The sequence below is a fragment of the Gemella haemolysans genome (genome assembly GCF_901873445.1).
Lineage (GTDB): Bacteria > Bacillota > Bacilli > Staphylococcales > Gemellaceae > Gemella > Gemella haemolysans_C.
The window spans coordinates 1-57,671 of the sequence record NZ_CABFLN010000042.1; the positions used below are offsets into that span (position 1 = coordinate 1).

Here is a 57,671-nt window from a genome sequence, read left to right on the forward strand (position 1 = left end):
TGTAGCAACAGTAGAAGCAACAGAAGTAACATCAACAACAGAAAATGGAAAAGTAGATGTATACTATGAAGCAGATATAAAACCTGAACCAAAACCAACACCGGAAACACCAAAACCAACTCCGGAAACACCAAAACCAACACCGGAAGCACCAAAACCAATTCCGGAAACACCAAAACCAACACCGGAAACACCAAATACAGATGAATCTAAATCAACAATTTGGAAATCTGTTGATGGAGAAACTCTAAAACCTAGAGAAAATGGTACGAAGGATAAAACTTCAATTCAAGGATATGAATTTGTACGTACTGAAAAAGATAAAGAAGGAAATACTGTTCATATCTATCGTAAAGTAACTTCATCAACTCCTGAAGTGAAGGAAAAAGAAACTTCATATGTAGATGAAAATGGTAAAGAAATCCGTTCAACTAAGAAAGGAAAACAACCAAAAGAAAATATTCCCGGATACAAATTCGTAACAACGAATAAACTTCCAAACGGAGACACAGAACACGTATACGAAAAAGTAACAACAGTGTTCAAAGACAAAGAAGGAAATGTAATTCCAGGAACAACAACAGAAACAGGTGAACAACCTAAGAAAGATATTCCAGGGTACAAATTCGTAACAACGAATAAACTTCCAAATGGAGACACAGAACACGTATACGAAAAAGTAACAACAGTGTTCAAAGATAAAGAAGGAAACGTAATTCCAGGAACAACAACAGAAACAGGTGAACAACCTAAGAAAGATATTCCAGGATACAAGTTCGTAACAACGAACAAACTTCCAAACGGAGATACAGAACACGTATACGAAAAAGTAACAACTCCAATACCAACTCCATCAGTTGAAAAAACAAAAGGAATCATCAGAGATACAGAAGGAAACAAAATCCCAGGATTCGAATTCGATATGTTATCACCAGTTCTAGATATTCCTGAATATGAATATGTTGAAACAGTAACAGAAAAAGATGGAACAGTTAAACATGTTTATAGAGCGAAACAAACTATCCACAGAGATAAAGACGGAAACCCAATTCCAAACGTACCTGCGAAAGAAAAAGGACTAAAAGAAAGCAGAAATATCCCAGGATACCGCTTAGTAGAAACTAAACCTCTTCCAAATGGAGATGTTGAACATGTATATGAAAAAGAAACATCACCAACTCCAACACCAACTCCAGTAGTAGAAAAAACTACAACATGGACAGATGAAAATGGAAACCCAATTAAACCATCTGAAAAAGGTTCAGTAGAAGCAGGAGAAGTTTCGGGATACGAGTTCGTAAGAACTGTAGTTGACGAAAATGGAAATGTGCGTCACATCTTCAGAAAAGTAACTGTAGCTACGCCTAAAGCACAAGTTAAACGCCTAGCTAACACAGGTACAACTGAAACTAATACTGGATTAGCAGGATTAGGATTAGGAATCCTAGGTGGATTACTTGCAGCAGCAAGACGTCGTAAAGAAAAATAAGAAGTTGTTAGAACTGAATAGAAGATAACACAACAAAATCAATTTTTGGTTAACTTCTATAAAAATTATAAAAAAGTTCATAGTGATTTTATAATTACTATGAGCTTTTTTATACAACGCTTGAAAAAATGGCTTAAATATAGTAATATAGAATGGTATGTAATAACTTTCTGGCTACATTGTAGCGAGGAAGTTTTACTAAAATGGAAAATATTTATAAAAGAAAGAGAGATTAAAAGACTATGGGTCGTAAATGGAATAATATTAAAGAAAAAAAAGCGGCAAAAGATGCTAACACTAGTAAGATTTATGCTAAGTTTGGACGTGAAATTTACCAAGCTGCAAAAACTGGAGAACCAGATCCAGAAAGTAACAGAAATCTAAAAGTAGTATTAGAAAGAGCGAAAACTTACCGTGTTCCTAAAAATATTATTGACCGTGCTATTGAAAAAGCAAAAGGTGGAAGTGAAGAGAACTACGATGAATTACGTTATGAAGGTTTCGGTGTAAGTGGAACTATGGTTATCATCGATACACTTACAAACAACGTTAACCGTACAGCTGCTGAAGTACGTACAGCATTAGGCAAAAATGGAGGTAACTTAGGTGTTACTGGTTCTGTAAACTATATGTTCGACAACACTGCAGTAATCGGTGTTGAAGGTAAGAGTGCAGATGAATTATTAGAAATTCTTATGGAAGCTGATATCGATGCTCGTGATATTCTTGAAGAAGATGAGTTAACATTAGTATATGGTGAACCAGAAAACTTCCACGAAATCCAAGAAGCTCTAAAAGCAGCTGGAATCGAAGAATTTGAAGTTGCTGAAATTTCAATGCTTCCTCAAAACGAAGTAACATTAAGCGAAGAAGATAAAGCTAAATTCGAAAGAATGTTAGAAATGCTTGACGATTGTGAAGATGTTCAACAAGTCTACCACAATGTTGACTTAGAAGACTAGGTGAACTATGGTTAAGAAAATTAAAAAAAATAGTTCATACAGCTATAATGATAGAAATATAAAACCAACACTAAGTGATGCTTCAGTATCGGTTGAAACGCCACTATTAGATGTGTACGGAGAAGAAGCTTCACCAGTAAAACGTCTAATTGCTTATTTAATCGACTTAGCAATCTACTTACCAATAGCGATTATTTTCCAATATTCCACTGTGAACTTACGTGCACAAGGTGGAGCGGAAAACGAAAGAAATGCATTATATATGACACTTTCAATAGTTATTTTCGCAGTTTTGTTATATGGATACCTTCCACATAAATGGCAAGGGCAAACTATTGGGAAAAAACTTCTTAAAGTAAGAATAGTGCCTACAGATAACAAAAAAATTGAATTTTCTAGATATTTAATTAGAGAATTCTTAATTAAAGTTACTATTGGTTGGGGTGCAGTACCAGTTTCTGCAATATTCTGGTTATATGAGAAATATGTACTTAAACGTAAGAATCCTATAATGCTGTACGATAAACTTCTGAACATGAGAGTTGTCGCGGCTACAGAACAACCAAAAGTAGAAAAAGTAAAAGAAGAAAAAGAAAAATAATGAATAAGAACTAGTTGTTTGAGGGCTACTATAGTCTAAAAGCAGCTAGTTTTTTATTTTTATGTTAGATTTAACGTTCGTTTTGATAGTTCTTTTATGTTTTCTGTTTTATATTTTCGAAAAAAGTGTTAAAATATAAATGTTAAATTTATTATTTTAGAGTGGAGAAAAAATGTTAAAAATAGACAGACATAGTTATATCTTAAATGAATTAAAAAATAAACATTTAGTACGTGTTAGTAATCTTGCTCATGACATGAATGTCACTGAGATGACAATTCGTCGTGATTTGCAAGAATTAGAAGATTATGGGCATCTTACTAGAATACACGGTGGAGCGAAGTTAAAACCGAAAAACTTCTATCAAGAGGATAATTATAATAAAAAAATATCAGTAAATGTTGAAGAGAAAAAACAAATCGCTAGAAAAGTATCAGAGCTTATAAAGGATAATGAAACTATTTTTATAGGGCCAGGTAGTACTACGAGTTACTTAGCGGAATATCTTCAAGATAGAGATATTAATATTGTGACGAATTCATTAACAGTATTCGAACAGTTTAAAGACAATCCGTCTTGTGATCTTATTTTTATCGGAGGAAGATACCGTCAAAAAACAAAAGGATTTATTGGGTACTTCACACAAGATGCACTTAGTAAAATAAGTGTAAATAAGGCGTTTGTTGGGGTGAATGGAATAGATTTAGAGAAGGTTACTATCTCTGATGAAGAAGAAGGGCGTTGTAATGAAACGATTCTTAATAATGCGACTGAACGTTATGTCCTTGCAGACCACAGTAAGTTTTCAACACACGCATTTTACACATTTTTCCAACTAAAAGATCTTACAGCAATTATCAGTGATGATGTTCTTGATGAAAATATTAAAGATCAATATAAAAAAGAAGTAGCTATAATATAAAAAGATAAATTCAGGACTAAGTTTTAAGTCCTGAATTTTTTCATATTAAATTATGAGGTTTACGTAATTTCAACATATATCTTACTTTGCGAAGAAACATCTCTAAAACATCAAAAAACCTAGATTTAGAAATTTCTAAATCTAGGTTTTTGTTGTTAGAATTAATCTTTGAAAAGTTTTCCTGAGAATCCGTCTGTATTCTTAAGAAGCGCTTTAAAGACTTTTGATTTAAGCTCTACAGTTTTAGCTGTTCCTCCGCCTGCTAGGTCAGTCTCCACCGCTTTATCAAATAAGACTTTTAGTTCAGCATAATTTGTAATTTGTTTACCATCAATTTCAATTGCAGTAAATCCTTTGTCAGCTTTTGCTTTTACTTCTTTGTAGTACTCTTTCTTCCAATCTTCAAGGTTAGTGAATCTTCCATTAGAAACTTTCTTGATAATGAAGTCATCACCTAATAGCTTATTATTTTCTTTATTAGCTGCACCTTGATATTTGCTAGAAGCATATCCAACAAATCCATTCTCATATCCGAAGTACCCCCACATACGGAATGTATTGTGTTTGAAGGATGCAGCACCAGGTGCACCTTGACTCGTATTTCCACCATAGATACCTGTCATCATATTTATATTGACATAAGCAGAGCTAAAGTCCGTTGGGTTGTAAGTACCGTCACCAGGCGCTCCATGTTTCGTCATTAGGTTATTAGTAATTAAATCATCAATTGTATTGATTGCTACTTTTTTCTCATCCTCTGTCAACTCACGAATTTTATCGAACTGATGACCTGAATTTCCACTGCGGTATTGTCGATCCATTTTCTTGAACCAGCGGCTCGTATTTCCATTTAACTGTGGTAATACAGCATCAGCCTCAAGATGGTCTAACATCATAAGAGCATCATTGTAGTTCTTCATATAGTGATCAATTTGTTCACGAGTTTGTAATTTTTCAGGATCTGGGTTATACCATTGATTTCCATCATTTTGACGATGATAAGCCATATTAATCCCTAATGCTCCATATTCACCATTTGATGTTGATTTATCAGGCGTTTGTAACATACCCTGCGCATATGCTTCAAGATCTGTACCTTGACGATGTCCATGACCACCAAGGTATGCCATACGGTCATTTACGTGAGTTGTTTCATGTGTAAATGCTGAAATACCGAAGTCATCTAACATATTCGTTACCATGAAGAAAACTTGTTCATCTTCATATGGTTTTGCATAGACTTTAGCCATTGCTCCCATATTCCAATTAATTTGATGCCATCTGTCTGTTGGACCAAATAACTCACGAATTGGTGTCGCTACCTTACCATCTGTACCATATCCACGACGATTAGCATCCTTAATACCCGCATAAGCTTGATTATCCCATACAGGTGTAGGAACCATATTTTGACTCTTAAGAAGTCTATCTCGAACATTCGGAAGTGCAAGACGTGACCAGAAGTCTAAGTATGTTTGTTGAGCTTTAGCTACATAATTAATACGTTCTTTGAACGCTTCACGTTCAGCTTCTGTATTTTTACCATATTTTTCAAATGAACTATATGCCATAGTATTATAAGTTGAAATCATAAAGATATGTGATTTCTTCAAGTTCAATAATGGTAAAATCATACGCGCATGCATATTATTATTCAGACCATCAAAGACACGGTGACGTTTATTTGTGAAGTCTGGATTTGTTGTTTCAGGTTCTACAACATAAACATTTTTCGCTGAGTGAATAAACCAGTCGTTAAGGTCTGTATCATTTGTGAAGAGACGCATATTATAGTCTAAGAAACTACGTAAATCACCTTTACCAGTGTCTCCTGCAATAATTTCGCGATATGCATCTTGAGTTCTGTCACCCTTCAAGTTCTTTTCTTGCGAGCCAATTCGAATTAATCTGTCAATAACACTTGGTGTCTTACCGTAGAAATCTGGTTTAAACATCATCATATTCTTAATGTTTAAATCACCATATTCAACACCATAATAACGATTCAAATAAGTAAGTGCCATCATAATTTTAGCTTTATTATCTTCTACTTTCTTAAGAAGTGCTTTGATGGCTGCCTCATCATCATTTAACTGATGATCTTCATTTTCAACAAGAGCTTTTACTAATTTATCAAGATTTTCTTTTACTTCTGCGAAACTTTCTTCTAAGTATAATGCTCCAACATTACCTGTTATTGCACGAACTTCAGGAGATTCAAGAGTAATTGTATCTAATTTCGCTTTAATATCACTTAGTAATTGAGTACGATCTTTAACAACCATATTTGGTGTATAAACAATACCATCTAATCCAGTAATACTATATTCACGAACTTGTTGTACTTGAGATTCTTTTTGAGTGACAGATTTTTCTTCTTTCGTACCATCAGCATAATGAATCATAATCTTATCAACATCTGATAAATCAGTCACAAATTGACCGTCTTTCATACCTGTAACAGATAATACCTCTGTATTTAGTAATTTAGATCCTTCAGGAATCTTGTTACCTTGATTTATAATCCATTCTTTATTGTAGAATGGTTGAAGTTTTTCGATGTTACGGTAAGCAAGTTCACGCTCTGTATTGTAATCTTGAGTATCTTTATAAGTATCAGCTTTTGGTTTGATGTTGTTAAGGGTATTTGTAATAGGATTGTTGATTACATATTTATCAGCAGTAATTCCGAATGTTGCGATTTTAGCATCAGCTTCTTCTTGAGAAACTGATTTAATACGATGCTGTTGTTTAGAGAAATTATATGAAGATTTACCTTCACTTACTCCTGTAACAACAAGGTTTCTATTCAATCTCATTCCAGACCAGTAACCACCATCATCATCAATATCTTCAGAACCGTAGAAGATTTCTCCGTTACCTTTATTAACTTTCATCATAGATACGCTATCTTCAACTGAACCTAACATATGATTACTTCCAATGAAACCACCGACTTTAATAGGATCACTCACATTGATAGTTCCTTTAGCTACTGATTTCTTAATAGCACCCTCTCTACCTACAGCGTTGTTATCCCCACCATTTTGAGACCAATAAACAATACCTGCAGCTTTAGCTCTCTTACCAGTGATATTAGCGTTGACATAAGCTCGTTCAACATAACCTTTCCAGTTTTCACCGACAATACCTGATAAATATTGACTACCAGTACCAACAGATGTAATATTACCAATAAATGCAACATTGACTAATCTACCACCACTGTCAATTTTATCAATAAATCCAGATACCCAGTCACGACCAACTACATCACCTGTAACTTTAACATTTTCAATAGTAGTTCCACCTTTAATGATATTAGCAATTGGTGCTACTTGGTTATCCTCTGGCATATTAATATCTACATTAGCTAAGTTAATATCATGGATGTGTCCACCTTGAATATTTCCAAATAATGGACGAGTTGTATTGTGAATAGTAAATCTACCACCCTCAACACTTGATAACTTACCTTTAAATACAGATGTAACATAAGATTTTCCATTAGGTTTTACGTTTGCTGCATTAAGGTCTGCTCCAAGTTTGAACTCGCCAGTAGGATTAGCTTGCATATCTTTTACAAGTTCATTGAAGCTATAGTAAACATTGCCTTCTTTTGCTTTTTGTTTTTCGAAGTAATGAACATACTCGTTTGCTAATTTAGATGCATCTGTGTGTTGAACTAAATCAGGAGCTGTAGCAGTAACTTTATATAAAGTTTTTCCATCTTTAACTACTTCTTCAACTTTATCAACAGAAAGTCTTGTCACTTTGTTATCGTGAGTTGTAACTCGTAAATAAAGTGGAGCAACATTTCCTGGATTTTCTGAAAGTAGACTGATGTCAGTTTCGTTACCTTCAGGATTAACACTTATTAAGCTTGTTTCTTTAATATTTTTAATTTCAACTTTTTTAGGATCTAATTTAATTGGTTGATCTTCTAAAGTTTCAGTTTCTTCACTGTTACCTCTATCGTAAACCATAGTTGTTGACAGAGTATATGCTTTGAAGTATTCTACGTTGTCTAATAAAGCGTTTAGATTATTTTCTGTCAGGTTTACAGTTTTAACAACTTGTCCATCTTTTTTCAGAGTAGCTGTAATTGATTTAATTTTTGTCTTAGTAGGATTATCTAAAGTATACTTAGCAACTACTTCTTTATCTAATACTTTCTTATCGGTATTTACGAATTTTAATACTGGTTTTTCAGTTAATGGAACTAAGTTTTTGATAGCTTCTTCTAATCTTCTAGTAGCTTCGTCTACTTTGCTTTGAGTAGCAGTATCATCTGCATTTACAGGATTTGCTGCTGCAAGAGCTTCTTCTAAAGCTTTCCATGTTTGAGTAGTGTATTCTTCTTTACGTTTGTTGTTAGCTGTGTTAATAGCAGTTTGTAATGCAGTTTTATCAACGGCAAGAGCCTTAATAGCGTCTTGAAGAGCTTTAGTAGCCACATCTATTTCACTTTGTTTAGGAAGTGGAGTAGTTTGGTTGTTGATTTCTTTTGCTTTGATTTCAGCATTTTTGAATTCGTTCCAAGTTTTTGGACTGTAGTCAGCTTCTTGTTTAGTATCTGCATCTTTTATTTGTTCTTGTAGTTTTGTTTTATCAACATTTAATGCGTCGATAGCGGCTTTAAGTTTCGCAGTTTCACTATCTACCTCAGGTTGTTTAACACTATCAGAAGAGTAGATATTTTGCGCAGCTTCTAAAATTGGTTTAAGAGCGTTGTAACTTGTAGCAGAATAATCAGCAGGAACAAGTGCAAGAGCTCTATCGATTTGAGCTTTTAATGCTGTTTTGTCAACTTTTTCCTCAGGTTTAGTCTCTTTAGGTTTTTCAGGTTGAGGAGTTGGAGTAGTTTCTTCCTTAGTTCCAACGGCAATTACGTTATTCACAGGTTGTTTTGTAATTGTGTTTTCCAGTACTTTGCTAGTTTGTTTGCCATCAACAGTAGTTACCTCTGTTAAAATAGTACGTTCTCCGTCAGCTCCTTTTTGAACAACTTTAGTTTGCCCTTTAGGTAAAGTAACATCAGGTTGCTCGATTGTCTCGAAAGGAACAACTTCTGTAGTTACAGTCACTTCAGGTTTTACTACAGAGGGGGCTTTTTTACCTTCGGTAGGAGTTACTTGAATTGTAGGAGTAACGACAGGAGTAGGTGCAATTTCCTCTTTAGTACCAACAGCAACTACTCTATTAACAGGTTGTTTTGTAATTGAAGTTTTGATAACTTTGCTAGATTGTTTATCATCAACAGTGGTTACTTCGCTGAATACGATTTGTTCACCATTAACTCCTTCTTGAACAACTTTAGTTTGCCCTTTAGGTAAAGTAGCATCAGATTGCTTGATAGTTTGGAAAGGAACAACTTCAGTAGTTGATTTAAGTTCAGGTTTGTTTTCAACTGTAACTTTAGGTGTTTCCTCAGTAGGTGTTGGAGTTGGTTGTGTTGGTTTTGGAAGAACTTTTTGTTCACCTTGGGGTAAAGCACCTAAATCGCTAAGAGTGAAGTACCCGACATAGCGATAGCCATCGATGTTAATTACACCATTCGCAAGTTCTGTAGAATCAGCAACTGTTGTTTCTGTGTTGTAGCGTACTAATTCTTTGTTCTCGAAAGCAAATGATTGATAAGGCATAACGATACTTTGTCCCATAGCTCCTATTAATACGACGCTAAGAACTTTATTTCTGTGTTTTTTAGACATTAAAAGTACTACCAATACTGCAGTACTGATTCCAAGACCGGCTACTGGAAGTGAACTTTGACCAGTATTAGGTAATGATTTTAATTCTGTAGTTTTAGTAGAAGTTTGCGCTTCTTTTTTATAAACCATATAGTATGTTTCGTTGCTTTTTACATTATTTGGGATGCTTTTTTTAATTAAACTTTTTTCTGCTTCGGTTAGTTCATTTTCAGCTAGATAAGTATATTTAACACTTGTGTTGTTTTCATTGGCAAGCGCTTCGCTTGGTGCATGACTTCCAAAAAATAAAGCCCCGATAACAACCGGCGCTGCACCAAGAGATAATTTTCTAATCGAAAACTTTAAAATTTTATCATTATTTTCATTTTTCGTTCGCATAAAAAATCTTCTCCTATACATTTATTTGTTGCTATTTAATTCTATCAAAAAAGCTATTTAAAAGCAATTAATCTAGCTTAAAGAAAGTATTTATAGTTTAATAAATTTGTATTTGTTTGCTATCGCTACAATAGAAAATTACTTATATGACTATGATAATAATGCAAATATAACACGAAAATACAACTGTACTAGTGACAAAGAAATATTGATAGTAAAATATAAACATAATTAATTTTATTTTTTAAAAAATTATTTAGGAGTCCTATCTTTTGTAATTGTTGTTTTAAAAATGATGTCTTGATGTTTGTTTATTTTATATTAAAATTTTTATAATAGTAATTTAGTTTAATTGGTTTCCGAATTGTTGAAATAGTTGCAAGGATAAAGAAACTATGATATAATATAAATATCAAGTTGTATTAGTACAGTCTGCTATAAGTAGACGTTGGAGTAATTATATAAATTAAAATCAGAAAGGACGATTTTTATGGACGGAGATACAACCAAGAAAAACAAAAAAAATATAGTGGTTAAAAAAGCGATAAGCTTAGAGACATTTGTCTTCTTAGGAATATTTTTCCTAATATTTGGTCTTATGGCTAGAAAAATGGGGACACCACTTATGTTCAAGACGATGATGGCGACAGCGCATGATTTATTACTTAATACAGTATTTTTCATCATGGCAATGGCAGTTATTGCTGGTGCAATTAGTGCGTTATTATCAGAGTTCGGTGCAATAGCGTTAATTAATAAAATTTTTGCACCACTTATGAAACCACTTTGGGGAATGCCTGGAGCAAGTGTTACAGGTGCGGTGGCTACATATTTATCAGATAACCCAGCTATCATTCCATTTGCGAAAGATAAAAGATTTACATCTTTCTTTAAAAAATACCAAGTGCCAGCTTTATGTAACTTAGGTACAGCTTTTGGTATGGGACTTATCGTAACGATGTTTATGATGGGACAAGGAGAAGGATTTATTAAAGCGGCGATTATAGGGAATATCGGAGCAATTTTAGGTAGTGTTATAAGTGTACGTTTAATGTTACGACAAACAAAAAAATACTACGGCGATGAAGCAGAAGAACCAGCAATCGAGTTAGCTGAAGGTGATGAAAGACCGGATAAAGTAAGAATAGTACGTGATGGAAATATGTTCCAACGAGTTCTAGATACAGTTTTAGAAGGTGGTAAAACTGGGGTAGAAATGGGACTAGCAATTATTCCAGGGGTACTTATAGTGTGCACTTTTGTAATGATGCTAACATTTAAAATGCCAGCTGGAGGATATACAGGAGCGGCATATGAAGGTGTTGGATTCTTACCTTGGTTAGGGGAAAAACTAACATTTATCTTAGAACCATTATTTGGATTCCATTCTGCAGAAGCTATAGCCTTCCCAATTACAGCCCTAGGAGCAGTAGGAGGAGCAATCTCATTAGTTCCAGAATTCTTGAAGAGTGGATTAATCGGAGCGAATGATATTGCGGTATTCACAGCGATGGGTATGTGTTGGAGTGGATACTTAAGTACTCACATTGGTATGATGGATGCTCTTGGAGTACGTAAATTATCTTCAAAAGCAATCGTATCACATACAATAGGTGGTCTTGCAGCGGGAGTTATTGCTCACTATTTATTCGTATTGTTAGGGTAAAAGATTAAAAGATAACTGATTAAATTAAGGCGTAACATTTTTGGTTGCGTCTTTTTTATATCTAAAATAAATTATGTGGCTTAAGGAGTATGTTTAGCGGTTAAATTTATGATTATAGTTGCGAAAATGTCCTAAGTTTGCTATAGTAGAAATGATTATAAAATTATGAATTTATGGAGAAAAATAATGAAGACAGAGAATTTTAGAAAAAAACAGAATTTCTCAATAAGAAAGTATAAAATGGGTGTTTGTTCGGTTTTACTAGGAACAAGTTTGTTTTTATCTTTAAATTATACAGATGAAGTGAAAGCAACTGAAGTGAAAGATGTAACTGTTCATTCTGTAGATAATAGTAGTTTATCAGAACAAATAAAAAATCAATTGAAAGTCTTTGAAGAAAATAAAATAGCTGTAGAAGAAGGTAAAGAATATTATTTTGTTTATAGAAAAAATAATTTATTGCCGAATACTGGTGATATTCCAACAGGAACGTTAGCTCTGGGTGGAGCGTTTTTATTATTAGGATTGACTTTAATTAAGAAAAAAAGAGGAAAATTAATTTTCTTAGTTAGTGTATTAACGGTTACTAGTAATCTAAGTCAGGTAATCGCTTTTGATGATTTTAAGGAAATTCAACCGGCAGTTATAAAAGTTGCAGCAGGAGGCGTGTTACCAAACCCTGATAATATAGAGGGATATAGTTTTACAGGTTACTATTTTGAAAAAAAGAAATCTCATGGAGTATCGAACGCAAATAATAAAATAGAGAAAAAAGAGTACTCTGATTCTTCTTTAGTTGAACCTGAAAATTCAGAGTTAAAAGCAAAACCAATGTTAGAACAACCAACGGTTGAACTTAAACAACCGGAGAACCCGGCAGGAGTAGTAAGCAAAAAAGGTGAGAGTTTAGTGCAACCAGAGAAACCAGAGTTAGGGATAAAACCAACGCCGGATGGGGAGTTGGCCCCAGAGAAAGAAAAGGAACCAGAAATACCTAATGTAAAATCAACACCGGAACAACCGATGCCGGAGGTAACACCAAAACCTGCTAGGCCAGCTGATAAACCGAAAGGAAATGCTAGACCAATACAAATCCATGAATCAAACCCGGTGCCACCAAAAGAATCAGTAGTAGAAATACCGATACGTGAAAAACCAGCAGTTGAGCCGGAAAAACCTGAAACATCTCCAGAAATTATTGAAGGAAAAGAAGGTAAGACACCAGATGTGATTACAACTCCAAAAAAACCATCAGCAGACAAAGTAACCGAGGGAATACCGGTTATTCCTCCTTCAATAACTACCGAAAAAGAACTGGACTATAAAACAATTTATAAACCATCCCCAGTCTTAAGTTATAATAAGCAACAAGAAGAAACACCGGGTGAAAAAGGTAAGGAAGTGACCACTACTTCGTATACTCTTGATAAATCTACTGGAAAAATAGTAGAAAATATTTCTACAAAAATAGAAAAACCACCAGTAGATAGAGTTGTTAAAGTTGGGAATGTGGAGAAAATAGTAAAAACTATAGAAATCACTGAGTTGAAAAAAGATGCCCCTGAACTTCCCAAAGGAAAGGAAGAAGTTGAGACTGAAGGTGAACAAGGCGAAATAACAACGACTAAAACTTATGAAGTTAATCCCGAAACAGGGAGATTAACTAATCCAACAGAAAAAACTGAGACAACTAAAGCTATGCGACAGAAAGTAATCTTAGTTGGAACTAAAGAAAATAAACCGCATTTACTACCAGTTAATAGCAGATTAGAAAATGCAGTAAATGTAACGGAAGCTACTGCGGAGATGAGAAATGTAGACTTGTTGACAAATGAAAAATTAAAATCACAACTAACGCCATCAGATACAGAAATAAATCGAGATTTATATTTGAAACGAAAAGAACTACAAAAAACTAATCCAGCGATAACTGATGCAGAAGTAAAAGAAGTTTTACGAAAAGAGTATCTAGAAAAATTATCAATTAAAGAAACATTAGAAGAGACTAAAACAGATTTAGATGCTAGGTTGAAAAAAGTTGCGGCGCACACGTTGAGTGTTATTGGAGATACTCCACAAAATAGAGAAAAAGTAAAACGTGATATTGAAGATAATAAAGAGAAAATACTATTAGGATTATCATATATAAATAGATTTTATAATATTGATTTTGGTGATACTAATATTCGTGATATATTAGCGTATAACCCAAGCTCGTTCGGTAAGAAAGATGTTACTTCTCTAGAATGGTTAAAACATCTTGGATCTATGAGCTATGATGAACTGAAACTTACTAATAGTCCAAAAACATTTGAGAAATATTTCGAGAAAATCACGGATAAACCAACGCTACTAGATTTCCTTGATTACAATAGAACTACATTCACTAATATGGACGGTGATACGTGGTTGAAGAAAGCGACTAAAGCTATCGTAGTTGAAAAAACTTCGAAAGAAAAACCTGAAGAGAAAGTAGAATTATATACGAAATTAACTACGTCTCCTGAGAAATATGGGGCAGAAGAACTTCAAATAAAAAATAGAAGACAGCAGAACATAGCTACATTATTAGGTTTGGTGAATATTAAAGAACCAAGCGTGTATGCTATAACTAATATGGCGACGGTAACTTATGGAAATATCGGAACGTATATGGATACTTCTTTAGAGAAAACAAATAAAGCTAAGTATACCGAAGAGCTTAATAAGGTTAAAGAATTGATAGAATTAACTGCGACAAGACAGGCTAATTATATTGATACTTTATACAGAATAACAAAAGCAGAAAATCGCTCGAAACTAATTACCAATAGAGTGATTGTAGATACGATGAAAAAATATTCGCCTAATGAGTTTGCTGGAATAACGACAACATGGTCTAAAGAATCAGGGCCAACAGCGGATAAAGGGGTTAAAGATTTCATGACGCCTCTAGGGCTGTACTCACCATCGCAAATTGTAGGTGCAGAAGCAAACGGTGTGGGTGTACGTTACTTCATAGATAGAGTTCTAGATGATAGAGGATCAGCGACTTATTCTCATGAAATGACGCACTTATTAGATAGAACCGTGCTGTTTAATAATCATGGTCGTCGAGATGGTACAGCTGCGGAGTTTTATGCTCGAGGAATCTTCGAGAATTCTTACACACCAGAAAAAGATACATATTTTAACCTAAACTTTGTTTACGATGAAAGTAATAAAAATGGCTTCTACAACAAAACGCCAGATAGATTCAAAACAGCTGAAGATTTAAAATCTTATATGCATGGAAGTTTTGATGTGCTGTATAGTTTAGATTATCTAGAAGCAGAAGCAACAAGGAAGCTTTCAGCAGAAGATAAAACTAAATACTTCAAAAAAATAACACCGATAAAAACAACGGGAGTGAGAACACCTGTAACATACACAAATCCAGCAGTTCAAGCTACGCATAATAGTGAAAGAATCTCAGAAATCACTTTAGATGAAGCAAAACAATTAACGGATATTAATAGTCTAATTGACAATAATATTTTAGTTAATCGTTATATTATCAATGGATTCAACGCTAAAGGTGATGTTAAAGCAAATGGATACTATTTTATAGATATGTTTGATACGATTTTCGGAGTTAGTGAAAATGATAAAGGTATGAGTGGGGATATTACATTCAGAAAACAAGCCTTTGAACTTATGGGAGCCTTAGGTTATTATGAAGGATTTGTCCCTTATGTATCGAATCAATATAAAAACCAAGCTGAAGCAGAAAGTAAACCGTTGTCTGATAAATATATTTTCGAAAAAATCTTAGGAAAAACATATGCAGCATTCAAAAAAGATCAAATTAATGAACGTGTTGCAAAATTAGATAGGCTGAAATCTATTACGATAAATTACAATGGAAGAGAAGAAGTAATTGAAAGTAAAGAAAAATTACAATCACTTATGAATGAAGCCGTTTTAGCTGAAGTAGCTCAAATAAGAGCAGGAAACACAACAGCGGTGAAACGTTCGTATATAGAAACTCCAGTACAAAAACTTAAAAAAGAAATATATATAGCATACTTAAAACAATCACAAGACTTTACAGAGTCTATTTATAAAAATTAAAAAATAGCCAAGAAGGTGAATTTAAAATTTATTTTCTTGGCTATTTTGTTATTTAAAAGATGAGTATAGGGTTAAGTGAATTTTTCAATATTTTATCTTTATTCTGAGGTTATAAAGTATTGTTTATGAGAATTTGATTATTTATTGAACATCTTCTTTTAGTAGAGTATAATTAAACTATAAATAGTTTTTATTTAGATAAATATATAAAAGGGGAAACTCGTATGGAAAGATTCAAGAGTGTTAATTTTTATTATACCTTAGGTATAATGTTGATTATTTCGTTAGTAGCGAAATATCTTGCTCAAGTGCCTGCGTTAAAACTGTTTGGGCATTTGGTAATTGCGCTTGTTATAGGTATGGCATTGCAAGCGTCAAAAGGATTAAAAGAACAGGTTAAGGCTGATATTCCATTTATAAGTAATAAATTCTTACGACTTGGAATAATTTTATTAGGATTTAAGCTAGCATTAGATAGACTTTTATCGGAAGGTAAGAAGACGTTGATTGTGGCGTTCTTTATCGTGTTATTCATGGTAACTTTAACTTACTTTATGTGTCGAGCTTTTAAAGTGGATCATGAACTTGCGTTACTTTCTTCGTGTGGTTGCGGTATTTGTGGTGCTGCGGCAGTTATGGGGGTAAGTGGACAACTTCGAGCGAAAACAGATAACAGCGTTCTTGCAGTTGCGGTAGTTGCGATACTAGGTACAGTATTTACCTTAATAGAAGTAACTTTACAACCATATCTAGGGCTTGATGCTTATAACTACGGAGTATTTACAGGAGGAAGTCTTCATGAAATAGCTCACGCAGTTGCTGCAGGAGGAGCAGGTGGACAAGTAGCGTTAGATGCTGCGATTCTTACTAAACTATCCCGTGTTCTTATGCTTATTGTAGTTGCAGGTGTATTGATTGTAGTTAACAAAAAAACTCAAGATGAAACAAAAGGAAAAGTTCCGATGCCGTACTTTATTCTAGGTTTTATCTTTATGAGTATTTTAGGAAGTTATGTTACTTTCTTAAAACCGTTAGCTCCATTTTTCGTAGATACAGCGTATGTATTCTTAGGTATGGCGATGGCTGCTTTAGGAATGAGTGTTAACTTCAAAGTTATTAAAGAACGTGGTGTAAGAGTATTTACAGCGTGCTTCTTATCATCTGTTATTTTAATGGTAGTTTGTTACTTTGTAGCTAGATTTATCTTTTAGTAGTAGATTAAAGAAGGTTTAATAGATAATAAAAATATATAGAGGAGAACAATTATGATGATTACAAAATTATTAGGGATAAAGTATCCGATATTTCAAGGGGCTATGGCTCAAATAGCTAGACATGAACTTGTTTCGGCGGTATCGAATGCGGGAGCGTTAGGTATTTTAGCTTCAGGAGGAGTAAGACCAGAAGAACTTCGCAGAGAAATTCAACAATGTAAAAAACTTACAGATAAACCTTTCGGTGTTAACCTTATGCTTATGATGCACAATATTGATGAAATAATAGATGTTGTAATCGAAGAAGGTGTAAAAATCGTTACAACAGGAGCAGGTACTCCGAGAAAATATATGCCACGTTTAAAAGAAGCGGGAATAAAAGTAATTCCTGTAATTCCTTCGGTGAAAGCTGCGATAAAAATGGAAGAATTAGGTTGTGATGCAGTTGTTGTAGAAGGTATGGAAGCAGGAGGGCATGTAGGAACTAGTACTACGATGGCGTTGTTGCCACAGGTGACAAGTGCTGTAAATATCCCAGTTATTGCTGCTGGAGGAATCGCAAATGGTCGTGGTATGGCAGCTGCATATTGTTTAGGGGCTAGTGGAGTTCAGATGGGGACTGTATTCTTAGCTTCTGAAGAGTGTCCGATTTCTACAGAGTATAAAAATATGATTTTAGAAGCGGTTGATACATCGACTACATTAACAGGAGAAAAATTCGGAGCTCCTGTTCGTGGTATCAAAAATGAACTTACGAAAAGGTATCATGAATTAGAAGAAAAATCTTCAACGCTTATGGAGTTGGAAGAATTAACTCTAGGTTCGCTAAGAAGAGCGGTTTATGATGGTGATGTAGAAAATGGTTCTGTCATGGCAGGGCAAATCGCAGGTTTAGTGAGTGAACTTCGACCAGTTAAAAACATTATAGAAGAAACTGTAGAAGAAGCAAGAGAAGTTTTACAAAGAACAAAAATATAATATTAAAGGAACAACTTAGGTGATTTAGAGCCTGAGTTGTTTTTTGCTTATAGTTAGGAACACAATGATATTTGGAGGATAGAATAAAAATCTTATAGAAAAATTAAAATAGAATTTTAGTTTTTAGATAGGTATAATACTGATAGTAATTTAATTTATTTTCAAAAGCAATAAACAAGAAGGATGTATTGGTTTCTTGTTAATGGTAATTTGAAATTTAAGAAGAAGAAAAATAAAGCAAAAGTTACATACTTTAATTATATTTCAATTGACTATGATGCATGTTTATTATATTATAGTTATATATTTATTTAATTATTTTTATAGGAGGTTTTTTATGATAGACCAAAGATATAGAAAAGTTAGTTTTGGTACTGCAGTTACAGATTTCTTCAAAGGTTCTGTAGATTATTCAGGATTTACATCAAGAGCTGGTCACTGGTTCCCTGTAGGACTAATCTATCTTATTTTTGCCGGTGTATATACGGGCATGTTCGCGAGTGTTTATAAAAGTTATAGTTCAATAGGATTCTTTAAAAAAGTAATAGGATTTTCAGAAGCGGCAGAATTATATTTACAAATGAACAGTGACTTTGCTTCGTTATTATACATTATTACAGCTTTATTTGTTTTATTACACATTCCAATCGCAGCAAGTTTTTGTAGAAGATTAAGAGATGTAGGATTCACAACTATATTTGCTTCAATTCTAATTGCATTATATGTGATTTTAGCGTACTTCTATGTAGCGTTAATTACGCCAGTTTATGTTATTATTTTCTTCTTTATTTTAATGTCATTACCAGCGAATAAAGTTGAAACAAATAATAATGATGAATTTTCTAAATTTGTATTTAGACAATCATTCCAAGCACAACAATATTACGCACAATTCAGCAATCAACAGTATGATCAATTTGGGAATCCAATTCCAAACCAACAAAACTTTAACAAAGATGTGAATCAAGGATTTAACCCACAAGGACAACAAGGATTTAATCCAAATGCACCACACGGACCTCAAAATCCAGGATTCCAAGGGCAACCACAAGGATTCAATCCAAATGCACCGCAAGGGCGTCCAAATCCAGGGTTCCAAGGACAACCGCAAGGATTTAACCCACAAGGACAACAAGGATTCAATCCAAATGGACCACAAGGACGTCCAAACCCAGGATTCCAAGGGCAACCACAAGGATTTAATCCACAAGGACAACAAGGATTCAATCCAAATGGACCACAAGGGCATCCAAATCCAGGATTCCAAGGGCGACCACAAGGGTTTAACCCACAAGGACAACCACAACAAAATGTAAACCCAAATGCACCTCAGGGAGGACAAAATCCGGGTTTTAATGAAGCTGGGGCACAAGAACAACAAGCTCAACAAGCTCCAGAAGTAAAACACGAAGAGGTTGTAGTTGAGCAACAAAATGCAGAAGTAGTACCACAAGTTGAGGGTACTCCAACAGTAGAAGAAGCACAAGTTGAAACTGCTTCAACAGTAGAGGAAGTACCGCAAGTAGAAGAAACTCAAGAAGTAAAAGTTGAAGCTGCAGGTGGAGCAAGAAGCAGAAGACTTCAAAAGCTAAATAAAGCTGAAGAAGAAGTCGCCTTCAAAAAAAGAAGATAAAAAATGATTTAATAGATTAAAATTAAGAGGTTCAAGCAGAAATGTTTGAACCTTTTTTATGTAAGTTGTAATTTCAATTCTATGGCCAAATCTAAAACTATAACTATAGTTGTTTCTTTGTTTGCTAATTTTACTACTTTAAAGTATAATACTTATGAGTAGTAAAAATATTTAGTAAAAGAAAAAGAAGGTGGATTTATGTTTCTAGGAAGAGAAAAAGAGTTAGGTTCTTTAGAGCAAATGTATAAAAAAGAAGGATTCCAGATGGCTGTTGTCTATGGAAGACGTCGTATAGGTAAGACGTTTTTATTAACTGAATTTGTAAAAGATAAAAATTCATTGTATTTACCTGCTGAAGAGTTGAATGACTTACTGAATCTTCAAAAATTCTCTAGAATTTTAGGTGAGAAGATAGGGATATCTAATTTTCCGAATGTAGAAAATTGGAATAATTTTTTTAGTTTGATAAAAGAGCAGTTTGGAAATGATAAGTTAGTTCTTATTATTGATGAGTATCCTTATGCAGCAACTGCAAATAAATCATTGAATTCAATATTGCAACATGTAATTGATAATGAATTGAAGGATACTAATATATTTCTAATCTTGTGTGGTTCATCTATGAGTTTTATGGAAAATGAGGTTTTAGGTGAGAAAAGCCCTTTATTCGGGCGTCGAACAGGTCAACTTAAGGTTAATCCTTTAGATTATTACGATTCAGCAAAATTTTATCCGAATGTCAGTAATGAAGATAAGGTTAAATATTATGCTTGTGTAGGTGGAACACCGTATTATTTATCGTTGATTGATGAAAAATTATCGTTTGAAGAGAATATAAAAGAACTATATTTCGATATCAATGGATACTTGAATAATGAAGGGGTTCTGCTTATGAAACAAGAGTTTAGAGAACCGGCTAACTATAATGCAGTATTACAGGCGATAGCTAGCGGCTCGAATACATTAGGAGAAATCGTTAGCTACACAAAACTAGAAACTAATATAGTTTCTAAGTACCTATTAGTTCTACAAAACTTAAATTATATAGAGAGAGTAATTCCTTTTGGAGCTAATTCTTTGAAGGGGAAAATTAGTCGTTACATTATTACTGAAAATTTCTTAGCATTTTGGTATCGTTATGTATTTTCTGTAAGAGGGGAAATAGAACGAGGACATGGAGAAATCTATTCAGAAGTGGCGTTAAATGATTTGCCTAACTTTATAGGGCCTATTTTCGAAGAAATATCTAGACAGTATTTACGAAGAATGAATATAAACAAACAATTGCCATTTGTTGCTAAAACTTTTGGACGTTGGTGGGGTAAAGATAAGCAGGGTAATGTTCAAGAAGTGGATGTTGTAGTAGATTCTATACTTGATAAGAAGATGATAGTAGGAGAATGTAAGTGGCGTGATTCATTCAAATTAACAAAAACTATAGATTTACTGTCTCAAAGAGCGGAAATTTTTGATAAATATACTACTTATAAGTATCTGTTTGTAAAAAATAATGATATTTCTGTAGAAGATCGTGTAACAGTAGTTACCCTTGAAATGCTATATAAATAATTTTACTACTTTAAAGTATAATACTCACGAGTAGTAAAATTTGAACAGGTAGGACATTATGTTGATTGAAATAATAATATTAAATCTCTCATTGATTTCATGGGAAAAATTTGCGATGATAATTTAAGGATTAGTTTGAACTATGTCAACCTGTATAACATGAAAATTTTTTAGAGATAACTTTGAAAATTAAAAACGCTCATCATTTAGAAAAACAATCAAATATAAAAATAAAAACACTCATTTTAATCGATTATTTTGATTATTTATGAGTGTTTTTGCTTGATTTTGATTGAATAGCTATATTATATTAGATATAATAATCTTGTGAGTTAGGAGAGAAGAAATTGGTAAATGAACGATGGAATATAATTTTAGATTTGTTGGATAAAAATGGATCTTCAAACATAAGAGAGCTTATGGAACATTGTGGTGTATCAGAAGCAACTATTAGACGAGATCTTACGAATTTAGAAGAACAGAATTTATTATATAGAACTCATGGTGGTGCGATGAAACGTTCTGCAGCTCGTGGTAGCGAAGAAAGTGTTCAAGCAAAGCGTGCAGAATTTCTACAGGAAAAAAGAGAAGTAGCAAAGTATATTTGTGCAAATGTCTTAGAGTCTGGTCAGACGATTTATCTAGATGCTGGGACGTCAACATATGAAATGATTGATTATCTTCGAGATAGAAGGATAACGGTTGTTACGAATTCAACGTATCACTTGCCAAAACTTATTAATAACAAAATCCATACTATTATACTAGGTGGAACGATAAAACATTCTACGCAAGCTGTCATAGGTTCGGTTGCTATCGAACAACTGAAAAAATACAGTTTTGATATATGTTTTGTCGGTTGTAATGGAATAGATGAAACTTTTGGTGTTACGACTGCTGAAGAAAATGAAGCTTTTATAAAAGCGACGGCGATAAAAAATAGTAAGAGAAGATATATTCTTGCTGATAAGTCAAAATTTGGACATAGAAAGTTCCAAAAATTTGCTGAGTTAGATGATGTGACTATAGTATCGTATGAAGTTCCAAAAGAGTATAAGAGGTATAAAAACATAATAGAAGTAAAAAGTATGAAGGAGGACTAATAGTGTATTATACAATTACTTTAAATCCAGCTGTTGACATGCTGACAACGGCGGAAAATTTCGCACTTGGAAAACTAAATAGAACACAAGAAGCGAAGTACGTAGTAGGTGGAAAAGGAATTAATATCTCAATCTTGCTAAACAACGTTGGTGTTGATAGTAAAGCGTGGGGATTTGTTGCTGGATTCACAGGATATTTTATTAAATCAGAACTAGATAATCTAGGTGTGAAACATGATTTTGTAGAAACGAGTGGAGCTACTAGAATCAACATGAAGTTGACTACAGAAGCTGAGACTGAAATTAACGGTCAAAGTAGTAGTGTAACCCTAGATAACGTGAGCAATTTCTTTACGAAATTAGAAGTGCTAACTGAGGAAGATGTAGTATTCCTATCAGGTAATGTTATCGCGGGGATGGATGTAGAAGACTTCAAAGCTATTGCGAAGAAAGTATCTAAATCAAAAGCTACATTAGTAGTAGATAGTAATAAAGAACTAGTGTTAGACACACTAGAGTACAAACCATTCGTAGTTAAACCAAATGAATTTGAACTTGGAGAAATGTTTGGTGTAACTTTAAATAGTATAGAAGAAATCTTACAATACGCTGAAAAGCTACAAGAACGCGGTGCGAAAAATGTCCTTGTTTCACGTGGAGCAGACGGAGCTTTACTGCTAACTGAAGATAAAGAAGTATTCGAAGTTAACGTAGCCAAAGGTAAGATAGTATCGACGGTTGCAGCAGGAGATAGTATGCTTGCGATGTTTGTTGCGAAATACAATGAAACAAAAGACTACCAAGAAGCCCTGCGCTATGCATCGGCTGCAGGTGGTGCGACATCATTCTCAGTAGGAGTAGGAAGTAAGAAATTAATTGAGGAATTACTACCACAAATCGAAGTTAAAAAGTTAAAATAAAATTTCAATAAATTATTTACAAAAAAAATAAAATTAAGTTAAAAATATTTCCTTGGAAATATGAAATTAACAAAGGAGAAAGAAATGAAATTAACAGATGTTCTAAATTATGACTTAGTTCAATTCGGATTCAGCGCAACTGATAAAAAAGAAGCTCTGGACAAACTAACAAGCATGTTAGTGGAAAAAAATATTATCGCAAGTAAAGATAATTTCTTAAACGCATTACTAGCTCGTGAAGCTCAATCAACTACAGGAGTAGGAGAAAACGTAGCTATCCCTCACGCTAAAAGTGCAGACTTCGACAAAGCGATGATCGTTTATGCGAAAAGTAACGAAGGTGTTGAGTGGGAAAGTTTTGACGGACAACCTGCTAAACACATCTTTATGATCTGTGCACCAGACGGAGGAGCAGACGAGCACCTTAAAGCTCTAGCTTCATTATCACAAGCTCTTATGGATGCAGATGTAAAAGCAGGACTAGATGCAGCTATAACTAAAGCAGACGTAGAAAAAGTATTCGCAGACTTCGTAGCTAAAACAGAAGCTCCAAAAGAAGAAAAACCAACAGCTCCAAGTGGAGAAAAACCGTATATCATTGCGGTAACAGCTTGTCCAACAGGTATTGCCCACACATTCATGGCTGCTGAGAAAATTAAAGAAACAGCTAAAGCGATGGGATTAGATGTTAAAGTAGAGACAAACGGTCAAATCGGTGTAGAAAACAAACTTACGAAAGAAGATATCGAAAGAGCGGCGGGAATCATCGTTGCAGCTGATAAGAAAGTAGAGGTTGCACGTTTTGATGGACGTCCAACAATTATGACAAAAGTTGCGGACGGAATTAACAAACCAGAAGAACTTATCCAAACAATCTTAGATGGAAAAGCTCCTATTTACAAACACGACGGAGCAGCTGAAGATTCAGAAGATTCTTCAGCAAATGAAAGTATCGGACGTCGTGCTTACAAGCACCTAATGGAAGGTGTAAGTAACATGCTACCATTCGTAGTAGCTGGTGGTATTCTTATTGCATTATCATTCATCTGGGGTATTAACTCATTTGATCCAAAAGACCCATCTTACAACAAAGTTGCAGAAGTATTATTCTACTTCGGTAAAATTTCATTTAGTATGATGTTACCAATCTTAGCTGGATTCATCGGTCGTTCTATCGCTGACCGCCCTGGATTTATTGTTGGTATGATCGGTGGTATTTTAGCAGACCCAAGTATTTTAAGTCTGAAAAGTGATTTATTAGCGTACACTCCTTCAGGATTCTTAGGAGCATTAGTAGCTGGGTTCTTAGCTGGTGGAATTATCCACGTATTAAAAATTGCATTCAGCTGGATGCCTCGCTCATTAGATGGTATTAAACCAATCTTCCTATTCCCTATCTTAGGATCACTAATTATGGGATTACTAATGATCTTCCTAATTAACGCGCCGATGGCAAGTGTTATGGAAGGATTAAAACACTTTATCGAAAGTCTTAACGGAAGTGGTAAATTTATCCTTGGATTCGTAGTAGCTGCGATGATGGCTATCGATATGGGTGGTCCGATTAACAAAGCTTCTTACGTAACAGGTACAGCTTTATTAACATCTGCTGGATCAGCAGGAAGTGATGTAATGGCTGCGGTTATGATCGGTGGTATGGTACCTCCATTAGCTATCGCAATCTCAGCAACAATCAACAAAAACATCTGGCCAAAAGCTCAACGTAGTGGAGCGTTAGTAAACTACGTAATGGGATTATCATTCATCACAGAAGGGGCTATTCCATTCGCAGCAAGTAACCCAGCACGTGTTATTCCACCATTATTCATCTCAAGTGGTGTCGCTGGAGCGTTAAGTATGACATTTGGTGCTGTGTCAAAAGCTCCTCATGGAGGAATCTTTGCTATAGCTGCAGGTGCTGTAAGTAACCCGCTTATGTATTTGTTAGCTTTAGTAATCGGTGCAGTATTAGGTGCATTACTATTAATCGCATTTCTAAGCTTTGGGAAAAAGATAGTAAAATAATTTTTTAGTAAAATATAATATTATAAGAAAATATTTAAAATAATAAAGTCGTCGAAGTTTCAAGATTTAATTCTCGAAACTTTGATGGCTTATTTTTATGGGTGTAGGAGAATTATAAGGTTCTAAATAGATGAATGCTACTACTTGCTATTGCAAATCTTAAGTAAAAAATTATTTGAAATATATAAATTTTTTATAAGAAGCTGTTAGAATATAATATTGTTAAAATATGGTGCTGCCCCAAAAGTACTAGATTTTAAAAATAGTTTACCTGAAAACTCATAGACGCAGTGGTTTATTGATATCTAAATTCGCTTTATAAAAGCTTTTTAGATATCTAATAAACTTTGCGGGAGTGACTCTAAAAAATCGATTTCTTCGAAAATCACAATTTTTGAGTCACTCCCTTTTTGATTATAGAATTTTAGTTAGTTTACTAAAAGCAATCCCAGTTAAATAATACGTCTTCAAACTCTAAATTTTCTAGTTTTTCTTTATTAATAAAGAAGTTAGCAACTCCACAATCGCCCCACATAATTTGAGCACTGTTAGAGTCGCTCTCCCACTGGCTATCTACTTGAAGTAGAGTGATACCGTATGCGTTTGGTTCGTCTGGATTTCGTGGATCCCATTGAGTGAATGTCGGATAAGCTCCGATAGCGTGATTAACTCCGGTAAATGCCTTGAATAAAGTATTAAAAACCTCTCGCTCTAAGTCATCGTATAAATCTTTGACATTCTCATTCGGGAATAATTCTCTTATAGTCTGAAGTGCAAGTTCCTCAAATTGAAAATCATTTGAAGTAATAGTAGACATACTTTTTTTAAATTTTAAAGCGAAAGAGGTATTTTTTTTATTAAAAGGTGAATATTCTTCGTCATTATTCTCATTTAGTAAATTATACTTATTCAAAACATCTTCGTTTGTTATATCATCTTCAATTTCTTTAATATATCTCACACAATAATCTTTTTTATTATTTAATCCGAAATCATCATTACGACTAATCCAAAATTGTATTAAACCCTCTTTAGGATATAAATCATTTTCTGGTAATTCAGTACAATTTATCTGGGCTAACAGAGCTAACTGCATGTTATTTGAATCTTTAGGTACAGCAGAATCTTTAGCGATATATGGAATTCCACCGAATTTGCTATCTGCAACACTGAGATTATCGTTTGCTTCAAGCACGATGTCGATGTATTCGTGTGTATTATTATCTCTTATTTTTTCTATAATTTTGTTAATATTTTCAAGTGTAATCATAATAAACCTCCGTTATATGATATTCGTTTAATTTTTTGTTAGGTTCTCTAATAGGAATAAAAAACCAAATAAAATTATAGTATATATAGGTGTGAACGAACTCTATAGTTTTAATAAGTTTTTTATATATAAAATTTTTCGGTGACCTTAGGGTGAAAAACTATATGTTAATATTTTTAGTTCAATTCACTGTAAATATACTGATTTCAGATGAAAATTTTTAGTGTATAACTTTTCACGGTTTCATTCTAACATAAAAATCTTGGCTTGGTCAATTACAATATAGTTTAATGGTGATGTAGGTGGATTTAATCTGGTTTAATAGGTGAAAATCTTAAATAACATATTAAAAAAATACTAAATAAGACTACTATTTCCTCGAAAAAATCAAATAAAAGACTAACTGTTTTGTCTTGGGTGAAGGGTACCTCTGAATTAGTTATTCTTAAATTTGAGGATATTTTTTAGTTTGTTGATGAATTCGAAGAGTTCGCTTTTAGTTTATTGATGAATTCGAAATCGAACTTTTTCTCGTGTTTTAGAATTTATTACATACCAGAGAAAAGTTGCTGTAATTTCTGTAGCAAAGATGGTGGAATGTGTAAATTGATACAAGTTATAGATAATTTGTGATATAATCAAAGGAATAATATTAACTAAAGGAGCATTTTATGAAAACATATAGCAGAAAAGTTGAAAAAATACTAGCGTGGATTGCGAATGTTATTATGATACTTGTAACAGGGTTATTATCACTAGGGGCGTTTTCTAGCCAATTAGCAACAGCGTTTAAACAAAAAGAATTTGAACCAGTTCTTCACAACTTATTGCAAGATCCAGCAGTAACATCGTTATTAGAAAAATCTGGGTTAGATGTTGTAGCATTACTTGTATTATTGGTGAAAATTTATACAGTAGTTGCGATTGTCGCTTTAGTATTAGCGTTAATAGCGTCATTTACTATGAAAGCGAGAATTGTCTCAGGTATTTTATTCCTACTTTCAGCGATAATAATTGGTGTGATGACAGTAGGGATACTACTTCCTGTGTACCTATTATACTTTGTTGTAGCCATCATGTTATTTGCAAGAAGAGCGCCTAAAAATTCAATCGATACAGATTTCACACAATCATCTGAAAAACCAGAAATAGACAGATTAGAGTACTTATAAGAATAAAGAAGTCTATATTTGTGAGTGTTTAATAAAAATAATAAACTATTCTATTGATTTAGAAGTTATCGAAAATTAGATATCTTCGTTCAAATATTAATAGAATAGCTTTTTATTTGTGTAGTGTTTTTAATAGCTGGCAAATAAGAAAGTCCAAAAGACGAGGATGATTTAAAAATCGTGATTTTGGAGAAATCGATTTTGTTGATTCGTTCCTTGAAAAGCTTATTAGATATATAAGAACCTTTTATAAAGTGAATTTAGATTGTGACTATGAGTTCTTATATAAACCTTTTTAAAATTTAGGATTTTTGAATCAGCTCCTTAACGTTAAAATTATCTAAATATAGAAAATAAATTTTTATAATTGAAATTTATTGATAAATTGAAAGAACAGAAATAGTCAATAAAATACTGAAGAATTCTCTTGTTTTAAAGGGATTTAAAATAGATAAATCTTTGATAAACAACTGAATTTGTTGTATAATTATTAAGATAAAGTATTTTCTGTATAGGATTGGAATATGATTGAAATAATAGTTAATTCTAGAAATAAGAAAAGTCTTATTGAACTTGATAAAATAGAACGAGTTTTAAAGAAAAAGAATATGCCTTATAAGGTATTAAAAACCTCTAAAAGTAAGAATGCAAGTGATTTGATGAATGAAATCTGTGGAGATGAACTAATTGTCATCGGAGGAGATGGAACTATTAACGAAGTGATAAATAATTATCATGGTAGGGATATTATCTATCTTGCGCATGGTTCAGGTAATGATCTTGCTAGGTCTATAAAATTCAAGAAAGATGTAGAAATAAGTCGATTATTAGACTCAAAAAGATTCATTGAATATGATGTAGGCGTTGTTAACAATAGGATGTTTTGTTCGGGATTTGATGTAGGTTTTAATGCTGACATAATAAAAAGAGCGAATAACTCAAAATTAAAGAAATATTTAGGAAAGTATATCTATCTTCTTCAAGGAGTAATAGGTATTTTCATGCTGAAAAAGTATAAGGCGAAAATATCGTGTGATGACAGGGAAATAAATACTGATAAGTTGTACTTGCTTAATGTGATGATTCAGCCATATGAAGGCGGTGGAATAAAGTTTGCTCCTAATGCGACAGGTCAGGATGGTAATCTTCACATAATGGTAATGGAAAATATACTTTTGACAACTTTCGTATATAACTATTTATGTTTGTTTTTTAAAAAACATAGTAAACTGAAGAATGTTACACATATAACGACTAATAGATTAACTATAAAAACAAATCAGAAGTACTTTCAGATTGATGGAGAATTAATAAACAACAATCGAAGCTTAAACCTTAGTTGTATTAGCAAATTTTATAAATTAAAGAGGATGGAGAAAAATGAGAAGAAATTCAAGTAGTAGAAATAGAAGACACGAGGAGGGTATAGGAATTTTTGAGATAGTTAATGGAATACTAGCTGTTTTACTAACTATACTCGGAGGGCTAGTAAGTTGGACAATGTTAAAATACGACTTTTTAAATTTTAGAGGAGTCAACTATGCAATAATCGGATTAATAATCCTAGCGATAGTGCTGTCAATATTCTTAATAATCAAGAAAAAAGCGAAAGTATTTAATGTAATAATGTTGATTGTTATGAATATTGTTTTAATATTTTCTTACATGCAATTTAGAACAGCGATTGGATTATTTGACAATCTAAACAACAATGCGGCAGTAAGTGAGTACACTATGAACGTTGTCGTCCTAAAAAATGACAAAGCTGAAAAACTAGCCGACTTAAAAGACGCTACGGTATCAGCTCCAGTATCAGCGGATGGTGAAAACATCAACAAGCTGATGAAAGAGATTCGAGACAAAGAAAAACAAAGTTTAAATCTTACGGAATCTAAAAACTATATTTCAGCTTATGAAGAACTAACAGCAGGAACAACTAGAGCAATGGTGTTAAACAGCTCGTTTGAAGACTTAATCACAAGTCAACACCAAGATTTTAAAGATAAAACAAAAGTAATATACTCATACAAAATAACAAAAGCTGTAAATGCTAAAGCAAAACAAAATGCAGGAGATACATTCAATATTTATGTAAGTGGTATTGATACATATGGACCAGTATCAAGCGTGAGCCGTTCAGATGTTAATATTATTATGACTGTAAACAAAAAAACTGGAAAAATTTTATTAACTACAACACCACGTGACTCATATGTAAAAATCGCAGACGGTGGTAACAACCAATACGATAAACTTACACACGCAGGCCTATACGGAGTTGAATCATCAATTCATACATTAGAGAATGTCTATGGTATTAAAATTGATTACTATGCAAGGCTAAACTTCACATCATTCCTAAAACTGATTGATACTGTTGGTGGAGTAGATGTGTATAATGATCAAGCATTTATATCACATGGTGGAGATAAATCTTTCCAACCAGGATTATTACATATGGATTCTAAAACAGCACTTATATTTGTTCGCGAAAGATATGGTCTAGCTAGTGGTGACCACGACCGTGGTAAAAACCAAGAAAAAGTCATTACAGCGATAATTAAAAAACTTACTTCGAAAGAAGGATTAGCGAATTATCAAAGTGTAATTAAAGAACTAAGTGCGTCAATTCAGACAAATATGCCGATAGAAACAGCTATGGGACTTGCGAATGAACAACTTAGCGCAGGTAAAGATTACAACGTAACTTCTCAAGCTTTGACTGGTACTGGAAGTATGGGCTTACCATCATACGCGATGCCAGGAGCTCAATTATACATGATGCAAATCGATGATAAGAGTCTAGCAGAAGTTACAGCGAATATTAAAGATGTATTGGAAGGAAAGTAGATGAGAGACGGAATTAGAATGATAGACATACATTCCCATGTAGTCTTCGGAGTAGATGACGGTGCAAAAACTGAAAAGGATACTCGTGATTTACTAGAAGAAAGCTATAGACAAGGTGTTAGAACGATTATCGCAACCCCTCACAGAAGACGTGGAATGTTTGAAACGGATATAGAAATAATAAGAGAAAATTTCAAGAGAGTGGAAGAAATCGCGGGAGAGATAGCTAGCGACCTAAGAGTTTACTTAGGTAGCGAAGTTTACTACAAAGAAGGGGAAGTCGCTAAGATTGAAAGTGGAGAATACCCAAGATTAGCGGAAACGGATTATGTACTCGTAGAATTTCCTTATGAAATGCGCTATAAGGAAATCCACAGAGCGATAAATAAAGTTATATTACTAGGATTAACACCAGTAGTAGCACACGTTGAAAGATATAACGATGTAGATGAAAAAGGTGTGCAAGAGTTAATTAACATGGGTGCTTATATCCAAGTAAACGCGGCAAGTGTTCTTAAAGCAAAACTTATCGGTGATAAACATAAACATTACAAAAAACGAGCTAAGAAATATTTGGATGAGGAACTAGTTCATTTTATCGCAAGTGATATGCACAATATGGATTCTCGAAGAACATTCATGAAAGAAGCATATGATATTATTGAGAAAAAATATGGACCAACAATAGCTTACGAATTATTCGAAAAAAACCAAGAAAAACTATTAATGAATAAAATAATATAAAGAGAGGAAAAACAAAAGAATGGATAATCAAGAAAAAGATTTAATACAGTTAGATATTATGCTACTGTTAAGAAGAATTTGGGAGAAGAAGATATTAATAGCATTAGTGACATTACTATTCACAGCAGTTTCACTTGCAGTTAGTATTTTCTTAGTAACTCCGAAATACTCATCTACTACGAAAGTATACGTAGTTAACCAAAAAAAAGGGGACAAAGCAATCACTACACAAGATGTTCAGCTAGGATCATTATTAGTAAAAGACTACAAAGAGATTATTCTTTCTAACAAGGTAATGGAAGATGCGGCAGAGAAAAGTGAGACAGGAATCACAGCTAAACAATTAGTAGGGAAAGTTAGTGTTGAAGCGCCGAAAGATACACGTATTATTTCAATTACCGTTCAAGACAAAAATCCACAAGTAGCGAGTGACTTAGCAAATACAGTAAAAGAAGTATCAGCAGATCAAATCAAAGAAATAACAAAAATCGAAGATGTAACGACGTTAGAAGAAGCGAAAGCTGCCACTTCACCAAGTTCTCCTAATATCCCTAGAAATGCGATTTTAGCGACAGCATTAGGGTTTATCCTGGCTGTAGCGGGTGTAGTACTATTTGAACTATTAGATGATAGAGTTAAGAGAGCAGAAGATATTGAAGAAACAATGGGATTAGTACTTTTAGGTGTAGTTCCAGATACAAAAACAGGAAAGAAATAAGGTGAAAATATATGGCACAAATTAATTTACTAACAAATCAAAAAATAGTTGATCCTAAAAATGAAGAGTACTATAACGCCTTACGTACGAATATCCAATTTTTAGGAAAAGATAAAAAAGTAATCGCAATTACATCGACTTCTGAAAATGAAGGGAAAAGTACAGTATCGACCAACCTAGCTATCTCACTAGCGAAACTAGGATTAAAAACTATTCTTGTAGATACCGATACACGTAAGTCAGTTATGGCAGGTCGGTTCAAATTTAAACATAAAATTAGTGGGTTAACTAACTACCTATCTGGAGTATCTCCAATAGAGGATGTTATTTATGAAACAGATGTGGAGCATCTTAATGTTATCCCAGCAGGTCAAGTACCACCTAATCCAACAGGATTACTACAAAACAAAAACTTCAATATTATGATTGAAGTCTTTAGAGAGTATTATGATTACGTTATTATCGATACACCGCCTATCGGACAGGTAATTGATGCAGCTATCGTAGCGCCTAAAACTGATGGGATAGTAATGGTAGTAGAAGCGAACTGTGTTAAGAAAAAATCTTTAGAGAAAGCAAAAGAACAACTGGAAAAAGGTGGAGCAGAGTTTCTAGGGGTAATCCTAAACAAAGTTAGCTCAAATGAGCTTGGTTATGGTGGTTATTATGGGCATTATGGTAGCCATGGAATAGAAGGGGTTAAGAAGTAGTAAAGGGGAAAATAAATAAAATGGAAGAGAACTCAGTTAATAGTCAGTTCGAGGGAGCAAGAAGTAAAACCAGTTATTTATTTTTCAAGAGATTATTTGACATATCTATAGCATTAGTGGGGATGATAGTGTTAGTGATAGTTACTGTCATCCTAGTTATCTTTTATAGTTTTGGTAAAAATAAAGGGAAAATATTTTTTTCTCAGGAAAGAATAGGCTTAAATGGAAAAAGATTTAAAATTTATAAATATAGATCAATGGTAGAAAATGCCCAAGAAATACTGAAAAAAGATGAAGAACTTTATAAAAAATATATAGAAAATAGTTATAAACTGCTTCCAGAAGAAGATCCAAGGATGACTAGATTAGGTAGATTTATAAGAAAACATAGTATTGATGAAATTCCACAATTTATTAATATCCTAAAAGGGGATATGAGTTTTATAGGACCTAGGCCTGTAATAGAAGAAGAACTTCTTCAATATGGAGAAAGAGCTTCAAAATTCTTATCTGTAAAGCCTGGTGCAACAGGATGGTGGCAAGTTAGTGGAAGAAGTGAAATAGGATATCCAGAAAGATGTGACATGGAGTTGTATTATGTGGATAATTGTTCATTTAAGTTAGATATGAAAATATTCTTCTTAGAATTAAAGAGAATAATAACAAAGGACGCTGCATACTAAAATAGATAAGTAGTTAAATAAAAAAGACTGTGTTTCGTCGCCAAACTAAAACACAGACTAATATAAGTGAATATGGATATATTAACATAAAAATTGATAAAATGGAAGAGAGAGGATTAAATTTGACTAGAAAAATTAGAATATTAATAGCAACACATAGAGAGTTTACTCCTCCTAAAGATGAGATTTATCTACCAATTCATGTTGGTGCTGAAGGTAAAGGAGAACTTGGTTACCAAAAAGATAATATTGGTGAAAACATATCGTGTTTAAATCCGTACTTTTGTGAGTTAACAGGTGTATATTGGGCATGGAAAAATTTAGACGCAGAGTATATTGGATTAGATCACTATCGTAGATATTTTAGTACTAAAAAAGTAAAATATAAAGATGGTATGGATATAAGTGAAGTAGTTTTAGATAAGAAAAGTACAGAACAATACTTAAAAGAAGCGGACATATTAGTTCCGAAATTAAGAAAATATTATATTGAAACACTTTATGATCATTATGCAAATACACTTGATGGTAGTCATCTTGATAAAACAAGAGATATTATTTCAGAGATGACACCAGAGTATATTAAGGCTTTTGATAAAGTTATGAAACAAACTAGTGGACATATGTTTAATATGTTTATTATGAAAAAAGAATTACTCGATGAATATTGTTCGTGGCTATTCCCAATTTTATTTGAACTACAAAATAGAGTAGATGTAGCTAATCTTACAGCTTTTGAAGCAAGATTATTCGGAAGAGTAAGTGAGCTTTTATTTAATGTTTGGTTAGAATATAAGAATTATCAAGTGAAAGAAGTTTCATTTTTTGATGCATTCGAAGTGAATTGGATTAAAAAAGGTGGAGCATTTTTAAAAGCGAAGTTTTTCAAAAAGAAATACAAACAAAGTTTTTAGAGGAGGAAATATGTCTGAGATAAAAATAATTCAAACTAAAATTTTAGAAATACTTAAAATTTTTATCGAAACATGCGAAGAGCATAACTTAACGTACTATGCACTTGGTGGAACTCTATTAGGCGCAGTAAGACATGGTGGATTCATTCCGTGGGATGACGATATAGATATAGGTATGCCGAGAGAAGATTATGAGAAATTTAAAAAAATAGCTAGTGATAAATTTAATGGTAGATATCTATTTTTAAGTGAAGATACTCCAGGCTATAAAAAAGCTTTTTCTGTAATAAGAGATACTTCTACAAAGATTGTTATGAATTATAGTAATATAGAGCAAGAGGAAGGTTTATGGATAGATATATTTCCGATTGATGGCCTACCAGAAAAAGGTGTGAAGAGAAAATTGCATGAGAAACAGTACCTATTTAGAAGAATGATGGTACAGCTATCTCAATTCAATTCAATAGTGAATCAAAATAAAGCCAATAGACCTTTGTATGAGACTGCGATAATTAAAATTGCAGGTATTGTAAAGATTGAAAATTTGCTGTCTTTCGAAAAAGCACAACAAAAGTATCTAGCAACTATAAAGAAGTATAGTGTGACAGAGGGATACGCAGGAAATTATACAGGGGCATATAAGCTTCGAGAATTAGTTCCAAGTGAATATTTTGGAGCTGCTAGAAAATTACAGTTTGAAACAGTGGAATTAAGTGTACCAGAAAAATATAATGAATATTTATCTGCAATCTATGGCGAAAACTATATGGAGCTACCACCGAAAGAACAAAGAGTTCCTCATCAGTATGAGATTTTGAGCTTAGGAGAATAATAGTAATGAATAAAATAAGAAAAACATTGAACTATTATAAAGACATAAAAAGTAAAAAGAATTATTTTCCAAGTAATGTGTTGAATTGGCAACTAGCTGGAAAGTTTCTTGGTCAAATTCCACGTCTTATCGGAGAGAGGAATGCAAGGAGAATTTGTGAAAAAAGACATAGCGTAACAAGAGAATTTCTAATTTCAGAATTTAGTTCATTTTTACAAAATTATGAATTTAAGTCTCATAATAAAACAAATAGCAAAATAATATGGAGCTTGTGGTTACAAGGATATGATTCGGCTCCTGAGTTAGTGAAAGCTATTTTAGATAATTCGAAAGAATATGCAGAGCAAGAAGGTTTTGAATTTATATTATTAGATGAAAAATCGATGTTTGAATATGTCGATTTTCCTCCGTATATTACTGATAAAATAAATAAGGGATTACTAACACACACTGCACTTGCTGATTTATTAAGAGTTTCACTATTGGCAAAATATGGAGGTACTTGGTTGGATTCAACTGTATTTTTATGTAAAAATTTTGATGCGTCTAACTTTATGAAGAGATTTTATACGATTAAAACAGGTGATATGAAAGATTACTCCCCTAACGTCTCTAAACATAGATGGAAAACATTTGTATTATCGGGAAATAGCGAATTATTTACTTTTACAAGAGATTTTTTCTTTGAATACTATAAGAAATTTGATTTGCAAATTGATTACCTATTAATTGATTATATATTTGATTTAGGATTTGAATATAGTGAAATAATAAGAAATCAGATGCTGGAATTAGAAAAATCAAATCCTAATTTATTTTGGTTAGAAAATCATTTAGGAGATGAGTTTGATCAAAAAGTGTGGAGTAATATTACAGAAACTACGAAAGTATTCAAAACAACGTATAAATTATCTGAAGAAATTAAACCAAATAAGAATAATTTTTATTCCAAATTAATAGATAGAAAGTTATAGGATGAGAACAATGAAGAAAAAGATATGTTTTGTGAAATGGATTGTAAATGAAGCCGATGGGGGATTAAAGGTTGCGGTCAATTTGGCAAATGAGTTACAAGAAAAATATGAGGTCCATCTTGTTTCAGTTTTTTCTACAGAAGACGTATTTTTTGAATTGAATAGCAATGTGTACTATCAGTCATTGTCAAAAGAAAAATTATCTATGTCAAGAGATTTTATGAAGGCTGTAAAGTTACTGAGATCGTATATTGTTGAGAATGATATAAGTATTCTATTTGGGATTGGCATTACAATGAATGCTGTGGGAGTAGCAGGTACATTGGGATTAAAAACAAAGTTTGTTTCCTGTGATCATACAAATTCTATATCAGATAATAGAACTTTGGTACAGAAAATACAAAGATATATAGGTGCATTTAGTTCAAGTAAAATAATAACTTTAACAGAAAAAGATAGATTAAATTATATTAAAAAATATAAAGTATCAAAAGATAGAATAAATTATATTTATAATTGGATAGAAGGTGTTTATAGAAGTATTGAATTATATTCAATACAATCTAAATCTATTTTAACTGTAGGTAGATTTCATTCTCAAAAAGGGTATGACTATTTATCTAAAGTAGCTATCAATGTATTATCAAAATTTCCTGATTGGAAATGGTATATATATGGTTTAGGCGATGATAAAATCAAAGAGCAGATAGCTGTAGAGTTAAAAATAGGTGGAGTTTTAGAACAGGTTAATTTCATGGGGAATGTAAAAGGAACAGAGAATATTTATCCAAAGCACGGAATATATGTCATGACTTCTCGATATGAAGGTCTTCCTTTAGTGCTATTAGAGGCAAAACAATACGGATTACCAATTGTTAGTTTTAATTGTCCTACAGGTCCATCGGAGATAGTAATAGATGGCGAGAATGGATATTTAATAAATGATTTTAACATTGAAGAAATGAGTAATAAAATTATTGAACTTATTAAAAATGAGAAGTTAAGAGAAAGTTTCTCAAAAAATTCTATGAAAGATACGGACAAATTTAATAAAGATAAAATCCTTAAACAATGGATTCATTTGATAGAAGAATTGACAGGAGGAGAATAAATGAAGAGAATGTTGATATGCATCTCCACTTTAGGATCGGGAGGAGCAGAAAAATCATTAGTAAATTTTATTAGTGAGTATAAGAAGAGTTACGATATATCATTATTGGTATTTAGTGAAAGAAATAATTACTATTCAAAGTTCCTACAAGAAATACCAATAGACTATGTAATTAAAAAGAATGTTCATTTATTTACACAAAAGATTGTAAATAAGTTATTTAAATATATACCTTCAAGTATTCTGTATAGAGTAGTGATGAATAATTCTATATATAGGAATCAAAAGTTTGATATAGAATTTGCATACTTGGAAGGAAGAGCAACTAAAATTATTTCAGGATCTAATAATAAGAATAGTAAGAAATATGCATATATTCACTGTGATTTTTTAAAACATTGGCATTCTAAAAATAGATTTATATCGTATAAATCAGAATATAATAGTTATAAAAGATTTAATAAAGTAATTTCTGTGTCACCGGAACAAAAAGAATCTTTCTTACGTGTATTTCCAAAATTAGATGTTGATGTTATTCCAAATTTTATTAATAAAGAAGAGATATTATTAAAAGGAGATGAAAAACTTAATAGCTATAATGATAGATATTTTTGTTCAGTAGGTAGATTAGAAAAAGTTAAGAACTTTAATCTTTTAATTGAAGCATTTCACAATTTTAGAAAAAAAAATCCGCTCTATAAATTGTATATATTGGGAGAAGGAAGTCAATATAGCTCGTTGTTGACACATATAAAGAAATTAAGAGAAGAAGACAATATACGTCTATTAGGATTTAAAAAAAATCCATACAAATATATAAAAAATAGTATAGGATTAATACAAAGTTCACATTCTGAGTCATTTAGTTATGTTCTAGCAGAAGCGAATATTTTAGGGATACCGACCTTATCTACAAAAACACAGGGTTCTAGTTATATGGGAAAATATTTTGATGTAATAGAAGTAGAACATAATGTAGATGCATTAGTTGAGGGAATGGTAAAACTACTTGATAAAAAAGTTTTCAATGCTCAATTTATAATAAACAACGAGGCAAAAAAACAATTTGATATGCTTTTTAAAGGAGTTTTAGGAAATTATGAATAATAATGAAAAGATATATAATAGTTTATTTAATGTAATATTTGGTATATGCTTTTTAGTTTATTCTCTGAAATCTATAAATATAGGATTAGATATATCAATGTTTAAGTACTTAAATTTAAGTATATTAGGATTGTCTGTTATATTGTGGTTATTTAATATTTCTTTTTTTAAGGTTTCCTCAACAAAATTAATTGTTATAATAACATTCTTAATTTACTTATTGTTATCAATATATATTCAATTTAGTTTTTTTGATATTTTCTTTTTTCTGGTATTTTATACTTTGTTGAATAATAGTAATAAAAAATTTGCTTATTTACAAGTGACAATAATGATTCTTACGTTTATAGGTACACTAATAGCAGTGAAACTTGGATTTATTGAGAATCTATTATTTTATAGAAATGGTGATGGAGTAAGACAGACACTCGGATTTAATCACCCAAATACTTTAGGTATGTTTGTTTATGCAATTACAATTAATTTACTAAATATAATGAATAAATCAAGATATAGACTATTGAAATATATTGTGTTATTAATATTTAATTTATATTTTTATTATATTAGTGATTCTAGAACTGCATCACTAATCAGCTTGGGAACAATTATTATTATTGTAGTCCTAGAGTCTGTTAATTTGGATAATAAAATTATGAATAATAAATTAATAATAGGGGGAATACTATCGTTTATCTTAGTAATTGTTGGACTTTCAACTTATTTTAGTTTTGTAGATAATTATATTGAATTAAATAAGTTGTTTACTAATAGATTATATAGTAGTTATGTGTTTATAACAGAATATGGGTTTAACTTATTAGGGGATATAATTCCAGATATTTTGAATACAGCTACGGGTGAAGTAATTATTGATAGTGGATATATTAATTTAATATTAAGAAAAGGAATTGTATTTGCAATTATTTTCTTTATGGTTATTTTTAATAGGATATGGAATAATAAATTCACCAATAAGGAAGGTATATTAATTTTAAGTGTTTTTTGTACTTTAATGTTTGAATCATATGGTTTTTCAATTTTTATGTTTCAAATTTTATTTTTTGATTATATAGGAAAAAGAAAGGAATATAGAGAATGATGAAAATTACAGTTTTCACACCCACCTATAATAGGGGATATTTACTAGATAAATTATATGAATCTTTATTAAAACAAACAAATACAGATTTTGAATGGTTAATTATTGATGATGGATCTAATGATAACACTAGTAATATCATAAACAAATTTATAGATGATGACAAAATACGAATTAGATATTTTTATCAAGAAAACTGTGGGAAGCATAGAGCGATAAATAAAGGGTTAGATATTGCAGAAGGAGAATTATTTTTTATTGTGGATTCAGATGATACTTTAATTCCTACTGCAATAGAGATAGTTTTAGAAAAGTATAAGTCAGTAGAAAATTATCCGGAGTTCGCAGGGATTAGTTTTAATAGGGGGTATTCAGAAAAGGAAATTGTTGGGAAAACATTTTCTTCAGAATTCATCGATTGTACTAATCTGGAAAGAGGAAAAAAAAATATTTTGGGAGATAAATCTGAAATATATAGAACAGAGATACTAAGAAATATAAAATTTCCGGAAATTGAAGGAGAAAATTTCATGAGTGAAATTGTTTTATGGAATGAAGTTGCTCGGCAAGGATATAAATTGAGATGGTATAATGAAATAATATATATATGTAACTATTTAGAAGATGGCTTAACTGTTAATAGGGATAGTATATATTTAAGGAACCCAATTGCTCATAAGATGATGGTTAATGAATTGCTCCAAATAGATTTTCCAATTAAATCAAAGGTCAATACTATATATAATTATTATAAGTTGTGGAGAGATAAAAAATCATTTATTGAGATTTCTAAAGATATAAATATTAATAAATTTATCTTAGTGATTTCTATTGTAATAGGTTTAGTTAAAAGTAAAATTAGAAGGAGAAAATAATTGAGTAATAAATATTTTATATACGAAGATTTTGGGAGTGATTCTACAGCGGCTACTAAGGCGCCTAATGATTTGCAAGAAATTTTTCTTAATAATCAATTTGTTGATCTTTTGAAGATAAAAAAAACAAATAATAAAGTAATAAGAGCATATTATTTACTTAAAAATTCAATTATTTCTATTCTAAAGTTAAAAAAAGGTGATATAGTAATATTTCAGTTTCCATTTGCAACAAATACAAAATTTAAAAAAATATTATTAAATATTTGTAAGATAAAAGGAGTTTATGTTATTTTCTTAATGAATGATTTAGAGTCTTTAAGGTATAATAAAGATTCAGCAAAGATAATTGATAAAGAAAAATATATTGATTTAGCTGATGTAATAATATGTCATAATAATAGTATGAAGAATTATTTAATATCTTCTGGAATAGACTATAATAAATTAGTAGAATTAGAAATTTTTGATTATCTAGTGGATTTAAACATAAATGAAAAAAAAGTTGTTAAGCCTACTGAAGTTACAATAGCAGGAAACCTGTCAGAAATTAAAAGTGGATACATATATGAGTTAATAAAAAAAATAAGAAATGTAAATATAAATTTATATGGTCCTAATTTTAATCCTAGAGAGAAATTAGGAGAAAATATTATATATAAAGGAAGTGTAAGTCCGGATAGGTTACCGTTGGAAATTAATGGTGATTTTGGATTAATATGGGATGGAGATAGTATTAGTACATGTTCTGGTGTAACTGGAAATTATTTAAGGTATAATAATCCACATAAAACTTCACTATTTTTAGTCTCTGGGATGCCGATAATTGTTTGGAAAAATTCTGCAATGAAAGAATTTGTTGAAAAAAAAGGTGTAGGACTTGTTATAGATGATCTTAATGATTTGGAAAACACAATTTTAAAAGTTTCAGAAGAACAATATAGTGCAATGAAACGAAATGTTGAAAGTATGTCATTACAACTAAGGAAAGGGTATTATACAACTACTGCTATTAATAAAGCACTAGATAAAATAAATAATGTTAGGAAATAGAAAAATATGAATATAAAACAGATACTACAAGAAAATAAGTATACAAAAAATGTATATAATAAATTGAGAGATAAAAAACATAATTATTTAGAAAATAAAAAATTTAATTATACTGGGAAATTTATAGATAGAAAAAAAAACAGCAAAGATTTATGCATAGTATTAGCAGGATATAAAGAATTCTTATATCCCGTAGTATTAGGTAGATTAGTGAAGTTCGCTCCAAAAAATATGGATATTTGTATAATCTCATCTGGTGTTTGGTCAGAAACTTTAAATAAGATTTGTGAAGAAAATTCATGGTCTTATTTAAGTACTAAAGAAAATAATGTTTCGTTAGTGCAAAATATTGCTATAAAGTATCATTCAAAAGCTAAGTATATTTTTAAAATAGATGAGGATATTTTCTTAACTGCATATTACTTTGAAAATTTAAAGAATGCATATAAATTAGCCCAAAAAGGAGATTTTGAACCAGGTGTGATTGCTCCGTTAATTCCAGTAAATGGGTACGGGCATAAACGAATCTTGAGTAAGTTGGCTTTAGAAGATGTTTATTTTGAAAAATTCGGAGAAATTTCAAAACATATGGCTGGACACAATAGATTTATTGAAAGTAATCCAGAGGTGGCTAAATTCTTCTGGGGAGAAGGAAATTATGTTCCATCAATTGATGAATTAAATGACAAATTCTCAAGAGAGAGTAAAAAGGTACAGCCATGCCCCATTCGCTTTAGTATAGGAGCGATTATGTTCGAACGTAGCTTATGGATAGATATGGGTTATTTTAATGTTGATTTGAATGATAGTGGATTGGGGGAAGATGAAGTTCAAATTTGTTCTTATTGTAATCTTCATTCTAAACCCCTGATGGTTAGTGAAAATATTTTAGTTGGTCACTTATCTTTTGGCCCACAGAATAAAGAAATGAACAAATTTTTCAATGAAAATAAAGATAAATTTATTGTGAAGTAGGACATAGTTATGGATAAGTATAAAGTAAAATCAATAAAATATAATTTTATTATGAATTTTATTTTAACAGTATCAAATTTTCTTTTTCCTCTCCTTACATTTCCCTATGTTTCAAGGGTTTTACAAGTAGAAGCAAATGGTAAAGTTGCATTTGTTTCATCGATTGTTTCGTACTTTATGATGATAGGTTCTTTAGGGATACCTACTTATGGAATCAGAGCAGCATCAAGAGTAAGAGATGATAAAAAGAAATTATCAATAGTTGTACAAGAATTATTGATAATTAATTTGTGCTTGGTGGCTATTGTATTGAGTTGTTATTTTGTAGCAATATTGAATGTTAAAACATTTTATGAATATAGAGAGTTATTTTATATTAATGCGGTAGGTGTATTGTTGAATGTATTAGGAATGAATTGGTTCTTTCAGGCAACGGAACAATATGACTATATAACAACTAGATCAATAGCATTCAGAATTATCTCTATAATTTTATTATTCACATTAATTCATAATCCTTCAGATTATGTTTTATATACGGCTATATTAGTTTTCTCAGGAGTGGGCTCTAATATATTGAATCTGAAGAGAGTTTTTAAATTTGTTAGTTTTAAAAAAATAGGTAAATACAAACTTTCGCGTCATTTTAGACCGATTTTAGTAATGTTTGCTCAAACTCTTGTCGTTTCAATATACACTAATCTAGATACAGTAATGTTAGGTTTTATTAAAGGTAATTTTGAGGTTGGTTTATACAATGCTTCAATAAAAGTAAAAGGATTATTATTAAGTGTTGTAACATCACTAGGAAATGTTTTATTACCAAGGATGTCATATTATGTTAAAAATAATATGAAAGATAAATTTTTAATTATGATGACTAAAGCGATTAATTTCACTTTTTTAATGGCACTGCCACTTTCTATATTTTTTGTACTATGTGCCAAAGAGAGTATTTTATTACTTGCAGGACCGGAGTATCTTGGAGCGGTTTTAGGAATGCAATTTTTAGTTATAGCAGTTATACCTAACGCTTTGACTGGTGTTTTAGGAATGCAAGTCCTAATTCCATTAGAAAAAGAGAATTTTGTTCTATACTCAGTTATTGTAGGTGCAATACTTGACTTTGTTTTGAATATTATATTTATACCGCTATATGGAGTAAGTGGAGCATCATTTTCAACAATGGTTGCAGAATTTGTTGTGTTAAGTGTACAAATATATTATACAAGAACCTATTTGTTACAAATTAGAAATAATATTTTATCAATAAGATACATTAGTGCAACAATAATAGCCAGTATATTAATTCTACTTTTAAATAATATTGAAATTTCAAATTTTTTATTGTTTATGATAAAAGGAATAACATTTTTTGGTAGTTATTTACTTATATTATTTGTGAAAAAAGAAGAATTAATTTTAGAAAATTTTAACTTTATTATAAAAAAATATAGGAAAAAGTGATATGAAATAATAAAGCATATAAAGAGTTAGGATGCAGTTATGTAAGATTATTTTAACATTTATTAGAGATTTGAACTTTAAAAGGAGAAGTTAATAATTAAAGGAGAAAAAGATAGAAATGAAAAAAAAGATATTAGAATATGATGTGTTAAAATTTTTCGCTATTATTTTGGTAGTGTTAAGTCACAGTACATATTATAAGATAACTTCTAATTTTGGTGGATTTGATTTTGGGGGGATTGATTATCAATATTTAATTAGAGACAATAAGGTAATAATAATTTATAAAGTTCTAGATAAATTGAAACAAATTTTGTATTATTTTCATATGCCAATGTTTATGGCATTATCAGGAACATTTTATTATTTACAAGTGAAAAATAGTAAGTGGATTAGTTTTAATATGTTATATAAGAACAAGATAAAGAGACTATTGATACCGTTCATTATATTTAGTATTTTATATACACTACCATTAAAGTATTTTTCAAATTATTTTGAAAATATTACTTTAATTAGAGCTATCAGTGGACAGGTGTTTTTATTAGGAAACTCGCACTTATGGTATTTATATGCATTATTTATTATATTTTTATTAGCGTATTATATTTTAAGAATAGAGATTAATATATTTACTTATGTAATACTATACTTTGCACATTTTATAAGTTTTAAAATTACACTTACATTAATCAGTGCTCCGTTGCAGTATTTCTTCTGGTTTTCATTAGGATTTTTATTTGAATCAAAGAGGGAGAAATGGAATGATAGAATATTAAAAAATAATTGGATTACTATTTTATTAGGATTTTCATTCATTATATTTGTGTTAGTATATCACTATATAAAAGGTGAATATAGATTAGTAAGTAAGTTTTTATTAGATATTCTTGCAATATTAGGATCTTTATTTGTTTATAATATATCTTTTTTAATGTCTAAGTATACTACAATAGGGAATAGCAAATTTTATAAATTAATAGTTCTGAATGGATTAGGAATTTATATTTTTTCAGATACACTTAATTATTTTATATTACATATCATATATTTATTCGGGGGAGATTTTATGTTTTCACCAGTAGGCGTAGTAAGTTTAGTTGTAATACGATTTGTTGTTACATTATTTGGTGGATTACTTATAACAATAATATTCAAGATGGTATTTAAAAATTATAATTGGTTAGTAAATTAAAGATAAGATTAAAAAAAATGACAATTAGGAGGAACATATGTACGATTATTTAATAGTAGGAGCTGGATTGTCAGGTGCAATTTTTGCTCATGAAGCAACAAAACAAGGAAAAAAAGTAAAGGTAATAGATAAACGTGATCACATCGGTGGAAACATCTATTGTGAGAATGTTGAAGGAATCAACGTTCATAAATATGGTGCACATATTTTCCATACTTCTAACAAAGAAGTTTGGGATTATGTGAATCAGTTTGCTGAGTTTAACAACTATATTAACTCACCAGTGGCAAACTACAAAGGTAAATTATACAATCTACCTTTCAATATGAATACTTTCTATGGATTATGGGGAACTAAAACTCCTGCAGAAGTAAAAGCTAAAATCGCTGAACAAACAGCTCATCTACAAGATAGTGAACCTAAAAACCTAGAAGAACAAGCTATCAAACTTATTGGTACTGATGTATACGAAACTTTAATTAAAGGTTATACAGAAAAACAATGGGGACGTAGTGCAACTGAACTACCACCATTTATCATTAAACGCCTTCCAGTACGTTTTACATTCGATAACAACTACTTCAACGATAGATACCAAGGTATTCCAATCGGTGGATATAATGTTATTATTGAAAACATGTTAAAAGGTATCGAAGTAGAACTAAATGTAGACTTCTTTGAGAATCGTGGAGAGTTAGAAGCAAGTGCGAAAAAAGTGGTATTCACAGGAATGATTGATCAATACTTCGATTACAAACACGGAGAATTAGAATACAGAAGTCTTCGCTTTGAACACGAAGTACTAGATGAAGAAAATTACCAAGGTAATGCTGTAGTGAACTACACAGAACGCGAAGTTCCTTATACTCGTATTATCGAGCACAAACACTTCGAAAAAGGTACTCAAGAAAAAACAGTTATTACGCGTGAGTACTCAGTAGATTGGAAACGTGGGGATGAACCATACTACCCAATTAATGATGCTAAAAATAATGAAATGTATCAAAAATATTTAGAAGAAGTAAAAGGTAAAAATGTTATTTTCTGTGGACGTCTTGCAGACTATAAATATTATGATATGCACATAGTAATCGAAAGAGCTCTTAATGTAGTAAGAGAGGAATTAGGTAATAATGACTAAAAATAGAATAAACTGGATAGATTTTGGGAAAGGATTCGCAATATTTCTAGTAGTTGTAGGTCATGTATTTACTGGTTTATTTGATTCTGGAAAATTTACAAGTGATGCCAAATGGTTATCCATAGTTATTGCATTTATATATATTTTCCATATTCCAGTGTTCTTTGCGTTATCAGGATATTTTTTCAAATCTGTAGAAAATTTTAAAGAGTATTATTACTATATGAAGAAGAAAACGATAGTATTAGGATTACCGTATGTATTTTATTCTATAATTCATTATGTATTACAAAAAATAGCGGGGGGAGCAGTGCGTGTTCCCACTACATTGTTTAATTTGATAAATATTTATAAAGAACCATTAGGAGTCGTATGGTATTTGTATACATTATGGGCCCTATATTTAGTATATGGATTCTTATCAATATTTATAAGGAACAAAAATCATCTTTTTATGATTAGTATACTTGGATATATAATTACATTAGTATATATGTCAGAAATATTTTTTGTAAAAAAAGTTCTAGCATGGGGAGTGATTTTTATGTTAGGTTTTGTATTGAAAACAGTTAAGTTTAATGATATTAGATTTAGAAACATAATTCTACTGGGAACTATATTTAATATCGTATATATTTATATAATGTATATTTCATTCAATATAGATGGTAAAATAATAACGGATTATAATTATCCTAGATGGTGGATTATTGGATATATAGCTAATGTTATCTTAGCATTTATAATTTTTCCAAAAACAGAAAAAATATCTCAAAACATTTTTAGGTATTTTAGTAAATACGGGGGAATTAGTATAGGGATTCTAATTTTCCATTCGCCTATTAGTAGTATGATAAGAATAGTCTTGTTAAAAATGGGGATTTTCAATATATATATACATATAATTTTAGGTGTGGTATTAAGTTGGTATTTGGCAATTCTATTAACCAAGCTTTTTAGGAAAATTAAATATTTGGATATTATTTTTATACCACAAAAATATCTCAAGTTTTAAATTTTGATTTTATGAATAATATTTTAAAGTTTAACATAGTTAAAAACTGCAATACTTGAAGTTGAACAAGTATTGCAGTTTTTGTTATATTTCCCATTTGAAAACTGTCTTAAATGCAGTATTTAAATCCGTTGCGAACACCCTATGAATGTCTTTAATATTTCTCACAGGTTGCTCAAGTTCAATAATATTCTTGAATTTTCTTTCGAATTTCTTATTACTCAGCATCTCAATAGCTTTTTCAAAATCGATTCTACCTGAACGCGATGAACCTATTAGCGTTAGTCCTTTTTCTAACATATCACGTGTATTAATATTTACTTTGTATTCACTAACTCCCATAAGTACTAGGCTTCCTTGTGGTTTGATGTATTTGATTAAGTCATTTATCGCATATACGCTACCATCTCCTCCACAACATTCTACACCGTGATCGAAAGCTAAGTCTTCAGGAATATCATCAGTAATGTATCTTTCTTTTGCGAAACTGAATAGTTCTAACTTCTCCCAGTGACGACCTATTACGATTATCTCACACTCTGGAAGAGTATAGTTTATTATGTTCGCCATTACATAAGCTAAACTACCATCACCGATTATCGCTATTCTATCTTTTTTACTATGTGAATTCTTCAAGAATCTATCCATAGCGTGCATTCCAACACTTATGAACTCTGTAATAGCCGCAACAGAATCTTCCACCCCATCATAAGCTACCACTCTATCTTTAGATAAAGCTACGAACTCTCTCATAAAACCATCGAAACCACTTGATAGGAAGTGTGTTCCTGGCATGTAGTTTTCATAGAATTCTTCATCACTTTGTCTTGGTGGTTGGTTAGGTATCATTACTACCTTTTGTCCAACTTTATACGTTCCTGTAGGATCTGCGATTACTATCCCTGCACATTCATGAATAAGTGCCATTGGTAGTTTTTTAGCTAGTACCTTTGGATCTCTTTTTCCTTGGTAGTATCTTTGATCTGCGTGACATAGTGCCATGTAGTTTGGCCGGATGATGATTTTGTCACCATCGTTTATGTTCTCTTCATTATATTTTACATTAATAAATTTCGGTTTAATTAATTGATATATTTGATTTATCATATTACTCGTCCTCTAGCATACTCTTAGCTATCTTAAGGTCAGTTACTGTAGTTATTTTGATATTAGAGTATTCTCCCTTAGCTAGTGCTACTTTTTTCCCTTTTATAACGAATATCTTACATGCATCTGTAAGTATTTGTTTTTCTTCTTTGTCTAATGAGTTATATAGATTTAAGAAATCTAAACATTTGAAACTTTGAGGTGTTTGACCTTGGTAGTAGTGAGCTCTATTAGGGATATTTGAAATATATTCTCCGTTAGTACTTTCTACGATTGTGTCTACTGCTTCTACTACTGTATCTACCGCATCACTTTCTTTAGCTAGACGTATGTTATCTTTAATAATTCTAAGTGTGATAAATGGGCGAACTGAATCGTGTGTTACGATGATATCTTCATCAGTTAAAGGTTTATATTCATTAATTCTATTAATGATGTTTTCAATAGTTGTATTTCTATCAACACCACCAGGTGTGATAATGATTCTATCAGCAAATGCTGAAACATATTGTTCAATTAAGTCTTCAGCATGAGATACCCAATCTTCATAAACACCGACTACGATTTTTTCGATTTCAGGCTCTAATAAGAACTTCTCAATTGTGTGAATAAGTATTGGCTTTTTACCTAATTCTAAGAATTGTTTTGGCATATTACTTATTCCCATTCTAGTTCCTGTTCCACCAGCTAATATTCCTGCGTATATCATTTTTTCGCTCCTTTAAAATATTGTAAAATTTGTTATCAATCACTATTGATTATAACATGAAAGGTTAGAATTTCAAAAAATATTGATAACTAATATTAATACAAAAATAGTTGAAATATGGAGATAAATTACGTACACTTATACTAGTAATAAAAATTTAGAAATCTCCTATTTTTAGGAGTTCCTCATATGTGATGAGGAAATATTAATGAAAGTAATAAAAAAATTATTTATATAATCTTTCGTATCAAATATTACCGATAATAACAGTTCCGTACGTTATGAGAATTTTCACTAGTGAAGCTTTAGGGAATTATGTATTTTATAATTCTATAGTGAGTTATTTTTCGTTGTTTGCGATGTTAGGTATCGGTGTTTATGGTACGAAGCAAATAGCGGCTGCAAGTGACGTAAGTAGCACATTTTGGAATATATATGCGATTCAGCTTATCGCAAGTATATTAGCAGTTTCTGTCTATGTAATAGCGGTATTCAGTATTCCACAAATGGGAGGCATAATACCATTAATAGTAGGGGTTACTTTGTTTGCGAAGATGATTGATATCTCGTGGTTGTTCTCAGGGAAAGAAGATTTCAAGAAAATAACAATAAGAAATATAGTTATTAGGCTTATTGGGGTAATCAGTATCTTCACTTTTGTTAAAAGTAGTGATGACTTATACCTCTATGTATTTTTAATTGTGATTTTTGATTTCTTAGGGCAACTTGTGATGTGGGTACCAGCGAAAAAATTTATAAAACGTCCTTCGTTTGATGGTAAAATCATTAAAAGAAACCTTCATCCTATCGTATTGTTATTCTTACCGCAAGTAGCGATATCACTTTATGTTGTATTAGATAGAACTCTACTTGGGATTTTAGGATCATATTCAGATGTTGGAATCTATGAACAAGGGCAAAAATTAATTAGTATACTTCTTAAAGTTGTTAGTTCTTTAGGAGTTGTTATGTTGCCAAGAGTAGCGAATCTTCTTTCTGAAGGGAAAGACAGGGAAGCGCAAAATATGATGAAATTCTCATTCATTTTGTATAACCTTATAATTTTCCCAATGATTTTTGGACTTATTGCGGTAAATGAAGTATTCGTTAAATTATTCCTAGGAAAAAACTTCCAAGATGTTAAGTATGTATTATATATTATTGTGTTCAACATTATGTTTGTAGGTTGGACGAATATCCTTGGATTTCAAGTATTAGTAGTTAGAAACAAAAATAAGGAGTACATGTTGTCAACAACGATTCCTGCTTTTGTTAGTGTGGCTGTTAACATTGCTGTTATTCCATTTTTCGGATATGTCGGAGCGAGTATAACATCTGTAGTTGTTGAAATTTTAGTATTCGCCATCCAATGGTATTATAGCCGTAATATTATTAACAAGAAATTATTGTTCAACAAAGATTTAGCAAAAATTATATTGGCATCCCTTGTAATGTTCGGGGCTGTAATGTTGTGTAAGATGGTATTAGGCTTAACTGGAATTGTAGGGCTTGTAATTTACCTTGCAGTCGGTGGAATTAGTTATTTAGGTATGTTATTCTTACTGAAAACTGTTAATATCAAAGAGATGAAGGCAATGCTGAAGTAGGTAGTAGGGCTTGGTTTTATTAGATTTATAATATTTATATATAGATTTAATCGGATTGACGATATATCAGTCCTTTTTTTGACGATTGCTTAATAAATTAACAGCGTTTAAATTTTATGAATGTTATTGTGTATTAAAATTTATTTTGATATAATTATATAACATAAGTAAGTAAAGTGAATTTATTGGAAAAAATTGATTTAGAAGAAAAACAAAATAGCTGAGCTTAGCGAGAATTTAAAATAGTAGCTAAAAGGAATAAAAAATAACGATTTATCATTCAGGAAAATTCCAAATTTAAGAAGAAGTTTCTATTGAAGAAATAAGATTTTTTAAGCAGGTAATAAAAGAAATTATAGACAAAAGGAGAGATGAGTATAGTCCTGAAAATTTATAGTATATAGGAATCATTGAAAATTTACTGAAAGAAACTGGGGAAAGGGAATATTTTGAAAGTAAAATATAGTGGGAGTTGTATTTTAAAAGAAAAAATAACTTAACGTAATACTCTATGAGGATATAGTTATTGTTAAATAATTGGATGTTAAAAGGAGAAAGCGAAAGGAAAATGAATAAGAAAATAAATAGTCAAGTATTATTAATAGATATGAAAGAAGCTGCATATGAAGAATGCATAGATAGGCTTTTAAAATTAGATAAAAATAATAAACATGTAGAATTAACATATAATCTAGAATTTTTGACTCCGTTCATAGGTGTATTAGTTGCGTCGTATTTAAATAATAATACTTTTAAAGTTGAAACAAAAATAGGAACCATAGGGAAAAAATCACAAGGATATGCTAAACATTGTAATTTTTTTCATTTTGCAGAGAACAGTCAGAATTTTTCGGAGAGAAATACAAATTATTCTGGGAGGTATACTCCAATTATGAAATCAATATTAACGGACTATTATAGAGGTTCTGATAATATTGTAGAAAGCATATCTAATAAGATTGCAACTGTGCTTTCGTGTGGTATAAATGATATTAGGAGCATGTTTGAATATATTATTTTTGAAATGGTACGAAATATCCCAGAGCACTCCCACAGTTTTAATGCTTGGCATTTTTCTCAAGTTTGGAGAAAAGAACAGTATATTGAAGCGGAATTTTCGTTAATCGACTATGGAATTGGATTCAAAGAAAGTCTAAACTTTAAAGGCGAGCGATTTCTAGATAGTGATTGTGAGGCACTTGAATTAGCTTTAAAACCAGGGATAACTAGTGGAATAGTTGAGGATTTTAAATTAAGAGAAAATGAAGAAAAAGAGTATCTAAATTCAGGATACGGTTTATATATGATAACAGAATTGTGTAAAAGACTACAAGGAGAATATATTATTATATCAAAAAGTGCTATAGCTAGAAATGGGAAGGTGGAGTCTTTAACAAAGAACAAGGTTTTTCCTGGAACAGCAATTAAAATAAAAATTAGAATACCTAATGGCTTTACAAATACAGCTTTTAAAGACATGTTAAAAGAAATAGCTGACTTGGGAGAAAAAGAATCTAGAGGAATACGAGGAGCAATAAAAGAAGCTTCTAGTAAATCTAGAGGTCTAGTATAATGAAGATTTTAGTGGAGTTTGTGATATTGTAAAAGTGCATATTTAGAATATTATGAAGTTTGAGTTTTTTTCTTTTTCTACTTTTCGAATTTTAAGTTTCATATTTTCTATTAAGTTAATTTTTCTAGAAAAATAACTAGGAGAAAATCCTGTAAAAAATCTTTAATTCAGAAGAATTTTTCTCAAATTCGGGGGATCAAGGTAAATATAAAATAAAATCTAGGTGGGCTTTCTGCTTAGATTTTTTCTTATTTTTACTAAGTTTAATATTATTTAATTCTATAAAATTTGAGATTGATAGAAGAGACGATAAAAAAGAAATTTTCTAGTGAATAGTCACCATTAGAGTTATAGCATGTAAATGTAACGTGAAATATAAAGGAATATCCGATTATGGATTTACTATAGTGATGGTAGAAAAATATATACTAGTTTTTATGTACCTATAGTTTAGATTTTTCTATGATTTTGTTAAGAACAAGGGGGATTTATCATTAAATTTTGAGAAACAAATTCCACAAGAGCTAATAAAATTATAAATAATTAACTTTATTTAAATATATATATAAATCTTGATACTACTTTGTAAATCGTTATATAATTCTTTTTATTTATATATTATGTCAGAGGTATTTACGAAGGTAAAATCTTAAAATTAGTTTCTGTATCTAAATTAACCAGTGAGTGTATAATAAAAATTAGTAAATTAGAGAGGTTTAAAACTATGAATTTAAATAAATTAATATTAAAATACTTACTACTATGTGAAGTTCAGAATAATTTAGACAAAAAAACATTAAAGGCGTATCGTATAGATTTAGAACAGTTTAGAAAATTTATGGTTGATAAAAATGATTTTAACTCAAGAGGAAATATTAGTGAATATATTTGTGAATTGAAATATAAGAATTATGCTGTAAAAACAATTAAAAGGAAGATAGCATCATTAAAAGCTTTTTTTTCTTACTTAAATAACGAGGACATCATTGAATATAATCCTTTTCAAAAAATTAAGATTAAAATAAAAGAACCGTTTATTTTACCAAAAATAATTCCTATGAAAGAACTTTCAATCTTATTTAAGTATATATATCAAGAAATACAATTATGTGATAATGTTTCATACCGTTATAAAGAGCTTGTAAGAGATAAGGCATTACTAGAATTATTAATAGGGACAGGAATGAGGATAAGTGAAGTTTGTATGTTAAAAAAGGAAAATATAGTTTATTCTAGAAATGTAATAAAAATAAATGGAAAAGGATCCAAAGAGAGAGTTATACCTATTTGTTATCCTAGTTTAATAGATTCTCTTATGCTATATTCTGAAACTTTTTCTGAAGAGCTAATAGAATCAGATTATTTTTTTATAAATAAACGAAAGAACAGGTTATCTAGCCAATCAGTGAGATATATGATTAAAAAATATTGTTTATTGGCAAATATAGATTTACATATAACTCCACATATGTTTAGACATACATTTGCAACCGTGTTATTAGATCAAGATGTAGATACGCGACATATCCAAGTGTTGTTAGGGCATTCAAGTATTGTAACAACACAAATATATACGCATGTAACTTCAAGTAAGAAAAACGAAATAATGAAATATAAAAATCCACTTTCTAAGATAAATATTAATAAAGGATAATTTATTATTATCGTAAGGAGATATAATGAAGGTAAATTACAATATAAAACATGCCTCTAAAGTCAAAAGAAAAGATTTATTAGCAGCATTAAATATCTATATAAAAACAGTTGATAAATTTTCACAAACTGACACTAACCAAATTATGGATTATATTTCTAAAAATTATAATGAAAATAGAATTATGTTTTTCTTTGTATTATATCTTAACGGTGATGTATGTGGCTTTGCAGAATATGCCTATTTAAAACAAAACAAAGTTTTAATGATCGATTATCTATGCACAGAAAATAGAAATCATACATTATTTTATAACTTTTATCATATGATTTTTGAGGAAATAAATAAAATCCTAAATTCAAAAGAATTGTTTATTGAGTTTATTGTGACTGAGTTATCTTTACTTAAACATGAAAAGAAACTTTTTGAAACAGATAGTAATTATTTTAGACAGGTTTTATCATTCGAACAATTTCGTATACTAAACATACCTTATAAACAACCATATTTAGAAGAAAAATTGGAATTTTACGAATATAACCTGGCTATAAAAAAAGCAAATTCGTTAGAAAATATCTTGTACATATATAATAAAGATTTTTATGTATCTTTAATATCAGAAATATATATGGAGCACTATTTACAATGGTATCTACATTATTATGAAGGTAATAAAAACAATCTTATAAGAGAATTTGAAGAAAATATTGATATATTACATAAAGAGTATCCTTCAAAGTCAGGTGTAAAAGAAATGTATTCAGTTAATTGTAAACTATTTGATGAAGGAATATGTAAGCACATAAAACCTGAAACAATTACTCTATCTAAACAGAGAAAAAAGAATATTAAAAAATATTTTATATATATTATTTGGATAATCTTAAGTTTAAGTTCAATTTTACTATGTTATTTCCAAGATGAATTAAATATTACTAAGTACATCTCAACAGTTGTAAATACAATAACAATGATTACCGGGGTTCTTGCGCTACTCCCTAACAAGTAGTATAAAACTATTTTGTAATCTCTATTATCACATTATGAGCAAATGGATATGATAACTTTTGAAAGGAATCGTCAAATTTATAAAATTTTGATGATTTTTTTTCGTTTAAACCTAGTTTATACAAAAGTGAAGATAGTATATGAAACCTATAAATATTTTTTATTTTGAGATTTTTAATTAGTAATATCTCTTTAATGTATTTTTCACTGTACATCCATAATAAGTGTTGTTGATTATTATAGTTATATTTTTTCAAGAAAACAGGTGCACTATAATTCTTTGTTAATAAAAATTCGGCACTATTTGAACGTTCAAATTCGATTATTGCTTTTCCATTTATTTTTAGAACTCTTTCAATTTCGCTTATAGAACGAATAGCATCACAATAATTTAAAACACTTCCAACACATACGATAAAATCTACACTTTCGGTTTCAAGAGGAATACTTTCTAAACTTCCAACTATATAATTTGGTTCATTCTCAATATACTCACTTATAATATCCATTTGTATTAAAGTACCATGGACACTGTATCTGCTTTGACCTGCTCCTATATTTAAACAAATTGAATTTTCATGTGTATTCTTATTAAGCCAATTTATAACAGTTTTTTCAATTATTGAATGTGTAGAAGCATGCCAATTGTCATTTTCTGGCCAGGGATTATTGTTTTTATAATTTTTATACGCCATATTTTGAACACTTTTTTTATTTGAAATATTTCTCATAATAATAAATTATCCTTCATTAATATTTATATGAGTATTATACATCAAGTTTAATGTTATTTCAACAAACAGAAGGATGCTGTAGGTGTAAGTCAGATTTTAAAATTTCATCTAGTAAAATTCGGCAGTAGTATAGAGTTTTATGATTGAAGACACGAATGATAAATAGAATTATGAAGTAGTATTTTAAAGAAATAATGAAAAAATAAAATTCTTCAATATTGTCTAAATTAATACTTTATCAGGTAGATTATTTGAAGATATTTATAGTTAATTACTTTTATTGTATATCTAGTCTAGGTTTGTTATAATAAACTTAGGTGAGTAAGGTTAGTTATATATGTGAACATAAAAGTGTAAATTAATTCCAAGATTCTAAGCTCTGGATTTATTATATAACAATTTTTTATTCTATTTTTAGTATCCAGCTGTACGTGCGATCAAATATGAGATGTTACTTAAAATTATTTGGAGGCAATTAACTAATTAATAATTATAGTTGTTTATAGGATTAGAGAATTGATTGAAATAAAAAGCAGATTGTTAACAGTTTTAAAAGAAAAAACAATAAGGAACTATAAGGCGCTCGAATAAAAGCTTATAATTTAGCTGTAGAGTCAACTTGTTTTTCCCTAAGCGGTCGAATAAACGAATAAATAGAAAAGATGTTTACTTATGATTAACGAAAATAATATAAAAAGATATTTAGAGATAGGAGAAAATAAAAATTTAGAATTTAAAGAATCCGAAAATAAGTTTCCAATAAATGCTTTAGAGACAATAAGTGCGTTTGCAAATACGGAAGGAGGAATAATTATTTTGGGAGTGAGTGAAAAAGAAAAGAATACCATTTCAGGTGTTGTAAATCCTCAAAAACAAATAAAAGAGCTATTTAATCATATGACTAATCCGAGAGAAATTAGTGGGAGCGTATTAAGTAATGATGATGTCTATAGTGTTCAAGTCCAAGATAAATCTATTATTGTTATCCATGTAGCTCCCGAAAATTATAAAAACAAACCAATATATCTAAAAGATAATTCTAATAAGACCTATATTAGATAAGGAGAAGGAGATTATTTAGCAACTGAAGAAATCATACAATCTATGACAAGAGATGCTTCTCGAGACAGTTATGACAATAAGTTATTGGATGGATATACTGTTGATGATTTAGATAACCTATCTATTCAAAAGTATAAAGATATTCTAATGAGAAATAATCCTGATCACCCATTTAACAACTTATCTACAATAGACTTTTAAAAAAAATAAATGTTATTAAAGAAAAATAATGAGGAATGTTTAACATTAGCAGGACTTTTAGTATTTGGTAAACATGCATCGATAAAAGAATACTTACCACATTATAATGTAGAATATATTAGAAAATTTAGTAATACTGAAAATTCCTCTTATTCTGATAGATTAATATATGATGGGTATTGGGGAGAAGATAACTTGTTTAATTTCATGTTCTCAGCATTTGAGAAACTCAAATTAACTATTTCCGATAATTCGAAAATTTCAGCAGATTATTTGACTAGAGAAAGTAATTCTAAATTGATAATAGCGATAAGAGATTGGGGGCAAATATATGGAGAGTTAAGAATAATGTATGAGGATAGGATATAAATAAAAAAAGTAGCTTTAATTCTCTTGATGAGTCTAGATTTTACGTCTTTACTTGTCAAGGACGAGGGCTTCGCCTTATAAAATCCTTGACAAGAAAGCCTTAAAAATCTAAAATAGACTCTAGAGAATAAAAGCCACTTAAAGTAATTAAATTTATAAAATTAAATATTATAAACTAGTAGATTTTGGTCAACATAAAGAATTTAGAGTTTTATTCACACTCCTAGCAACTCAAAAATCGATTTCTCTGAAATCGATTTTTGAGTTGTGTCTACTTTTTATAGTTTATTTATTTCTATTTTCTAAGTAGTCTGCAATTGCGGCTACGTCTTTGTCTCCACGTCCAGATACGTTAACGATAATTACTTTATCTTTATCTAGTTTTGGAGCACGTTTGATTACCTCTGCAAGCGCGTGTGAACTTTCGATTGCTGGGATAATTCCTTCTGTTCTAGTTAATAGAAGTAAAGCGT

At 30.9% G+C, this 57,671-nt stretch carries 46 protein-coding genes and 1 pseudogene (1 of these 47 running past the window's edge); 41 read left to right on the forward strand and 6 right to left on the reverse strand.

What is annotated here, in order from left to right; genetic code table 11:
- From JX287_RS05705 to JX287_RS05720, 4 genes are all read left to right on the forward strand, one after another.
- Positions 1-1,489 (forward strand): MucBP domain-containing protein (locus tag JX287_RS05705; RefSeq protein ID WP_204643442.1); only part of this gene is annotated, 1,489 nt, incomplete at its 5' end.
- A gap of 242 nt (positions 1,490-1,731) precedes the next feature.
- On the forward strand, positions 1,732-2,451 hold the full coding sequence (locus JX287_RS05710; RefSeq protein ID WP_204643444.1) for a YebC/PmpR family DNA-binding transcriptional regulator: 720 nt from the start codon (positions 1,732-1,734) through the stop codon (positions 2,449-2,451).
- Positions 2,452-2,458: 7 nt separating this feature from the next.
- Complete coding sequence (locus JX287_RS05715) at positions 2,459-3,052, forward strand: RDD family protein (protein WP_204643446.1); 594 nt, start codon at positions 2,459-2,461, stop codon at positions 3,050-3,052.
- Positions 3,053-3,224: 172 nt separating this feature from the next.
- Positions 3,225-3,974, forward strand: a complete 750-nt coding sequence (locus JX287_RS05720) for a DeoR/GlpR family DNA-binding transcription regulator (protein WP_204643448.1) — start codon at positions 3,225-3,227, stop codon at positions 3,972-3,974.
- Between the two features lie 161 nt (positions 3,975-4,135).
- On the opposite strand, the gene JX287_RS05725 is transcribed toward JX287_RS05720, so the two are convergent.
- A complete protein-coding gene (locus JX287_RS05725; RefSeq protein ID WP_204643458.1) occupies positions 4,136-10,066 on the reverse strand; it encodes a ZmpA/ZmpB/ZmpC family metallo-endopeptidase in 5,931 nt (1,976 codons plus the stop codon).
- Between the two features lie 490 nt (positions 10,067-10,556).
- Between JX287_RS05725 and JX287_RS05730 the strand changes: the two genes are divergently transcribed.
- The 9 genes from JX287_RS05730 (at position 10,557) to JX287_RS05770 (ending at position 25,266) form a co-directional block, all read left to right on the forward strand.
- The gene (locus tag JX287_RS05730; RefSeq protein WP_204643460.1) at positions 10,557-11,732 is read left to right on the forward strand and encodes a CD0519/CD1768 family membrane protein; all 1,176 of its coding nucleotides are present in this window, start codon (positions 10,557-10,559) and stop codon (positions 11,730-11,732) included.
- 186 nt (positions 11,733-11,918) lie between these two features.
- Positions 11,919-15,824 carry a ZmpA/ZmpB/ZmpC family metallo-endopeptidase gene (locus JX287_RS09035; protein ID WP_204643469.1) on the forward strand — a complete coding sequence of 1,302 codons (3,906 nt, stop codon included), beginning with the start codon at positions 11,919-11,921 and terminating at the stop codon, positions 15,822-15,824.
- A 224-nt stretch (positions 15,825-16,048) separates the two neighbouring features.
- Positions 16,049-17,035, forward strand: coding sequence for a YeiH family protein (locus JX287_RS05740; protein ID WP_204643471.1), 987 nt, complete (start codon positions 16,049-16,051; stop codon positions 17,033-17,035).
- Between the two features lie 54 nt (positions 17,036-17,089).
- Positions 17,090-18,016, forward strand: coding sequence for a nitronate monooxygenase (locus JX287_RS05745; RefSeq protein WP_204643479.1), 927 nt, complete (start codon positions 17,090-17,092; stop codon positions 18,014-18,016).
- Between the two features lie 337 nt (positions 18,017-18,353).
- Positions 18,354-19,649 carry a hypothetical protein gene (locus JX287_RS05750; protein ID WP_204643481.1) on the forward strand — a complete coding sequence of 432 codons (1,296 nt, stop codon included), beginning with the start codon at positions 18,354-18,356 and terminating at the stop codon, positions 19,647-19,649.
- 198 nt (positions 19,650-19,847) lie between these two features.
- A complete protein-coding gene (locus JX287_RS05755) occupies positions 19,848-21,218 on the forward strand; it encodes an ATP-binding protein (protein WP_204643483.1) in 1,371 nt (456 codons plus the stop codon).
- A 347-nt stretch (positions 21,219-21,565) separates the two neighbouring features.
- A complete protein-coding gene (locus JX287_RS05760; protein ID WP_204643485.1) occupies positions 21,566-22,321 on the forward strand; it encodes a DeoR/GlpR family DNA-binding transcription regulator in 756 nt (251 codons plus the stop codon).
- Positions 22,322-22,323: 2 nt separating this feature from the next.
- Positions 22,324-23,241 carry a 1-phosphofructokinase family hexose kinase gene (locus JX287_RS05765; protein ID WP_204643488.1) on the forward strand — a complete coding sequence of 306 codons (918 nt, stop codon included), beginning with the start codon at positions 22,324-22,326 and terminating at the stop codon, positions 23,239-23,241.
- A gap of 84 nt (positions 23,242-23,325) precedes the next feature.
- Positions 23,326-25,266, forward strand: coding sequence for a PTS fructose transporter subunit IIABC (locus JX287_RS05770; RefSeq protein WP_204643490.1), 1,941 nt, complete (start codon positions 23,326-23,328; stop codon positions 25,264-25,266).
- 436 nt (positions 25,267-25,702) lie between these two features.
- Here JX287_RS05770 and JX287_RS05775 read toward each other — a convergent pair whose 3' ends face one another.
- Positions 25,703-26,536 (reverse strand): YwqG family protein, encoded by an 834-nt coding sequence (locus JX287_RS05775; protein WP_204643492.1) that lies wholly within the window; start codon positions 26,534-26,536, stop codon positions 25,703-25,705.
- 671 nt (positions 26,537-27,207) lie between these two features.
- On the opposite strand from JX287_RS05775, the gene JX287_RS05780 reads away from it, so the two are divergent.
- The 20 genes from JX287_RS05780 to JX287_RS05875 all read left to right on the forward strand — a co-directional run bounded on the left by JX287_RS05780 (position 27,208) and on the right by JX287_RS05875 (position 47,174).
- A complete protein-coding gene (locus JX287_RS05780) occupies positions 27,208-27,708 on the forward strand; it encodes a DUF4064 domain-containing protein (RefSeq protein ID WP_204643494.1) in 501 nt (166 codons plus the stop codon).
- 524 nt (positions 27,709-28,232) lie between these two features.
- Complete coding sequence (locus JX287_RS05785; protein WP_204643496.1) at positions 28,233-29,108, forward strand: diacylglycerol/lipid kinase family protein; 876 nt, start codon at positions 28,233-28,235, stop codon at positions 29,106-29,108.
- Positions 29,089-30,558 (forward strand): LCP family protein, encoded by a 1,470-nt coding sequence (locus JX287_RS05790; RefSeq protein ID WP_204643498.1) that lies wholly within the window; start codon positions 29,089-29,091, stop codon positions 30,556-30,558. Before JX287_RS05785 ends, JX287_RS05790 begins: the two co-directional genes overlap by 20 nt.
- Positions 30,559-31,302 (forward strand): CpsB/CapC family capsule biosynthesis tyrosine phosphatase, encoded by a 744-nt coding sequence (locus JX287_RS05795; protein WP_239650344.1) that lies wholly within the window; start codon positions 30,559-30,561, stop codon positions 31,300-31,302.
- Between the two features lie 19 nt (positions 31,303-31,321).
- Entirely contained in the window at positions 31,322-32,020 is a 699-nt protein-coding gene (locus JX287_RS05800) for a Wzz/FepE/Etk N-terminal domain-containing protein (RefSeq protein WP_204643500.1), read from the forward strand.
- 11 nt (positions 32,021-32,031) lie between these two features.
- Positions 32,032-32,730 (forward strand): polysaccharide biosynthesis tyrosine autokinase, encoded by a 699-nt coding sequence (locus JX287_RS05805; RefSeq protein ID WP_204643510.1) that lies wholly within the window; start codon positions 32,032-32,034, stop codon positions 32,728-32,730.
- A 20-nt stretch (positions 32,731-32,750) separates the two neighbouring features.
- Positions 32,751-33,413: a sugar transferase gene (locus tag JX287_RS05810; RefSeq protein WP_204643512.1), complete on the forward strand. Its 663-nt coding sequence runs from the start codon at positions 32,751-32,753 to the stop codon at positions 33,411-33,413.
- A gap of 29 nt (positions 33,414-33,442) precedes the next feature.
- Positions 33,443-34,327, forward strand: coding sequence for a DUF4422 domain-containing protein (locus tag JX287_RS05815; protein WP_204643514.1), 885 nt, complete (start codon positions 33,443-33,445; stop codon positions 34,325-34,327).
- Between the two features lie 10 nt (positions 34,328-34,337).
- On the forward strand, positions 34,338-35,159 hold the full coding sequence (locus JX287_RS05820; protein WP_204643516.1) for a LicD family protein: 822 nt from the start codon (positions 34,338-34,340) through the stop codon (positions 35,157-35,159).
- 5 nt (positions 35,160-35,164) lie between these two features.
- Positions 35,165-36,133: a capsular polysaccharide synthesis protein gene (locus tag JX287_RS05825; protein ID WP_204643518.1), complete on the forward strand. Its 969-nt coding sequence runs from the start codon at positions 35,165-35,167 to the stop codon at positions 36,131-36,133.
- Positions 36,134-36,143: 10 nt separating this feature from the next.
- On the forward strand, positions 36,144-37,244 hold the full coding sequence (locus tag JX287_RS05830; protein ID WP_204643519.1) for a glycosyltransferase family 4 protein: 1,101 nt from the start codon (positions 36,144-36,146) through the stop codon (positions 37,242-37,244).
- Positions 37,245-38,351 (forward strand): glycosyltransferase, encoded by a 1,107-nt coding sequence (locus tag JX287_RS05835; RefSeq protein ID WP_204643522.1) that lies wholly within the window; start codon positions 37,245-37,247, stop codon positions 38,349-38,351.
- Complete coding sequence (locus JX287_RS05840; RefSeq protein WP_204643524.1) at positions 38,344-39,453, forward strand: hypothetical protein; 1,110 nt, start codon at positions 38,344-38,346, stop codon at positions 39,451-39,453. The genes JX287_RS05835 and JX287_RS05840 overlap by 8 nt, the downstream gene beginning before the upstream one ends.
- Complete coding sequence (locus tag JX287_RS05845; protein ID WP_204643526.1) at positions 39,450-40,328, forward strand: glycosyltransferase family 2 protein; 879 nt, start codon at positions 39,450-39,452, stop codon at positions 40,326-40,328. Before JX287_RS05840 ends, JX287_RS05845 begins: the two co-directional genes overlap by 4 nt.
- Positions 40,329-41,381 (forward strand): glycosyltransferase, encoded by a 1,053-nt coding sequence (locus tag JX287_RS05850; protein ID WP_204643528.1) that lies wholly within the window; start codon positions 40,329-40,331, stop codon positions 41,379-41,381.
- Positions 41,382-41,387: 6 nt separating this feature from the next.
- The gene (locus JX287_RS05855) at positions 41,388-42,356 is read left to right on the forward strand and encodes a hypothetical protein (protein ID WP_204643530.1); all 969 of its coding nucleotides are present in this window, start codon (positions 41,388-41,390) and stop codon (positions 42,354-42,356) included.
- Between the two features lie 9 nt (positions 42,357-42,365).
- Positions 42,366-43,823 (forward strand): flippase, encoded by a 1,458-nt coding sequence (locus JX287_RS05860; protein WP_204643532.1) that lies wholly within the window; start codon positions 42,366-42,368, stop codon positions 43,821-43,823.
- A gap of 118 nt (positions 43,824-43,941) precedes the next feature.
- Positions 43,942-45,018, forward strand: a complete 1,077-nt coding sequence (locus tag JX287_RS05865; RefSeq protein ID WP_204643534.1) for an acyltransferase family protein — start codon at positions 43,942-43,944, stop codon at positions 45,016-45,018.
- Positions 45,019-45,055: 37 nt separating this feature from the next.
- Entirely contained in the window at positions 45,056-46,159 is a 1,104-nt protein-coding gene (glf, locus tag JX287_RS05870; RefSeq protein ID WP_204643536.1) for a UDP-galactopyranose mutase, read from the forward strand.
- On the forward strand, positions 46,152-47,174 hold the full coding sequence (locus JX287_RS05875; RefSeq protein ID WP_204643539.1) for an acyltransferase family protein: 1,023 nt from the start codon (positions 46,152-46,154) through the stop codon (positions 47,172-47,174). The genes glf and JX287_RS05875 overlap by 8 nt, the downstream gene beginning before the upstream one ends.
- Before the next feature lie 84 nt (positions 47,175-47,258).
- Here the strand turns inward: JX287_RS05875 and JX287_RS05880 are convergent, their stop codons facing one another.
- Both JX287_RS05880 and JX287_RS05885 read right to left on the reverse strand, forming a co-directional pair.
- A complete protein-coding gene (locus JX287_RS05880) occupies positions 47,259-48,281 on the reverse strand; it encodes a ribitol-5-phosphate dehydrogenase (RefSeq protein WP_204643541.1) in 1,023 nt (340 codons plus the stop codon).
- 1 nt (position 48,282) lies between these two features.
- Positions 48,283-48,990, reverse strand: a complete 708-nt coding sequence (locus tag JX287_RS05885) for an IspD/TarI family cytidylyltransferase (RefSeq protein WP_204643543.1) — start codon at positions 48,988-48,990, stop codon at positions 48,283-48,285.
- A gap of 245 nt (positions 48,991-49,235) precedes the next feature.
- Between JX287_RS05885 and JX287_RS09040 the strand changes: the two are divergent.
- The 5 genes and pseudogenes from JX287_RS09040 to JX287_RS05905 form a co-directional block, all read left to right on the forward strand.
- A pseudogene (locus JX287_RS09040) lies at positions 49,236-50,120 on the forward strand (oligosaccharide flippase family protein); the annotation flags it as partial.
- 30 nt (positions 50,121-50,150) lie between these two features.
- Complete coding sequence (locus JX287_RS09045) at positions 50,151-50,597, forward strand: polysaccharide biosynthesis C-terminal domain-containing protein (protein WP_275576622.1); 447 nt, start codon at positions 50,151-50,153, stop codon at positions 50,595-50,597.
- Between the two features lie 568 nt (positions 50,598-51,165).
- A complete protein-coding gene (locus JX287_RS05895) occupies positions 51,166-52,170 on the forward strand; it encodes a hypothetical protein (protein WP_204643545.1) in 1,005 nt (334 codons plus the stop codon).
- Positions 52,171-52,894: 724 nt separating this feature from the next.
- Entirely contained in the window at positions 52,895-53,824 is a 930-nt protein-coding gene (locus JX287_RS05900; protein ID WP_204643553.1) for a tyrosine-type recombinase/integrase, read from the forward strand.
- 25 nt (positions 53,825-53,849) lie between these two features.
- Positions 53,850-54,833, forward strand: a complete 984-nt coding sequence (locus tag JX287_RS05905; RefSeq protein WP_204643555.1) for a hypothetical protein — start codon at positions 53,850-53,852, stop codon at positions 54,831-54,833.
- 7 nt (positions 54,834-54,840) lie between these two features.
- Here the strand turns inward: JX287_RS05905 and JX287_RS05910 are convergent, their stop codons facing one another.
- On the reverse strand, positions 54,841-55,563 hold the full coding sequence (locus JX287_RS05910) for a class I SAM-dependent methyltransferase (protein ID WP_204643557.1): 723 nt from the start codon (positions 55,561-55,563) through the stop codon (positions 54,841-54,843).
- Between the two features lie 675 nt (positions 55,564-56,238).
- Here JX287_RS05910 and JX287_RS05915 point away from each other — a divergent pair.
- From JX287_RS05915 to JX287_RS05925, 3 genes are read left to right on the forward strand one after another with little or no spacing between them, the layout of a single operon-like run.
- The gene (locus tag JX287_RS05915; RefSeq protein ID WP_204643559.1) at positions 56,239-56,628 is read left to right on the forward strand and encodes an AlbA family DNA-binding domain-containing protein; all 390 of its coding nucleotides are present in this window, start codon (positions 56,239-56,241) and stop codon (positions 56,626-56,628) included.
- 42 nt (positions 56,629-56,670) lie between these two features.
- Positions 56,671-56,829, forward strand: coding sequence for a hypothetical protein (locus tag JX287_RS05920; RefSeq protein WP_204643561.1), 159 nt, complete (start codon positions 56,671-56,673; stop codon positions 56,827-56,829).
- Positions 56,830-56,838: 9 nt separating this feature from the next.
- A complete protein-coding gene (locus JX287_RS05925; RefSeq protein ID WP_204643563.1) occupies positions 56,839-57,198 on the forward strand; it encodes a hypothetical protein in 360 nt (119 codons plus the stop codon).
- Between the two features lie 285 nt (positions 57,199-57,483).
- On the opposite strand, the gene trpB is transcribed toward JX287_RS05925, so the two are convergent.
- Positions 57,484-57,671 carry the final stretch of a tryptophan synthase subunit beta gene (trpB, locus tag JX287_RS05930; RefSeq protein WP_204643564.1) on the reverse strand. Its footprint extends 1,021 nt past the window's final position, so only the last 188 of its 1,209 coding nucleotides appear in the window; its start codon lies beyond the right edge, outside the window — the gene reads right to left on this strand; the stop codon is at positions 57,484-57,486.

Bases quoted from the DNA above. Each gene is read 5' to 3' on its own strand.
- JX287_RS05710 (WP_204643444.1), top strand. From the start codon at position 1,732: ATGGGTCGTAAATGGAATAATATTAAAGAAAAAAAAGCGGCAAAAGAT.
- JX287_RS05715 (WP_204643446.1), top strand. From the start codon at position 2,459: ATGGTTAAGAAAATTAAAAAAAATAGTTCATACAGCTATAATGATAGA.
- JX287_RS05720 (WP_204643448.1), top strand. From the start codon at position 3,225: ATGTTAAAAATAGACAGACATAGTTATATCTTAAATGAATTAAAAAAT.
- JX287_RS05725 (WP_204643458.1), bottom strand. From the start codon at position 10,066: ATGCGAACGAAAAATGAAAATAATGATAAAATTTTAAAGTTTTCGATT.
- JX287_RS05730 (WP_204643460.1), top strand. From the start codon at position 10,557: ATGGACGGAGATACAACCAAGAAAAACAAAAAAAATATAGTGGTTAAA.
- JX287_RS09035 (WP_204643469.1), top strand. From the start codon at position 11,919: ATGAAGACAGAGAATTTTAGAAAAAAACAGAATTTCTCAATAAGAAAG.
- JX287_RS05740 (WP_204643471.1), top strand. From the start codon at position 16,049: ATGGAAAGATTCAAGAGTGTTAATTTTTATTATACCTTAGGTATAATG.
- JX287_RS05745 (WP_204643479.1), top strand. From the start codon at position 17,090: ATGATGATTACAAAATTATTAGGGATAAAGTATCCGATATTTCAAGGG.
- JX287_RS05750 (WP_204643481.1), top strand. From the start codon at position 18,354: ATGATAGACCAAAGATATAGAAAAGTTAGTTTTGGTACTGCAGTTACA.
- JX287_RS05755 (WP_204643483.1), top strand. From the start codon at position 19,848: ATGTTTCTAGGAAGAGAAAAAGAGTTAGGTTCTTTAGAGCAAATGTAT.
- JX287_RS05770 (WP_204643490.1), top strand. From the start codon at position 23,326: ATGAAATTAACAGATGTTCTAAATTATGACTTAGTTCAATTCGGATTC.
- JX287_RS05775 (WP_204643492.1), bottom strand. From the start codon at position 26,536: ATGATTACACTTGAAAATATTAACAAAATTATAGAAAAAATAAGAGAT.
- JX287_RS05780 (WP_204643494.1), top strand. From the start codon at position 27,208: ATGAAAACATATAGCAGAAAAGTTGAAAAAATACTAGCGTGGATTGCG.
- JX287_RS05785 (WP_204643496.1), top strand. From the start codon at position 28,233: ATGATTGAAATAATAGTTAATTCTAGAAATAAGAAAAGTCTTATTGAA.
- JX287_RS05790 (WP_204643498.1), top strand. From the start codon at position 29,089: ATGAGAAGAAATTCAAGTAGTAGAAATAGAAGACACGAGGAGGGTATA.
- JX287_RS05795 (WP_239650344.1), top strand. From the start codon at position 30,559: ATGAGAGACGGAATTAGAATGATAGACATACATTCCCATGTAGTCTTC.
- JX287_RS05800 (WP_204643500.1), top strand. From the start codon at position 31,322: ATGGATAATCAAGAAAAAGATTTAATACAGTTAGATATTATGCTACTG.
- JX287_RS05805 (WP_204643510.1), top strand. From the start codon at position 32,032: ATGGCACAAATTAATTTACTAACAAATCAAAAAATAGTTGATCCTAAA.
- JX287_RS05810 (WP_204643512.1), top strand. From the start codon at position 32,751: ATGGAAGAGAACTCAGTTAATAGTCAGTTCGAGGGAGCAAGAAGTAAA.
- JX287_RS05820 (WP_204643516.1), top strand. From the start codon at position 34,338: ATGTCTGAGATAAAAATAATTCAAACTAAAATTTTAGAAATACTTAAA.
- JX287_RS05825 (WP_204643518.1), top strand. From the start codon at position 35,165: ATGAATAAAATAAGAAAAACATTGAACTATTATAAAGACATAAAAAGT.
- JX287_RS05830 (WP_204643519.1), top strand. From the start codon at position 36,144: ATGAAGAAAAAGATATGTTTTGTGAAATGGATTGTAAATGAAGCCGAT.
- JX287_RS05835 (WP_204643522.1), top strand. From the start codon at position 37,245: ATGAAGAGAATGTTGATATGCATCTCCACTTTAGGATCGGGAGGAGCA.
- JX287_RS05840 (WP_204643524.1), top strand. From the start codon at position 38,344: ATGAATAATAATGAAAAGATATATAATAGTTTATTTAATGTAATATTT.
- JX287_RS05845 (WP_204643526.1), top strand. From the start codon at position 39,450: ATGATGAAAATTACAGTTTTCACACCCACCTATAATAGGGGATATTTA.
- JX287_RS05855 (WP_204643530.1), top strand. From the start codon at position 41,388: ATGAATATAAAACAGATACTACAAGAAAATAAGTATACAAAAAATGTA.
- JX287_RS05860 (WP_204643532.1), top strand. From the start codon at position 42,366: ATGGATAAGTATAAAGTAAAATCAATAAAATATAATTTTATTATGAAT.
- JX287_RS05865 (WP_204643534.1), top strand. From the start codon at position 43,942: ATGAAAAAAAAGATATTAGAATATGATGTGTTAAAATTTTTCGCTATT.
- glf (WP_204643536.1), top strand. From the start codon at position 45,056: ATGTACGATTATTTAATAGTAGGAGCTGGATTGTCAGGTGCAATTTTT.
- JX287_RS05875 (WP_204643539.1), top strand. From the start codon at position 46,152: ATGACTAAAAATAGAATAAACTGGATAGATTTTGGGAAAGGATTCGCA.
- JX287_RS05880 (WP_204643541.1), bottom strand. From the start codon at position 48,281: ATGATAAATCAAATATATCAATTAATTAAACCGAAATTTATTAATGTA.
- JX287_RS05885 (WP_204643543.1), bottom strand. From the start codon at position 48,990: ATGATATACGCAGGAATATTAGCTGGTGGAACAGGAACTAGAATGGGA.
- JX287_RS05895 (WP_204643545.1), top strand. From the start codon at position 51,166: ATGAATAAGAAAATAAATAGTCAAGTATTATTAATAGATATGAAAGAA.
- JX287_RS05900 (WP_204643553.1), top strand. From the start codon at position 52,895: ATGAATTTAAATAAATTAATATTAAAATACTTACTACTATGTGAAGTT.
- JX287_RS05905 (WP_204643555.1), top strand. From the start codon at position 53,850: ATGAAGGTAAATTACAATATAAAACATGCCTCTAAAGTCAAAAGAAAA.
- JX287_RS05910 (WP_204643557.1), bottom strand. From the start codon at position 55,563: ATGAGAAATATTTCAAATAAAAAAAGTGTTCAAAATATGGCGTATAAA.
- JX287_RS05915 (WP_204643559.1), top strand. From the start codon at position 56,239: ATGATTAACGAAAATAATATAAAAAGATATTTAGAGATAGGAGAAAAT.
- JX287_RS05920 (WP_204643561.1), top strand. From the start codon at position 56,671: ATGACAAGAGATGCTTCTCGAGACAGTTATGACAATAAGTTATTGGAT.
- JX287_RS05925 (WP_204643563.1), top strand. From the start codon at position 56,839: ATGTTATTAAAGAAAAATAATGAGGAATGTTTAACATTAGCAGGACTT.